The 46784-nt window shown below is 40.7% G+C and carries 42 protein-coding genes and 1 pseudogene; 26 read left to right on the forward strand and 17 right to left on the reverse strand.

Translation table 11 applies throughout. The features are described 5' to 3' along the window. Positions 1-702: 702 nt before the first annotated feature. From B4C48_RS06520 to B4C48_RS06550, 7 genes and pseudogenes are all read right to left on the reverse strand, one after another. Positions 703-1140: a 2-amino-4-hydroxy-6-hydroxymethyldihydropteridine diphosphokinase gene (locus tag B4C48_RS06520; RefSeq protein ID WP_291354805.1), complete on the reverse strand. Its 438-nt coding sequence runs from the start codon at positions 1138-1140 to the stop codon at positions 703-705. Continuing rightward, positions 1097-1477, reverse strand: a complete 381-nt coding sequence (gene folB, locus B4C48_RS06525; protein ID WP_291354806.1) for a dihydroneopterin aldolase — start codon at positions 1475-1477, stop codon at positions 1097-1099. Before folB ends, B4C48_RS06520 begins: the two co-directional genes overlap by 44 nt. A 118-nt stretch (positions 1478-1595) precedes the next feature. Beyond that, positions 1596-2895, reverse strand: a pseudogene (locus tag B4C48_RS06530) (ABC1 kinase family protein). 58 nt (positions 2896-2953) lie between these two features. Next, positions 2954-3709 carry a HesA/MoeB/ThiF family protein gene (locus B4C48_RS06535; RefSeq protein WP_291354843.1) on the reverse strand — a complete coding sequence of 252 codons (756 nt, stop codon included), beginning with the start codon at positions 3707-3709 and terminating at the stop codon, positions 2954-2956. Positions 3710-3862: 153 nt separating this feature from the next. Continuing rightward, positions 3863-5509, reverse strand: coding sequence for an AMP-binding protein (locus B4C48_RS06540; RefSeq protein ID WP_291354807.1), 1647 nt, complete (start codon positions 5507-5509; stop codon positions 3863-3865). A 225-nt stretch (positions 5510-5734) separates the two neighbouring features. Then, a complete protein-coding gene (locus tag B4C48_RS06545) occupies positions 5735-6871 on the reverse strand; it encodes an acyl-CoA dehydrogenase family protein (protein ID WP_291354808.1) in 1137 nt (378 codons plus the stop codon). 570 nt (positions 6872-7441) lie between these two features. Beyond that, positions 7442-8212, reverse strand: coding sequence for a 3-hydroxyacyl-CoA dehydrogenase (locus tag B4C48_RS06550; protein ID WP_291354809.1), 771 nt, complete (start codon positions 8210-8212; stop codon positions 7442-7444). A gap of 156 nt (positions 8213-8368) precedes the next feature. Between B4C48_RS06550 and B4C48_RS06555 the strand changes: the two genes are divergently transcribed. From B4C48_RS06555 to B4C48_RS06570, 4 genes are all read left to right on the forward strand, one after another. Next, the gene (locus B4C48_RS06555; protein WP_291354810.1) at positions 8369-9391 is read left to right on the forward strand and encodes an AraC family transcriptional regulator; all 1023 of its coding nucleotides are present in this window, start codon (positions 8369-8371) and stop codon (positions 9389-9391) included. 210 nt (positions 9392-9601) lie between these two features. After that, entirely contained in the window at positions 9602-9955 is a 354-nt protein-coding gene (locus B4C48_RS06560) for a hypothetical protein (RefSeq protein WP_291354811.1), read from the forward strand. A 612-nt stretch (positions 9956-10567) separates the two neighbouring features. Next, entirely contained in the window at positions 10568-11539 is a 972-nt protein-coding gene (locus B4C48_RS06565) for an aliphatic sulfonate ABC transporter substrate-binding protein (RefSeq protein ID WP_291354812.1), read from the forward strand. After that, positions 11539-12372: an ABC transporter permease gene (locus B4C48_RS06570; protein WP_291354813.1), complete on the forward strand. Its 834-nt coding sequence runs from the start codon at positions 11539-11541 to the stop codon at positions 12370-12372. The genes B4C48_RS06565 and B4C48_RS06570 overlap by 1 nt, the downstream gene beginning before the upstream one ends. 38 nt (positions 12373-12410) lie before the next feature. On the opposite strand, the gene prmC is transcribed toward B4C48_RS06570, so the two are convergent. Together prmC and prfA are read right to left on the reverse strand one after the other, a co-directional pair. Continuing rightward, entirely contained in the window at positions 12411-13229 is an 819-nt protein-coding gene (gene prmC / locus B4C48_RS06575) for a peptide chain release factor N(5)-glutamine methyltransferase (protein ID WP_291354814.1), read from the reverse strand. Beyond that, entirely contained in the window at positions 13229-14317 is a 1089-nt protein-coding gene (gene prfA, locus B4C48_RS06580; RefSeq protein WP_291354815.1) for a peptide chain release factor 1, read from the reverse strand. Before prfA ends, prmC begins: the two co-directional genes overlap by 1 nt. A 367-nt stretch (positions 14318-14684) precedes the next feature. Here prfA and B4C48_RS06585 point away from each other — a divergent pair, with 367 nt between their 5' ends. The 6 genes from B4C48_RS06585 (at position 14685) to B4C48_RS06610 (ending at position 19672) form a co-directional block, all read left to right on the forward strand. Beyond that, the gene (locus tag B4C48_RS06585) at positions 14685-15116 is read left to right on the forward strand and encodes a glycine zipper domain-containing protein (protein ID WP_291354816.1); all 432 of its coding nucleotides are present in this window, start codon (positions 14685-14687) and stop codon (positions 15114-15116) included. A 191-nt stretch (positions 15117-15307) separates the two neighbouring features. After that, positions 15308-15745 carry a hypothetical protein gene (locus tag B4C48_RS06590; protein WP_291354817.1) on the forward strand — a complete coding sequence of 146 codons (438 nt, stop codon included), beginning with the start codon at positions 15308-15310 and terminating at the stop codon, positions 15743-15745. Between the two features lie 184 nt (positions 15746-15929). Beyond that, complete coding sequence (locus B4C48_RS06595) at positions 15930-16430, forward strand: hypothetical protein (protein WP_291354818.1); 501 nt, start codon at positions 15930-15932, stop codon at positions 16428-16430. Between the two features lie 159 nt (positions 16431-16589). After that, complete coding sequence (locus tag B4C48_RS06600) at positions 16590-17591, forward strand: LLM class flavin-dependent oxidoreductase (RefSeq protein ID WP_291354819.1); 1002 nt, start codon at positions 16590-16592, stop codon at positions 17589-17591. A 576-nt stretch (positions 17592-18167) separates the two neighbouring features. Continuing rightward, the gene (locus B4C48_RS06605; RefSeq protein ID WP_291354820.1) at positions 18168-19097 is read left to right on the forward strand and encodes a ferritin-like domain-containing protein; all 930 of its coding nucleotides are present in this window, start codon (positions 18168-18170) and stop codon (positions 19095-19097) included. 20 nt (positions 19098-19117) lie between these two features. Further along, on the forward strand, positions 19118-19672 hold the full coding sequence (locus B4C48_RS06610) for a flavoprotein (protein ID WP_291354844.1): 555 nt from the start codon (positions 19118-19120) through the stop codon (positions 19670-19672). Positions 19673-20068: 396 nt separating this feature from the next. On the opposite strand, the gene B4C48_RS06615 is transcribed toward B4C48_RS06610, so the two are convergent. Next, positions 20069-20914 carry a hypothetical protein gene (locus B4C48_RS06615; protein ID WP_291354821.1) on the reverse strand — a complete coding sequence of 282 codons (846 nt, stop codon included), beginning with the start codon at positions 20912-20914 and terminating at the stop codon, positions 20069-20071. Then, positions 20907-21743, reverse strand: a complete 837-nt coding sequence (ppsR, locus tag B4C48_RS06620; RefSeq protein WP_291354822.1) for a posphoenolpyruvate synthetase regulatory kinase/phosphorylase PpsR — start codon at positions 21741-21743, stop codon at positions 20907-20909. The genes B4C48_RS06615 and ppsR overlap by 8 nt, the downstream gene beginning before the upstream one ends. A 153-nt stretch (positions 21744-21896) precedes the next feature. Between ppsR and ppsA the strand changes: the two genes are divergently transcribed. From ppsA to alr, 14 genes are all read left to right on the forward strand, one after another. Continuing rightward, positions 21897-24275, forward strand: a complete 2379-nt coding sequence (gene ppsA / locus B4C48_RS06625) for a phosphoenolpyruvate synthase (protein WP_291354823.1) — start codon at positions 21897-21899, stop codon at positions 24273-24275. A 101-nt stretch (positions 24276-24376) separates the two neighbouring features. Beyond that, positions 24377-25147 (forward strand): RDD family protein, encoded by a 771-nt coding sequence (locus B4C48_RS06630; protein WP_291354824.1) that lies wholly within the window; start codon positions 24377-24379, stop codon positions 25145-25147. Positions 25148-25466: 319 nt separating this feature from the next. Then, on the forward strand, positions 25467-26537 hold the full coding sequence (cyoA, locus tag B4C48_RS06635) for a ubiquinol oxidase subunit II (RefSeq protein WP_291354825.1): 1071 nt from the start codon (positions 25467-25469) through the stop codon (positions 26535-26537). 3 nt (positions 26538-26540) lie between these two features. Then, positions 26541-28529: a cytochrome o ubiquinol oxidase subunit I gene (gene cyoB / locus B4C48_RS06640; protein ID WP_291354826.1), complete on the forward strand. Its 1989-nt coding sequence runs from the start codon at positions 26541-26543 to the stop codon at positions 28527-28529. A gap of 4 nt (positions 28530-28533) precedes the next feature. Next, entirely contained in the window at positions 28534-29154 is a 621-nt protein-coding gene (gene cyoC / locus B4C48_RS06645; RefSeq protein WP_291354827.1) for a cytochrome o ubiquinol oxidase subunit III, read from the forward strand. Beyond that, complete coding sequence (locus tag B4C48_RS06650) at positions 29154-29480, forward strand: cytochrome o ubiquinol oxidase subunit IV (protein ID WP_291354828.1); 327 nt, start codon at positions 29154-29156, stop codon at positions 29478-29480. The genes cyoC and B4C48_RS06650 overlap by 1 nt, the downstream gene beginning before the upstream one ends. A gap of 10 nt (positions 29481-29490) precedes the next feature. Continuing rightward, entirely contained in the window at positions 29491-30369 is an 879-nt protein-coding gene (gene cyoE / locus B4C48_RS06655; protein ID WP_291354829.1) for a heme o synthase, read from the forward strand. Between the two features lie 98 nt (positions 30370-30467). Next, positions 30468-32585 carry a hypothetical protein gene (locus B4C48_RS06660; protein ID WP_291354830.1) on the forward strand — a complete coding sequence of 706 codons (2118 nt, stop codon included), beginning with the start codon at positions 30468-30470 and terminating at the stop codon, positions 32583-32585. Positions 32586-32615: 30 nt separating this feature from the next. After that, positions 32616-33392, forward strand: coding sequence for a DUF3142 domain-containing protein (locus tag B4C48_RS06665; protein WP_291354831.1), 777 nt, complete (start codon positions 32616-32618; stop codon positions 33390-33392). A 157-nt stretch (positions 33393-33549) separates the two neighbouring features. Next, positions 33550-33936, forward strand: a complete 387-nt coding sequence (rpsF, locus tag B4C48_RS06670) for a 30S ribosomal protein S6 (RefSeq protein WP_053578020.1) — start codon at positions 33550-33552, stop codon at positions 33934-33936. An 11-nt stretch (positions 33937-33947) separates the two neighbouring features. Continuing rightward, a complete protein-coding gene (gene rpsR / locus B4C48_RS06675) occupies positions 33948-34175 on the forward strand; it encodes a 30S ribosomal protein S18 (RefSeq protein ID WP_004676982.1) in 228 nt (75 codons plus the stop codon). A gap of 9 nt (positions 34176-34184) precedes the next feature. Continuing rightward, complete coding sequence (rplI, locus tag B4C48_RS06680) at positions 34185-34631, forward strand: 50S ribosomal protein L9 (RefSeq protein ID WP_291354832.1); 447 nt, start codon at positions 34185-34187, stop codon at positions 34629-34631. Positions 34632-34889: 258 nt separating this feature from the next. After that, positions 34890-36335, forward strand: coding sequence for a replicative DNA helicase (gene dnaB, locus B4C48_RS06685; RefSeq protein WP_291354833.1), 1446 nt, complete (start codon positions 34890-34892; stop codon positions 36333-36335). Positions 36336-36634: 299 nt separating this feature from the next. Then, positions 36635-37699, forward strand: a complete 1065-nt coding sequence (gene alr / locus B4C48_RS06690) for an alanine racemase (RefSeq protein ID WP_291354834.1) — start codon at positions 36635-36637, stop codon at positions 37697-37699. Between the two features lie 66 nt (positions 37700-37765). Here alr and B4C48_RS06695 read toward each other — a convergent pair whose 3' ends face one another. From B4C48_RS06695 to B4C48_RS06710, 4 genes are read right to left on the reverse strand one after another with little or no spacing between them, the layout of a single operon-like run. Further along, the gene (locus B4C48_RS06695) at positions 37766-38506 is read right to left on the reverse strand and encodes a proteasome-type protease (protein WP_291354835.1); all 741 of its coding nucleotides are present in this window, start codon (positions 38504-38506) and stop codon (positions 37766-37768) included. 26 nt (positions 38507-38532) lie between these two features. Beyond that, complete coding sequence (locus B4C48_RS06700) at positions 38533-39312, reverse strand: transglutaminase family protein (RefSeq protein ID WP_291354836.1); 780 nt, start codon at positions 39310-39312, stop codon at positions 38533-38535. Next, complete coding sequence (locus tag B4C48_RS06705; RefSeq protein WP_291354837.1) at positions 39309-39911, reverse strand: alpha-E domain-containing protein; 603 nt, start codon at positions 39909-39911, stop codon at positions 39309-39311. The genes B4C48_RS06700 and B4C48_RS06705 overlap by 4 nt, the downstream gene beginning before the upstream one ends. Before the next feature lie 24 nt (positions 39912-39935). Continuing rightward, complete coding sequence (locus B4C48_RS06710; RefSeq protein ID WP_291354838.1) at positions 39936-41498, reverse strand: circularly permuted type 2 ATP-grasp protein; 1563 nt, start codon at positions 41496-41498, stop codon at positions 39936-39938. 231 nt (positions 41499-41729) lie between these two features. Here B4C48_RS06710 and B4C48_RS06715 point away from each other — a divergent pair, with 231 nt between their 5' ends. Continuing rightward, positions 41730-42731: a helix-turn-helix transcriptional regulator gene (locus B4C48_RS06715; protein ID WP_291354839.1), complete on the forward strand. Its 1002-nt coding sequence runs from the start codon at positions 41730-41732 to the stop codon at positions 42729-42731. A 546-nt stretch (positions 42732-43277) separates the two neighbouring features. Then, positions 43278-44948: an FMN-binding glutamate synthase family protein gene (locus B4C48_RS06720; protein ID WP_291354840.1), complete on the forward strand. Its 1671-nt coding sequence runs from the start codon at positions 43278-43280 to the stop codon at positions 44946-44948. Between the two features lie 379 nt (positions 44949-45327). On the opposite strand, the gene B4C48_RS06725 is transcribed toward B4C48_RS06720, so the two are convergent. Both B4C48_RS06725 and B4C48_RS06730 read right to left on the reverse strand, forming a co-directional pair. Continuing rightward, positions 45328-46371: an alpha/beta hydrolase gene (locus tag B4C48_RS06725; RefSeq protein WP_291354841.1), complete on the reverse strand. Its 1044-nt coding sequence runs from the start codon at positions 46369-46371 to the stop codon at positions 45328-45330. Further along, a partial coding sequence (locus tag B4C48_RS06730) for a YdcF family protein (RefSeq protein ID WP_291354842.1) occupies positions 46371-46784 on the reverse strand: 414 nt, incomplete at its 5' end. The genes B4C48_RS06725 and B4C48_RS06730, both read right to left, overlap by 1 nt.

Genomic DNA, 46784 nt, shown 5'->3' on the forward strand with positions numbered 1-46784 from the left:
CATTTCTATTTTGGAGTTACATATGAATTTCGTATTAGTACCATTATGTTAAATGAAGTTAAATCCTACTGATTTTTGAGCTTTTTAGGCATTCCACAATGCTGACATCTTTTTCTAAATATGAGGCTAATTCCATCTATACTAGCACTTTCAGTAAAGAAACTTTTTTTTTACACCAAGGACAAATGTCTTTCGATAGGGAAATAAGCTACTAAAAAGTATAAGTAATAAGACTGTGATAATTAAAAAAAGTGTGATTACTGAAATATTAACGTTAAAGTAAGTCAAAAAATAAAAAATAAAAAAATAAGAGAATAGGAATTCCAAAGAGTATATAAATAACAAAGTACTTTTTAATCTTTAAAAGTTGTTTATATTCTTGATACATTCAATGACCTATATTTTAAAGATACTCTAAAATTAACATAATACACGTTATGCAAAATCTAAAATTTATTTTTATAAATTATTAATTTAAGTCTATTAACAGGCCTCATCTTCACCGATTGGACTTTTTTGATGATTTATCACTTTTAACGCCTAATATTTAATCATTTATATAATTGCAATGACCCAAACCACAAGCCCTCACCTTTCATTCAATTTTTAGGGTCCGGTTAAAAAATTAAGCAAATAGATTAAGTTATATAGCTTAGGCTATTTTTAATCAGTTAAATCCGCTTATACCTGAGAAAATTAGTCTTAATTTATCCAATTCACTACTGGAAATTGATGATTGTCGTGCTGAAAATCAGTGCTTTGCCAAATATCAAGCATCGGTATTTTGACATCTAAAGCCAATGGCAACTTTTTAGGATTAAACTGCATGTGCTGTAAATCTTGTCCCCATGCAATTAAGTCGACATCCAAGGAGATTTGATGCGAAGGACGCACCCGACCAGAATCTGTTTCCATTTTTTTTAATAAGGTAATGACATCATCAACTGACATTGCAGTTTTCAATAAACATGCAGCATTCCAATAATCCGCCCCCACAGCATCACGACACGGAATCACATAAATTTTAGAAAATTGCACCTCTCCCAGACGAGAGATTACATTGATAGCGTTTTGAAAATGTTGTTGTGGATGACAATTACTCGCCAGAGCTAAGGCGAATATCGTTTCGGTGGCGTTCAAGACGAATTCCTACAGAATTTGCTTGCGCGATAATGGCAGGCTTACGGATGGTAATCATAATCGATTCTACTGTAGGAAAGGTAGTAAAAAGCGCATTTAGCACAAGTTTTGCTGCATGTTCAATCAATTCCGGCTTGGCATCCTGAATGACTTTGACAGAAATCTCGCAAATTTCAGCGTAATTTAAAGTATGTTCCAGTTTGTCCGAATTGGAAGCCTGTTCCAGACTGGTCTGAATGGTCATATCCAGCATTAAAGGCTGCATGATTTGGCGTTCCCAATTGAAACATCCCACCACAGTTTCGACCTTTAAACCTTCAATGATAATTGCGTCCATATCCCCACCTAACTGAATTTGATTTTTTAATCCCTCCCAACCTCCCTTTAAAAAAGGGAGGAGCTTTGAAGTCCCTCTTTTATAAAGAGGGATTTAGGGAGATTTTCAAACTAATCACTTAGTTTTTTAACAACACATTTGGATCAAGAGTTTGCACCATTTGCAGTCTTTGGTCTGCATAAATATCGGTATATGGTGCGAGGATGCGCATAAAGCGATCGAAATACAGCATTTGCTTAAACAGCAAGGCAAAGTCACGCGGGAAGCGAATACCATGACGCTCGCCTACTGCCACCATATCCATCATGATGTCATTTAAATCTGCCGGATTGGAAGTCAACAATTCTTGAGGATCAGCTAAAAGGACACCACTGAATAGACGTTCCAAATCCGCTGCGAGGACTTGAGTATCAATTTTCTTGTCCGTCATGCCCATTTTCAGCATGTTTTCTGCCATCAAGTTGTAATCGGTTTTTTGCAGCGCGTCCATAAAGGCGATACACGCTGTCCATACTTCAGGCTTTAGCTGACCGACAATACCAAAATCAATAAAACCAACACGACCATCTTCTAGCAACATCAGGTTTCCGGCATGCAAATCTGCATGGAAACTTTTACACATCATCAAGCTACCGAACCAGGTATTCATGGCGGTAATTAATACTTGGGATGGATCTTTAGATACTTTTTTGACTACATCAAAATCAGTCAAAGGCACACCATACAAGCGCTGCATAGTCAGTACACGGCGGGTAGAATATTGATGATAAACCTTTGGGTGCAGTGGCTCTTGAGTTTTGCGTCACATTCAGATAATTGACAAAATCATCCAGGTTTTGCGCCTCTTCAATAAAATCGACTTCACGCACCATACGGGTTTTAATTTCATCGACTATATCGGCAAGTGATGCAAATTTAACTTTTGGTACCGCTTTTTCCAAAACCTTGGTGGCCCAGTGCAAGACGTTTAAGTCGGTATATAGAATGGTTTCTACACCCGGCTTTTGCACTTTAATCACTACATCTTCACCGGTTACAAGTCTAGCTGCATGCACTTGTGCAATAGAGGCCGAAGCTAAAGGCTTTTCATCAATTGAAGCAAAGATTTCATCCAGATTTCTGCCTGCAAATTCAGAAGCCAATACGCCTTGCACATAACTAAAGGGTAAAGATGGGGTTTGATCCAAACAGCCTTGAAATTCTTCCACATATTCACGTGGAAATAATGAAGGTGTGCTGGCAATAAACTGTCCGAGCTTGATATAAGTTGAACCTAAGGATTCAAAAGTTTCACGCATCAGTTTTGCGTTACTTGGTTTTTCTGTGGCGTATTTAATGCCGGCTTTTGCTGCAATAACAGCTGTTTCACCTACGCGGGCAACTGAACGCAGTCCATCTAACCAGATATTGTTTTTCATAATGTCTAAGTAGAATTAAATTGTAGTGAGTGTAGCAAAAAAATATGCGTTTGCAGGCTTATCTTGCCTGACAGATTGGGCAATCTGTATCTTTTTCGAAAGCAAGTAAACGTTGTTTCATGCTTAAACCATCCCAAAGCATCAGTTTTTGCTTGAGTGGCGTTTTGCCCAAACCCAAATATAGCAAGGCATGATGCGCTTGCAAGCTTGCCATCACATTCGGTGTTGTGGCTAATACGCCAGAATCTGCACAGCGCAGGTTTTCATTGGCATGCTGTTCTTTGGGAAATAGACATTCATAACAGGCCGACTCGCCTTCAACCATAAACATTTGTCCCTGAAAACCAATCGCGGAAGCACTGATTAAAGGTACATTAAAATTTTTACAGGTCTGATTGACGAGGTAACGTGTGGTGAAATTATCGCAGCCGTCCAACACCAGATCTTGAGCTGAAATTAATGCTTCTGCATTACTCTCATCCAGTTTTACTGTTTGAGATTCAACCCGGATATGCGGATTGATCTGCTTTAGACGCTTGGCCAGTATTTCAGATTTATAAAAGCCAATATTTTCTTCTACATAGGCTATTTGTCGCTGTAGATTACTTATTTCAATTATATCGGCATCGATTAAAGTAATTTGCCCCACACCTGCTCGAGCTAGAAGTTCAGCTGTGGTACAACCAATACCACCACAACCGACAATCAAGACATTGGCAAGTTTCAGTTTTTCCTGTGCTTCAATGTCCCAGCCATCCAGCAAAATTTGCCGGCTGTAAAGATGCATTTCTTCATCGCTTAACTCTACGTCCATATCTACATCGGTCACTTGGCAATCCCTATCGACTAATATTGTTTATTAAAGTTCAGGATGAATTATAGTTCAATATGCTAATTACATAGGATTAAATAAAAAAAGCACCCTTTCGGGTGCAAGAGCATGAAACTTTAAAAAACTAAAAAGGGTTTAACTGACTTTCTGAATTCCCTGCATGTTGGCAATTTCCTGTTGCTTGAGTAAATTACGTTGAATTTTACCACTTGTGGTTTTAGGTAAGCCTTCCACAAATTCGATTTCTTTAGGATAGGCATGTTTAGATAAACGCGAGCGTACATATTCCTGAAGTTTATGGCTTAACTCGTTTGACGCTGAAAATTGCGGTTTAAGCACCACAAAAGCTTTGACCACCTCAGTACGTTCCGGATCTGGCTTGCCAATGACGGCAGATTCCAAAACCTCAGCACATTCCAGTAAAGTGCTTTCTACGTCGAAAGGCCCTACACGATAGCCAGACGTTGTAATGACATCGTCAGCACGACCAATAAAATCTACGCCGCCAAATTCATTTAATTTCACCGTATCACCGGTTAAATAATAATGCCCGACAAATGATTTACGGTTGTTGCCACCATAACCTTTAAACCAGGTTAAAGGCGATTGAGAAAAGTCGATGGCTAAAGTGCCGATTCCACCTCTTTCCACCTCTTCATTATTTTGATTCAAGACCACAAAACGATGACCCGGGTTGGCAAAACCTGCGGAACCGACTTTCTTTTCATGTTCCAAAGCATGGTGATTGGCAATCACCATCCCCAGTTCAGTCTGACCATATTGATCATAAATATTGACATTCAGGTCATGATTAAACCAGTGAATCACTTCTGGAGTTAATGGCTCGCCAGCACTACTGACGGCACGTAAATGTTCTTTAATGGATGGATCAAATTTTTCCTTGAATCCGAAAAACATGCGAAATGCCGTTGGTGAACCGGTCAAGTTACTGACTTTATATTTTTTAATAATCTGCACGGCGTTATCTACACTAAACGCACGTTCATCCATAATAATGCTATGACCCAGACTTAAAGGTCCGGTAATGCCATAATACAAGCCATAAGCCCAACCGGGATCGGCCAGATTCCAGAAAGAATCCTCTTCACGCAAATCCACAGCATGGGTCATATAACCCTTAAATGCCAATACTGCTTTTAAAGGCACAGGTACTGATTTTGCCAAGCCTGTAGTTCCTGAGGTAAACATCATCAGGAAATCATCTTCGAAAGTCTGCATTACCGGTTCAAAAGATTCTAACTGCCCAGCCAGTTCTGTCCAGAAATCGGCATCTGCATGGCTTGAAGCATCGCGTGGATGTACGCTTAGAATATGCGGTACAGTGACACCGTTCAGTTTTGTTCGTTGTTCTGCATTGGTCACAATCAATTGGGTTTTGGCGGTATTGATGCGGTGTTCAATGGCTTTGGATTCAAAGGCTGTAAACAAGGGCTGGTAAATTGCGCCCATGCGCCAGGTGGCTAAAATAGTAATCAGCAATTCAGGCGTACGCGGCAATAAACCGGCAATGCAATCACCTGACTTTAAGCCAATTGAGCTAAAATAATTTGCCAGTTTTCCAGACGCTTCTGCCAGCTGTTCAAATTTCCATTCGGCAGATTCGCCATTTTTGCCTTCCCAGATTAAGGCTGTTTTATTTAAACCGAGATAACGCTCGCAGCATTCAACATAGGCATTGACTGAGTCTGCGGTACCTACCAGTTGTTCTGCTAGAAAATCATCAAAATTAAACTCTTGATATGCCTGTTCTAATGTCTTCATGACCACAACCTCTCATCCGTTATTTTATTGAACAAAGCTCCTGCTTTGTTGATCTATTTTGCTTATTGTTCTCATTCCTAAAATGCCAAAACGCATTCAGCATTTTTAATCTTTTAACTTCACTATTCACCTAGATAAACATGCTTAATGTCATCCTGCAATTTCCGAATCCATCAAAAAATGTGCAGGATTTGAGCACCGACTAAAGTCTAAAATTTAACCGTTTTAAATTTTAGTCACCTCGCGTGCAATGACCAGACGCTGAATGTCCGAAGCCCCTTCATAGATCTGGCTAACGCGTACATCACGGTAAATACGCTCTACTGGAAAATCAGACACATAGCCATAACCGCCATGAATCTGAATGGCATCAGAGCACACTCGCTCTGCCATGGTGGAGGCAAACAGTTTCGCCATAGAAGCTTCTTTCAAACAAGGCAGCCCTGCATCTTTTAAGGTGGCAGCATGGAAAATCAGTTGTCGTGCAGCTTCAATCTGGGTCGCCATATCCGCCAAACGGAATGCCACAGCTTGATGCTGTACGATCTCTACTCCAAAAGCTTTACGCTCATTGGCATATTCCACCGCAGCATCCAGTGCAGCACGCGCCATGCCTACGGATTGTGCGGCAATCCCGATTCTGCCGGATTCAAGGTTGGATAATGCAATCTTGTAGCCTTCTCCTTCATTGCCAAGTAAGTTTTCAGCAGGAATACGGCAATTTTCAAAAATAATAGTCGCGGTATCTGAACAGTGTTGACCCATTTTCTCTTCAAGACGCGAAACGATATAACCTTCTGTATCGGTAGGCACAAGGAAACAGGAAATACCTTTTTTTCCTGCGGCTTTATCGGTCACTGCAAAGACAATTGCCACTTGGGCATGTTTACCGGTAGTGATGAATTGTTTGGTGCCATTGAGTACCCAAAAATCTCCATCACGCTCTGCTTTACATTCCAGTGCACCGGCATCTGATCCGGCTTGCGGTTCGGTGAGACAGAAACATCCAAGCCATTCGCCTGTCGCCAGTTTAGTTAAATACTTTTGTTTTTGTTCTTCTGTACCGTAACGCTGGGTAATGCCACAAGGGAGCGAATTTTGCACACTGACGATGGTCGAAATTGCGCCGTCACCTGCTGCAATCTCCTCTAAGGCAAGCACCAGCGAAACATAGTCCAGCCCCGCACCGCCCCATTGTTCGGATACGGTCATGCCCAAACCGCCCAGCTCACCCAGTTCTTTCAGTTCTTGTGCAGGAAATTGTGCAGTTTTATCACGTTCTGCGGCAGTAGGTTTTAACCTGTTTTGCGAATAATCCCGCAACATATCCTGAACCATCTTTTGTTCATCATTTAAAATCATTGAATGTCCTTTTTCTTTCAATTTATAAATTTTGCTTTGAATATTAGATAACTTGTGTAAGTCAAAAAATATTCAATATTGGATTTTTAAAAATCAGCACTGCCTCATTTGATTGATTCAGTTTTTTTGCCTTTGCGTAGGCAGTATTTCTACTTTTGAAAGGTCAAAAGTAGACAAAAACCTTTTGTTTCCCATACACGACATCCTGAGCCAGTTTTAAGCACTGCTTTAAAATGCAGCGCAAGGGATGGGAAACATGTGGCATCCATGCCACACTCATGACTCCAATACTTGCTCAAATCTATTTTTAATTTTGGCTTCAAGAATAACTTGTAGTAGTTAAAAAATGATTTAGGAAAAAGAGCTACTGAAATGTTAATAGGTCGTTGCTATCGCGTAGGGCGACATGGAGGTCGCCTGCGAAACTGAGATACAGGGATGTATCTTCAGTTTCGCAAAGGCTTTTTGTTTCTTTTGATCCTTCAAAAGAAAATGAATGCTTACGCAGAGCCTTTAAACTCAACTGTCAATTTGCAGCTGTAGAGGTCTTTATTAGTAGAAAAAACTAATTTACTTCGGCTGCATACGAATCGCGCCATCCAAACGAATCACTTCACCATTCAAATACGTATTTTCAAAAATATGACCAACTAAATGCGCAAACTCTTCCGGCTTCGCCAAACGCGGTGGAAACGGTACCATCTGCCCCAACGCATCCTGAACATTTTGCGGCATGGCTTTTAACATTGGTGTTTCCATAATGCCTGGCGCAATGGTCATCACACGAATGGCTTCACGTGCCAACTCACGTGCCAAAGGCAAAGTCATAGACACTACAGCACCTTTTGATGCGGCATACGCAGCCTGTCCAAGTTGTCCCTCAAATGCAGCCACTGACGCGGTATTCACAATTACACCACGCTCTTCTTCGCCCGCTTGTAATTGATATTTCGCCATCAAACTTGCTGCAAAACGGATCATGTTAAAGGTGCCACTGACATTAATATTCAGTACTTTCTGGAACATGCCCAAATCATGAATACCATCACGACCCAGCACTTTGGCTGAAGGTGCAATCCCGGCACAGTTCACCAGACCATTTAACTGACCATACTGCTGCTCAATATTTTCAAAGAAAACCTTGACTGCATGTTCATCGGTCACATCCAATTTGACAAAAACAGAGTGTTCACCCAAACGCTGCTGCATTTCCTGACCCAGCTCCTGGTTCATATCGACCATGATGACTTTTGCACCTTGCCCAACCAGATAAGTAGCTGTGGCTGCACCCAAACCTGATGCACCACCTGTCACCACAAACACTTTTCCTTGAATTTTCATCTTCTATTCCTGTTAATTTTTTGAATGAACACTCGACTTAAGATGCAGAGTAAATGCACTCAAGCTAGAGTACAATTTCCAAATATTGCATCCTTTATGATGGATTTGGCCAATCCAAGTCACGGCAGTAAAAATACGGAATACGGATATCTGTAAATGAATGAACAAGACCTAAATTACAGTAAAGGCACAATTTCAATCAGTCTGGTGCATGAAGCATTGCTGTCTGCGCAGCATCAGGGATTGAACACTCAGAACATCTTGGTCAAATCCGGTATTCAGACTGAGCTGATGCAATCCAGTAAAGCCCGTGTTTCTGTATCGCAATATGCACAGCTTTGGACTGAACTGGCCGATGTCATGAATGACGAATTTTTTGGTATGGACAGTCACCCCATGCGCCGCGGCAGTTTTAAGCTTTTATCCAAGTCTGTCATACACGCAGAAACCTTAGAAAAAGCCCTGCAACAGATTTTGCAATTTTTAAATTTGATTCTGGATGATTTTGTTAGCCAATTATTTGTTCAGGAAAACTATGCTTATATCGTAATTTATGAGCAAAAACAGACCAAAAGAATGTTCAGCTATGCCACCTATTTAATGCTGATTCATGGTTTGATGTGCTGGTTAAGCGGACAAAGAGTTTTACTGAATCAGATTCAGCTCAAGTGTGATGCACCACTGGATGATCAAGACTATAAAGTCCGTTTTTGTGAAAATATTCAATACAATAGCAATGAAAACTACATCCAGTTCGATGCCAATTATTTAAATATTCAGATTAAACAGGATAAACAATCCTGGCATCAGTTTATTCAACAAACCCCGCACAATCTTTTAGTCCGTTTTAAAAATCCGCATGCCATTAGTTCTCAAATCCGTAAACATTTAATGAATGTTCCACCTGCCGAATGGCTTGAACTCAATGAAATTGCCCAGCGTTTAAATATGTCTGATGCCACGATGCAACGACGTTTAAAAAGCGAAGGCGTCAGTTATCAGCAGCTGAAAAATGATATCCGACGTGATACAGCCATTGAATTTCTGACTAAAACTGAAAAAACCTTGCAGGAAATTAGCGATGAATTAAGTTTTCACGATCCAAGTGCATTTCATCGTGCTTTCAAGAAATGGACGGGTGTCAGCCCAGGTGCTTATCGCCAAAACAAGGATCTATAAATTAATCTAATTAATAAAATAGAGTTTCTTTTCTCATGATTTAATAATTCTTTGCTTTTCATGAGTTTAAAAAATTGATCTATTTTTCGTCGGAATCTAATTGCAAAAAGTGACAAAATAGATTACTTTTCAATCAATTTAAAGGTATATCTTTATGCCTCTCTGCTGTAATTCCTCCCCGTGTAATCACCTTAAATTAAAGGTTCTGACATGCTTAAGATGATTGATGTACTAGAGCAAAGCTTGGTGCAAAATTTTACTCATTCTCTTCATTCTCATACCAGTCAATTTGATGAGTTATTCAATCAAGGTATTTTGAATACTTCTGATTCAGCACTTCAAAATGTGGTGGTGAACTTCTTCAACCGTGCAGATGCCATTGAAGCAGCAAAAGCACTAGATATTAGCGCTGAGGGTATTCAAGCCCTGCAAAGCGGCATTGCCTTAAAAGATGATCAATATCTTGCAGATACAGCGAAAATTGTAGCACTTGGTCTGGCACTTGAAACAGATGTGCTCACTCAATTAGAAATTTCTGATTGTCTGCAAGATTTCCCTGTATAAAGTTAAAATAAATTAAAAAGCGGCTTCATTCAGCCGCTTTTTTTGGCTCAATTTGACCTATTTGTATACACATTTATACGGTATTTTTATTCATTTTCTTAAAACATGGCATTAACTCAAAGCTCTAGTTTTTGATCGATTTGTGTCGAATCAATCAAGCTATTCTGAGTCACTTTTAGGGCATCAATCAATAGCTTTCCAATGTTTCCTTCCAATATAAAGATAAAAGATATCGAGAACAAATCACTTTACCTTTAAATAATCTTTAATTGAACATAGTCTTCTATTTAAATATTGTATTTCGATTCGAGTGATAGACTGTATTTTATCTAACTAAAAGTATATTTTATGTAATTACAATGAAATTTCATTGTATGTTATTAATGTAAACCAACCCTATTTTAATTTTATTCATTGCAATTTATCTTTTTGATATAAAGCATAAAATTCAATAAAATAAAAATTAATTTAATAAAATTCAGGTAGTTAAAATATAAAATTCAACATATGCAAAATTAAGATAATTTTATAAAAATTACTGTTTTCTCTTTTCCTCATAATAACTGGCAATATCAGCTCCCATACAAAATTAGACAATTTTATGGGGTTTATATGTACTCTTTCACTTTTAAAACTAAAATATTATTTACCGCAGTTACACTCGGTTTGGCCAGTCAATACAGTTTTGCAACTATTCCCGATACCCTTAAACTGGATTATGCGTACTACGCTCCTACCAGCCTGGTGGTTAAGGAACAGAAACTTTTAGAAAAAGCATTGCCTAAAACAGAAATTAAATGGGTCTTTAGTCAAGGCAGCAACCGTTCTCTTGAATATCTGAATAGTGGCAGTGTCGATTTCTCATCTACCGCAGGTTTGGCCGCTGCACTTAGTCGTGCCAATGGTAGTCCGATTAAAACTATTTATATTCAGAGTCAGCCGGAATGGACGGCTTTAGTGGTCTCCAAAAATTCTCCAATTAAAACGATAAAAGATTTAAAAGGTAAAAAGATTGCAGCAACCAAAGGCACCGACCCTTTCCTTTTCACTTTACAGGCACTTGAAACTGCTGGCTTAAATAAAAAAGATGTTCAACTTGTGCACTTGCAGCATCCGGATGGTAAAACAACGCTTGAACGCGGACAGGTTGATGCCTGGGCAGGCTTGGATCCGTTAATGGCTTCGGCGCAGGTACAGTCGGGAGCAAAACTACTGTATAGAAATGTCGGTTTTAACAGCTACAGCGTACTCAGTGTAAAAGAACAATTTGCCAATCAAAGTCCTGAAGCGATTGAAGCTGTGGTTAAAGCTTACGAACAGGCACGAAAATGGGCCAAAGCCAATCCATCTAAATTGGCTGAATTGCTGGCGCGAGAATCTAAATTGCCTGTTCCTGTGGCTAAACTTCAGCTCAGCCGAACCAATTTTGATCAAAACATTCCAACAGCCAAACACATTAATGCATTAAAAAAATCCGGCAGCATTTTGACGGAGGAAGAACTGGTACGCAGTGGTACCAATGTCAATCAGGTGATTGATCAACTGTTTGATGCCAAATATGCACAAAAGATTGTAGGCAAATAATGAGTTTTCCTGTAGCAAGCAAAAAGGCTTCTGTGCCGAGCACAGAAGTCAAACAGAACCCTTTTTCCCGCCGGTTGAAATTCATAAGCAAGCTGAAAGGACTGGTTATTCCTGTATTGCTGCTGGTTCTGTGTGAAATTCTGGTTAAGAAAGGATTGATCGAGGCTTATCTGCTTCCCGCACCTAGCAGCTTATGGCAATCTTTATTGGAATTGTCTGCGGGTGATTTATGGCTGCATATCTGGACCAGTACCTGGCGCGTATTTTTAGGTTTCTTTATTGGTAGCGGACTTGCGCTGGTTTTTGCGATTTTTGTGGGTTTAAACAAGCAAGCTGAAGAATTCCTGGAACCTTCTTTTTCAGCCATTAAATCTATTCCCAGTCTGGCCTGGATTCCTCTGTTACTGCTGTGGTTAGGTATTGATGAAGCCTCTAAAATCACCCTGATTGCCATTGGTGCATTTTTTCCAACCTATACCAATACCGTTTCAGCTATTCACGGCGTAGACCGCAAACTGATTGAAGTCGCGCAAGTTTATCGCTTGAAATATTTTCAACAGATTAAAGACATTACTCTTCCTGCCGCATCACCCGGTATCTTAACCGGTTTGCGTAATAGCCTGAGTTTATCCTGGATGTTTATGATTGCTGCTGAACTAATTGCCGCAACTCAAGGCATTGGCTATTTACTCAGTGATGGACGGGAAACGTCCCGACCTGACATTGTCATTATTGCGATTATTCTATTGGCGATTTTAGGAAAAATTAGCGATAACCTAATGAAAATTGTTGAAAACTGGCTGTTACGCTGGCGGGATGTGGTCAAAAAATAAAGCGCATCATGCGCTTTATTTTTTTATCTTTTTTAAGATTAATGTGGCCACCGACCTAAAGTCACACGGTCATTGCCGCCATAATCTTTCACAGTTCTGACTTCTTTATACCCTGCCTGGATAAAGATATGGCGCACAGCATCACCCTGATCATAACCATGCTCAAGTACAACCCAGCCATTCACAGTTAAATGCTTTTTACCCTGCTGGATAATGTGCTCAAGATCGGCAAGACCATGTTTATCTGCCACCAAAGCACGCTCCGGTTCTGTAGCCAAATCCTGCATATGGACATCATCTGCATCGATATACGGCGGATTAGACACAATGACATCGAAGAATTCACGTCCCAAAGGCTTAAACCAAGAACCACACAGGAAACGGACCTGTTCAAGATCATGCTTTTCAGCATTAAATTGTGCTACTTCTAAAGTCGGTTCATAAATATCTGTGGCAGTAACCGACCAATCCGGACGTTCAGAAGCAAGCGATAAGGCTACTGCACCGGTTCCAGTGCCTAAATCGACAATTCGGGCATCTTCAGGCAAGTCTAACTTAAGTACAGTTTCAACCAGAACTTCAGTATCTGGACGCGGCACCAAAGTATCTGGAGTCACTTTTAAATCCAGTGTCCAGAATGGCTGTGAACCAGTGACATAAGCCAAAGGTTCACCTGCTGCAATACGTGCCAGACCACTACGATATGCCTGCTCTTGTTCTGCTGTTAATTGCAGATCTTTTTTCATTGGCAAATCAAAAGCATCAATTTTGGTAATGTGCTCAAGTAACCATGCATTTTCCTGGCGTTCATAGCTTTCTGCATCACCACGTAAGGCCAAGGCCTGTGCAATATTCATTAGCCACCATTCTGCTGTGCAAGAAGTGCCAACTGATCTGCCTGATATTCACGGTGCAAACTGTCAAGCAATTCGGTCAAATCACCTTCCATTACGGCATCTAATTTATATAAAGTTAAATTGATACGGTGATCGGTCATACGACCTTGCGGATAGTTATAAGTACGGATACGCTCCGAACGGTCACCAGAACCCACCAGGTCACGGCGCATTTCTGAAGTCGCTGCATCAGCTGCGGCACGTTTGGCATTTTCCAGACGTGAAACCAAAAGTGCCATCGCTTTGGCTTTGTTCTTATGCTGTGAACGTTCATCCTGACATTCAACCACTGTACCGGTTGGAATATGGGTAATACGCACTGCCGAATCGGTTTTGTTAATGTGCTGACCACCTGCACCGGATGCACGATAAGTATCAATACGCAAATCTGCCGGGTTAATGTCTACCGAAGTATCCACATCCACTTCAGGCAAAATGGCAACCGTACATGCTGAAGTATGCACACGACCCTGCGATTCGGTTGCAGGTACACGTTGTACACGGTGCGCGCCACTTTCAAATTTCAGGCGACCGTACACCCCTTCACCATTAATCAGGCAGATGACTTCTTTATAACCGCCGTGTTCACCTTCATTTTCAGACAGGATTTCCAGACGCCAGCCCTGCGTTTCAGCATATTTGCTATACATACGGAATAAATCGCCCGAGAAGATCGCAGCTTCATCACCACCGGTTCCGGCACGAATTTCCAGATAGGCAGAGTTGGCATCGTTTGGATCTTTCGGAATCATCAAGATATTGAGGTCTGCTTCCAGTTGTTCCAGCAGCGCCTTATTGTCTTTGATTTCTTCCTGAGCCATTTCCTTAAAGTCAGGATCGCTCAACATGGCTTCAGCAGTTTCTATATCTTCTTCGGCTTGACGGAATTTAGTCCAGACCCCAGTGATTTCGGATAGGTCACTATGTTCACGTGACAATTGACGGAAGCGTTTGTTATCTGAAATCACTTCAACGTCGGCAAGCAATGCGTTTAATTCTTCGTGACGGTCAGAAAGTTGATCTAATCGTAAACGTAACGATTCTTTCATTTTGCTCAATATCTCAATACAAAGGCTATCTCCATGCCTTATAGGACATAGATCAGCGCAAAAAAATTGTGCCTAGTGTAACGATTCTAAGGGTGAAATGACATAGATATTGTGGGGACAAAAGCTCATATCAAAAGTGATTGTTTCAAGATGAACGCTCAATCTATGCTAGTTTTATTCATATTTCCCGAGTAAATGCATATTTTACGAGCAATATTCAACATTGTTAAAGAAACTTTACAAAGCAGACACTAAACACCACAACTCTAGTTGATCCTCTCCACATTGTTGGAAAAAATTTTTGTTACATTTGCCGGCATTGAAAGAACTTACTTACAACGTTCAGGTTTTGAACACGGAGTTAACTATGAAACTTAATGCATTATTATTAAGCGCAACAATGGCGACTGCATCAATGTTTACTGTTTCTGCTCATGCAGACAACTCTACTCGTATTGCTGCAACATCAGCATTAGGTAGCGTAGCAGGTACTGCGATTGGTAAACAAATGGGTGGTAATACCGGTGCAATGATCGGTTCTGCTCTTGGTGGTGCTGGTGGTGCTGCGGTTTCTGCTGATCGACGCAACCGTACTGGTGCTGCAATCGGTGGCGGTTTAGGGGGTGTGGGTGGTTATACTGTCGGTAAAAGTGTAGGTGGTTCAACTGGTGGCTATATCGGTTCAGCGCTAGGTGCTGCTGGTGGTTCGGTTCTGGGTAAAAAAGTATCAGAAGACCGTCGTGCTGACCAACGTAAATACAAAAAACACTCTAAAAAATACTATCGCAGCCATCGTTAATACACGATCTGTGAACACAACAAAAAAGTACCTTCGGGTGCTTTTTTCTTTTATTGCCCTTATTGCCTGTTAATTATGGATAAATTTGGCAGATAAAAATACAAACCCTTAACAACCCATTCATCTTCAATGCCAGACTTTCTTTTATTCTTATCTCAATAGATAACAAAAGCGTCCAACTGGAGTTTACCATGAAATTTAATTCAATTTTATTTGCTACAGTAATTGCAACTTCTGCTATTGCGACTACAACAACTAATGCAGGCAATACGACTAATGTTGCTTTAACTTCTGCGCTTGGTAGTGTAGTCGGCACAGCGATTGGTAAAAACATGGGTGGCAATACCGGTGCCATGATTGGTTCTGCCATTGGTGGTGCTGGCGGTGCGGCTGTTTCAGCAAACAAACGCGACCGTACTGGCGCTGCAATCGGTGGCGGTTTAGGTGGTGTCGGTGGTTATACTGTAGGTAAAAGCATGGGTGGTTCAACCGGTGGTTATATCGGTTCTGCTTTAGGTGCTGCAGGTGGTTCGGTACTGGGTAAAAAGGTATCAGAAGACCGTCGTTATGATGATCGCACAGACCGCCGCTATAATAGCTATAACAACCGTCGTTACAATCGTCGTTAATACTCAGATTTTTAAAAGCACCTTCGGGTGCTTTTTTTGATTTTTATTATGTTGTTTCGGGCAAATTATGAACAAATATGGAAGATAAAAAATACAAATGATCAACAACTCATCCATTTTCATTTCTAAATCTTTGCTTACATTTAACTCAAGAAATAACAAAAGCTTCCTAAAGGAGTTTGTCATGAAATTTAATTCTATCATTCTTGCTGCTGTAGTGACTTCATCTGTTCTCACTATGACTACAGCCAATGCAGGCAATACAACAAATACAGCCTTAACTTCTGCCCTGGGTGGCGTGGTCGGTGCCGCAGTCGGTAAACAAATGGGTGGTACGACTGGTGCAATGATTGGTTCTGCCATTGGTGGCGGTGCTGGTGCTGGAGTTGCTGCCAACAAACGTGACCGTACTGGTGCGGTAATTGGCGGAGCTTTGGGTGGTGCTGGCGGTTATACCGTAGGTAAAAATATGGGTGGTACCAACGGTGGTTATATTGGCGCGGGCTTAGGTTCTGCCGGTGGCGCAATCTTGGGTAAAAAAGTAAGCGAAGACCGTCGTTATGATGATCGATATGACCGTGATGAGCGTCGCTATAATGACCGTTATGACCGTCGTTATAATAGCTACCGTTACAATGACCGTCACGACAATGGCCGTCATTTAGGCTGGAACAAGCGTCGTTAATTCTAAAGATTCAATTTAAAGCACCTTCGGGTGTTTTTTTTATTTAAGTGGCCTAATTACTTAATTCATACTCAGAATGGCAATATATCGAAAAAAAACGATATACAAGTTCAAGCAGGCAGCGTATGCTTTTCTTAGCCCTGATCTTAGAGAAAACAAATGCGCTCATTAAAAGACACCCAATTTTCAATTCTTGAACTTGTACCCGTCCGTGATGATAAAAGCATTCAATTTTCATTACATCATGCTTTAGCACTGGCGCAAAAAGCCGAACAATTGGGCTACACACGTTTGTGGCTGGCAGAACATCACAATATGGATGGAATCGCCAGCTCGGCAACTGCCGTGTTACTGGGTTATATTCTTGCCAATACCGAAACTTTAAAGGTAGGTTCCGGCGGTATTATGTTACCAAACCACGCTCCTTTGGTGGTTGCAGAGCAATTTGGTACTTTGGCAACCCTTTACCCAAATCGTGTTGAACTTGGTTTGGGACGTGCTCCAGGTACAGACCAGGTGACCATGCGTGCCTTACGCCGTGGTCGTCAAGAGACCGAAGACCAGTTTCCACAAGATGTGCTGGAAATACTGCAATATTTTAAAGAACCTGTTCCGCATCAACGTATTGTGGCAACTCCAGGCCAAAACACCCATGTTCCAGTCTGGTTGCTGGGTTCAAGTTTGTTCAGTGCGCAACTAGCTGCAAAATTAGGACTTCCCTATTCATTTGCCTCACATTTTGCGCCGCGTATGTTGGGTCAAGCGATTCAGCTATATCGTGAGAACTTTGAACCGTCTGAATATCTGGAACGTCCTTATATTTCCATGGGTGTTCCTACTGTAGTGGCTGAGATCGATGAAGAAGCTGAATATTTAGCCACCAGTGCCTATCAGCGTGTACTGGGTTTAATGCGTGGACAAAGCTTAAAACTTAAAGCCCCGGTAAAAACCATGGAAGGTTTGTGGTCACCAGCGGAAAAAATGTCGGTGGATAACTTCTATGCACTGGCCCAAATTGGTTCACCTCAAACAGTCAAAGCCGGATTAGAAAAGCTGTTAGAAAAATACGAGGTTGATGAGTTTATTTTTACCTGTGACATCTATGACACGGATAAACGTATTCAGAACTTTGAATTGTTAATGAATATCAAAAATTCTTGATCGTTTAAAAATTTCAGATAGCACCTTTTTAGGTGCTATTTTTTATATTAAACCGCAATAATTTTGTTATTTTCCATCCATGTCTCAGATCAGCCTGGATAACGTTTACGATCTGTTTAGCTTAGGCATAATAAATATATAAAAAACAATCAAATACAAAAATGAAAAATAAAATGAATCAATACCTTAATAAGCCTAGCTCTTGCCGCGTAAAAGAATATCCGTGATTTAGACTATTTGCGGATGCATCCCAGCCACCCACATACCAAACTATTCATCTACAGAAGTGCCCAGTCCACAACAGGAAGATGGAAAAATTAACTGACATCAAAGCCATTATATTTCATCGTATCCTTCCACATCCTTAAACAACTTTATACATTTTAAAGATAAAACCTGGCCCCTAATGACAAGTCTTTATTTTTATATATCAAATAGTTAAATAAATTATTCCAATAAATCAGCACACTAAATCATTGATAAAAATGTTCAGTCTAGTTTAAGCACTTAGGCAAATTACATTGCCCGGCTTTTTCATACACTTGTAATTAAATAATGATTTTACAGGTATACAGGATGGCTTCAATCGACTTGGAAAAAATGCTGGATAAGGTCAAAAATACCCAATGGACTTTATCTGATATTGACTGGACTGCCCCAGGAAAAGAGCTGATCACGGCTGAACAATGGCCAAATCTCAAAGAATTTATGGCTGATTTAATGTGGATTGAGCATGTGGGTGCACGTGCTTTTGCCGCGATGTCAAAAAAAGCGCCCAATCCGGTGCTGGCGGAAATGTATGCCATCTTTCATGCAGAAGAACAGCGCCATGCCAATGCAGAAATGGCATTAATGAAACGCTGGAATATGCTGGAAGATGACATTCCCAAACCCAATAAAAATCTGCGCCTGATTATTAAATGGTTAGATCGTTATGCAGATGACATGCCCTTCTATATTTTAGGTGCGGTCATTCCAATGCTGGAAGTTGCCCTGGATGGTGCTTTATGTACTTTTTTGCTCGACAGCGTCGATGATCCTGTTTGTCATCAGGCATTTAAACTGATCAATGGCGATGAAGCACGTCACCTTGGGGTAGGTTTTAGTGTGATGGAAGCCCAAGGCTATAACAAAAGCTTTATTCAACTTGCTCAGATGGCTGCCAGAGCCATAGACCCACGCATAATGCTCGGTATTTTGGCTTATTTACCGCTAATTAATAAAATGCGTGACAATGTTATAAAATTGGGCCTTGCAGAAGAAAAACTCTATGCTGCAATGAACAAATTTTCTAGAATTGGTGGCCGAACTGCAGCGGGACGTCGTAATCCCTGGTATCAGATTATCCAGTTTCATGCTTACAAAGTGGTCGATCGCAAGCAAAAATGGTTCCATATTCCGGTCGATATCATGGTAAGGATGACTGACAAGATTCCAGAAAAATCTTTACCCAAAGTTCCATCTTGGATATACCAGTTAACTGCAGAACCAACTGCAACGAAGTAAAAATAAGAAAGGATATAAAAATGGTTAACAAGAAAAAGAATCCGCTGGATGGGTTCTTTCAAAATTCATCCGATTTTTTCCAGAAATTCCAGGGAAAAATTGTTGCTGCTGAAGATATTAAAAACTTTGATTTTACAGATTTAAATGTAGCTGTTGTGGGGGGCAACCAAATGACAGTCATGCATCTGGAGCACATCTGCAATACTGCAAAATTTGTAAAAGTCTTTCAAAATATGCCGCTTTTCATTTTGCCGCAAACTGAAAGAGGCATTCACAAACTGCTTTCACATCCTTTAATTATCAAGAATCGTCGTTTATTTAATAACCGCATCAAATCGTTATTGGCTATTCGCTATCTGGAATCCCAGGTTCAGGATACCTGGTTAAAACGCCAGCTTATGCCCAATTCGGCAGCTGGCAATAAGATATTTCTCAAATCGGATAGTTATTACACTGCACTACAACGGGATAACTGCAAGCTGATTACCTGGCCTGTGGTAAAAATTACTGAAAATGCGATCCAAAGCATGGAAGGTGTTGAACATATTATAGATGTAATTATTACGACCTATTAATCGCTTTAACAGTAAAAAAGAGGGTCATGCTATTTCTGTTCCAGAGTTTAATTAAAGCAGATTTTGGAGACACGCAGTGTCTCCCTCCTTACGCTGCCTTTTAAAGCAGTATTTAAAACTGGCTCAAGATGTTGTGTATAAATAACCAAGGCTTTTCTTAGGGATTCAAAATATATTTTAAGATCCTCATTTTGGCCTCTTAAAAGCAAGAGATCGCCTATATAAATGAGATTTGATTTTATTGAAAACTGCGGCAGTAAATGCTTCTAACGACTATAAGATGATTTTAAATCTTCGAATAGGCAAAGAGTCGAAACATATCAAAGCTATTTAATTAACGAAACCTTACGAGCCTATGCTATGAGCCATGAGACAGTAATGTCTCTTTTTTATATATTATTTTACCGTACCGATATATTGATAATGATCTTTAGTCTTTTGATAACGCAAATAATTTTGGGTTAATTCACCAGATGGTCTGATGACTAAAATATCTATATGGTTAAGTTCTTTGGACATACGAATATAGTGCCGGTTCATATTAAAAGGCTCTATATTTTGGGGATAATAATTACAGTCATAATCAACATTAATATGGTTCATGGTTTGAGTTCTGGTTTTAAACACATTAATAGCTTTATATTTTGCATTCTTGATGTGTGCTGCCTGTAAAGCATAAGCCCCAACACAGCTACTGCCGACATAAGTACTGGAAATGAGATAAACCGTTTGCTGGTTCAACTGCGTTTGCTGAACAGATCGGATAAATCCCCCATCCTTCACTGCCTGAGTAACTACTTTTTTGCCCTGTTTAAATTGCACATAGGACTCAAATTCCCGCATTGTGCCGCCTGCAGAGACATCAAATGTATAAAATTTAAGCTTTCGATCAGGGCTATAATAGATAGAAATCATGTTTTTACTGGTTAGATTTTTAAAATTATAGTCAAAACTTTGCGGATGACTCTCAATAAAATCGGCTATTTTTAAAGCTGCCTGTTGATTAATTCCATCACTTTCATAACGGTCTGTTAAACGGCTTTGATCATATTGTTTGAGTATTTGGGTTTCAAAATCCTGCACAGATTCTGCGAAAACCGGAATATTTATCAGACTGGCCACAGCCAAACAAAGCGCTATTTTTCTTGTTTTTAATACTTTATTCATATAAATACTCTCTTTATTTTCGATGATAAAAAAAGGAGTTAAACTTTGATTTAACTCCTTTTTTAAATTACCCAATACGACGTTTTAAACCTGTCATCTGTAAAATCCGAGTTGAAATTTCTTCAATCGACATTTCAGAAACGTTCAGATATTTAATCCCTTCTGAAATATAAATACCTTCTACTGCACGCAGTTCCATCTGGCATTGACTGAAACTTGCATAACGGCTATTGGCTTTACGCTCGGTACGAATCGCTACAAGTCGCTCTGCATCAATCATTAAGCCAAATAGCTTATTTTTGTGTGCTCTTAATACCGCCGGTAAACGGTTGTCATCCAGGTCTTCTTCGGTCAGTGGATAATTTGCCACACGAATTCCAAACTGTAATGACAGGTAAATTGAGGTTGGGGTTTTACCAGAACGGGAAACCCCGATCAGGATTAAATCAGCCTTGTCATAATGTCGTGTACGAGCGCCGTCATCGTTATCCAGGGCAAAATGCACTGCATCTATACGTGCTTTATAAGACTCAGAGTCGGTTACAGCATGGGTTTGTCCGACTAAAGTTGTAGGCGCAGTACCTAAAACCTCAGACAACTTACCAATAAGCCCTTCAAAAACATCAAGATTTACCGCATTTGCAGTATTGATAATATCACGCGCATAAGGGTCTACCAGGGTATCAAACACCAAAGGTTGTTGCCCGTCCAGATCGGCACGCTGGTTAATTTCAGCTACAACATTCATTGCAGCCTCTTCTGAAGTAATATAAGGAATAATATGAATGTCAAAATCTACATGAGGAAACTGTGCTAACAGTGAGTGTCCAAGGGTTTCAGCAGTAATTGCAGTACCATCAGAGATAAAAAAAACACTGCGCTTAATCTGTTTACCTTCTGACATTAAAATTCTCCTTAAATATTTGTCTAAGTGCTGTAAAATCTTTATAGTAAACCGATCTTACATGACTGTCGCCGAGTAAATCAAAAAGCCAGGCGATTTGTTATAATTTCATGCCAAGATAGTGATTAATACTGCAAAAGTGGAGTAACAACTTTGGAAGCGCGCGTAATTGGTCTAGAAAAATTAGGGAAACACGACGTTGAGCTCGTTGGTGGGAAAAACTCATCACTGGGTGAAATGATCAGCCACTTATCTAATGCTGGTGTATCAGTCCCGGGTGGCTTTGCAACCACAGCGGCTGCGTATCGTGAATTTCTCGAGCAAAGCGGCCTAAACGCTAAAATCAACGCAGAGTTATCAACTTTAAATGTTGATGACGTTAATGCGCTTGCAGTAAGTGGCGCCAAAATTCGCCAATGGATTGTCGATACTCCGCTTACGGCAGAACTGGAAAAAGAAGTTCGCACCGCTTTTGCAGAATTATCTAACGGCAACCCTGATATCGCGGTTGCCGTTCGTTCATCTGCAACTGCAGAAGATTTACCAGACGCTTCTTTTGCGGGACAACAAGAAACTTTCTTGAATATCCGTGGCATCGAAAACGTTCTGATCGCGATTAAGGAAGTCTTTGCTTCTCTTTATAACGACCGCGCAATCTCTTACCGTGTACACCAAAACTTTGCACATGATGTTGTTGCTCTTTCTGCTGGCGTACAACGTATGGTTCGCTCAGAAACTGGCGCTGCGGGTGTAATGTTTACCCTAGATACAGAATCTGGTTTCCGTGATGTGGTGTTTATTACTGCATCTTATGGTTTGGGTGAAATGGTCGTTCAAGGTGCAGTAAACCCTGACGAATTCTACCTGTCTAAACCATTATTAAATGCAGGAAAACATTCTATCCTGCGCCGTAATCTTGGCTCTAAACACCAAAAAATGATTTATGGCGAAGAAGCTTCTGCAGGTAAATCTGTTGTTGTGGTAGATGTTGAAAAACAAGATCGCCAACAATTCGCGTTAAATGATCACGAACTGCAAGAACTTGCTAAACAGGCATTAATCATTGAAAACCATTATGGTTCTCCAATGGACATCGAATGGGCGAAAGATGGCGACGACGGCCAAATCTATATCGTTCAAGCACGTCCTGAAACTGTAAAAAGCCGTGAAAATGTCGGCACAATGGAACGTTACCTGCTTAAACAAAAAGGTACTGTGGTGTGTGAGGGCCGTTCAATTGGTCAACGTATCGGTTCTGGTAAAGTTCGTATCGTTTCTTCAATCAAAGAAATGGACAAGGTACAAGACGGTGACGTACTTGTATCTGATATGACTGACCCGGATTGGGAACCAGTGATGAAACGTGCTGCTGCGATTGTCACTAACCGTGGTGGTCGTACGTGTCACGCTGCAATCATTGCACGTGAATTAGGTGTACCTGCAATTGTAGGTTGTGGTAATGCCACTGAAGTACTTGTTGATGGTCAAGAAGTAACTGTTTCTTGTGCTGAAGGTGATACAGGCTTCATTTACGAAGGTGCTTTGGATTTCGAAATTCAACGCAACTCTATCGAATCTATGCCAAAACTTCCGTTCAAAATCATGATGAACGTGGGTAACCCTGACCGCGCATTTGACTTCGCTCAAATTCCGAACGAAGGTATTGGTCTTGCACGTTTAGAATTCATCATCAACCGTATGATTGGTGTACATCCTAAAGCATTGTTGAATATTGATAGCCTTCCACGCGAAACTCGTGCAGCTGTTATGGCGCGTACTGCGGGTTACTCTTCTCCAATCGAATTCTATGTAGAAAAACTGGTTGAAGGTATCTCTACCCTAGCTGCTGCTTTTGCTGACAAACCGGTGATTGTTCGTATGTCTGACTTCAAGTCAAACGAATACGCGAACTTGATTGGCGGTAAATTGTACGAGCCAGAAGAAGAAAACCCAATGCTAGGTTTCCGTGGCGCGAGCCGTTATGTTTCTGATAACTTCCGTGACTGCTTTGAACTTGAATGCCGTGCATTGAAGAAAGCACGTGACGAGATGGGCTTAACCAACATTCAGATCATGATTCCTTTCGTACGTACTGTAGCTGAAGCGAAACGTGTGATTGAACTGTTGGCTCAAAATGGTCTTAAACGCGGTGAAAATGGCCTTAAAGTAATCATGATGTGTGAATTGCCAACTAACGCGTTGTTAGCTGAACAATTCCTTGAACACTTCGATGGTTTCTCTATCGGTTCTAACGACTTGACTCAGTTAACCCTAGGTCTAGACCGTGACTCTGGTATTGTTTCTCACCTGTTTGATGAACGTGATCCAGCGGTTAAAGCACTTCTTTCTATGGCCATCCATGCATGTCGTAAAGCTGGCAAATACGTAGGTATTTGTGGTCAAGGTCCTTCTGATCACCCTGATCTTGCACAATGGCTGATGGAACAAGGTATTGAATCTGTTTCTTTAAACCCAGACTCGGTTTTAGACACTTGGTTCTTCCTTGCTGAAGAAAAAGCTCAACAAGCTTAAGAAACTATGTTAAAAAAAGACCCACATTTGGGTCTTTTTTTTCATCTATAATTTAAGGGTTTGCTCTACAAACCTAATTTACGTTTTGAGATTTAATATTTATGCAAATTTACTTGGCTCGTAATAATCAACAAGCTGGTCCATACACCTTAGAGCAGTTAAATCAAATGCTCGCTAGCCAGCAAGTGCTGCTTACAGATTTGGCTTGGCATCAAGGCATGACCGAATGGAGAGCTTTAGGTGAATTAACCCAAGGTAAACTTGTATATCAACCTGAAGGTTATACAGCTCCTGCCCCTTTCCCTGAGCAAACACCTTTGCAAAATTCTACTATTCGTAAAATTCAAGTTGAAAAAAGAGCCGTATCCAATAATGAACTCGCTTCAATTAGCACCCGGATCCTGGCAAAAATTATCGATTTACTGCTTTGGTTACCCGCCGCAGCGATTCCCTCTTTTTTTCTAAAACCGGATCAATTTAACCAGTTATCTGAGATTCAGCAAAAGATGCAATCGGCGGACAGTGCAACTCAGGCCACGCAGTTACAACAGCAATTGTTTACTCTAATTCCGGCTGAAGCATGGCAAGCGATGTGTGTATACATCATCATTATGCTTGGAATTCAGGCATTTATGTTAGCAAAATCAGGGCAAAGTATCGGTAAAAAATTGACTAAAATTAAAATTGTAGATGCCGACAGTGGTGAAAAACCCAGTCTGATGCGTGTTTTCACTTTACGCAGCTTTATTTTTATTGTTTTAAATTTGCTATTTATGCCATTTATTACAATTCTTGATCATGTATTCGCAATTGGCGAAAAACGCCAAACCCTGCATGATAAATTAGCGAAAACCAAAGTGGTCAAACAGTAACCATACAATTCAACAGGGATTGTTTTATATCCCTGTTTTTCCCCCAGAATATTGATATTAAAATAAAATTCATATAATAAAAGTTCAATTCCGACTAAAAAAATCAGTTTTTATAACAGGTATTTAAAGCCACTTTACATATAGCTTAGTTTCTCGATATAAGGCATAATGCCCTACAACGTAGCGGTGTCTCATGATTGGGAAGGATTTACTATGCTTAGATTTTCTAAGTGAAAAATAAACATTTCCAATCATGCGACACTTTAATCGCTATCCCCATATTAAATTAGGGAATGGGACTCTTCACCGAGGTTGTAAAATGAGACAAACGATTTTAGCTGTATTGTCTTTATCTGCGATGGCTGCACTCTTGACTGGGTGTGGCGGTGATATGGTACTTCTAAACTCAAAAGGTCCAGTTGCTGAAGGTCAAAGTAGCCTGATGATGACTGCGATTTATTTAATGCTTTTGGTGGTTATTCCATCAGCAATTATGGCATTGTGGTTTGGATGGAAATATCGCGCATCGAATAAAGATGCAGACTATAAACCAACATGGGCACACTCAACTGCAATTGAGATTGTAGTATGGGGTATCCCTGTCATTATTATTGGTATTTTAGCTTGGTTAACTTGGTGGGGTTCCCACAAGTATGACCCATACCGTCCAATCGAGTCAGATAAAGCACCTTTAACTGTTCAGGTTATTGCTGAACAATTCAAATGGATCTTCATCTACCCAGAACAAAACATTGCGACTGTTAACGAGCTCCGCTTCCCAGAAAAAACTCCGGTTAGCCTTCGTTTAACTTCTAACTTCACAATGAACTCGTTCTTTATTCCTGCATTGTCTGGTCAGATTTATGCAATGGCAGGTATGCAGACTCACTTGAACTTCTTGGCAGATGAAACTAGCCCAGCCGAAGGCTATCGCGGTTTCTCTTCTAACTATTCAGGTTATGGCTTCTCGCAAATGCATTTCCGTGCTCACTCTGTGACTGACGCTCAGTTCGCTCAATGGGTAGCTGCTGTTAAAGCAGGTAATGGTACTTCAGTAAATCCTCAAGCAGTTCAAAAAACTGTTTTGGATCAAGCTGAATTTGCAACCTTACGTGACGGAAACCGTTCTAAGCACCAAATCGAAGCAATGGTTGTGAATGCACAAACTCCTGAAGAGAAGGCTGCAGCTGAAGCGTTGAAGCCTTATCCAACTAAGCCACATCCAGTGACTTATTATTCTTCAGTAGAGCCTAAATTGTTCGAATCAGTGATTAACAGATACATGAGTAATTACCACGGTGCTGATCATTCAGCAGCTGCTGGTCACGAAGCTGCCGCTTCTGAAGCTCATGTAAATGTTGAACATGCGACTGCTTCTGTAGAGGAATAAGACATGAGCTTCTTAGGTAAGTTAGGTTCTGATGCAATTCCACACGATCCAATCGTGCTGGTTACAGTTGCTATGATGATCCTAGGTGGCCTTGCAGTTGTTGCGGGTATCACCTACTTTAAAAAATGGAACTACTTGTGGACTGAATGGTTCACCTCTGTAGACCATAAAAAAATTGGTATCATGTATATCTTTGTATCCATTGTCATGCTTGTGCGTGGCTTTGCCGATGCAATCATGATGCGTCTTCAGCAATTCCTTGCAAAAGGTGGCGGTGAAGGTTATTTACACCCAGAACATTACGATCAGATCTTTACTGCGCATGGCGTAATTATGATCTTCTTCGTGGCAATGGGTCTTGTTGTTGGTCTAATGAACATCTCTGTACCGCTTCAAATCGGTGCACGTGACGTTGCATTCCCATTATTAAACTCGCTTAGCTTCTGGTTATTCGCCGGTGCTGCAGGCTTAATGATGGCTTCACTTGCTCTAGGTGAGTTCGCTGCGACTGGTTGGATGGCTTATCCTCCTCTTTCAGGTATCGAATACTCTCCAGGCGTAGGTGTGGACTACTACATTTGGGCACTGCAGATTTCAGGTCTGGGTACACTTTTAACTGGTGTTAACTTCTTCGTTACCATCATTAAAATGCGTGCGCCTGGCATGACACTTATGGATATGCCAATCTTTACCTGGACATCTTTATGTACAGCAGTATTGATTATCGCAGCGTTCCCTGTGTTGACTGCAACGATTGCAATGTTGTCGCTTGACCGTTACTTCGGTTTCCACTTCTTTACAAATGACTTGGGTGGTAGCCCAATGTTGTATGTAAACTTGATTTGGACTTGGGGTCACCCAGAAGTTTACATCTTGGTATTACCTGCATTTGGTATTTACTCAGAAGTTGTTGCGACTTTCTCTCGTAAAGCATTGTTTGGCTACAAGTCAATGGTGTATGCAACTGTAGCAATCACAGTATTGTCATTCGTTGTATGGGTTCACCATTTCTTTACCATGGGTGCCGGTGCCAACGTTAACGCGTTCTTCGGTATCATGACCATGGTTATTGCCATCCCTACTGGTGTGAAAATCTTCTCTTGGTTATTCACCATGTACAAGGGTCGCATTACCTTTACAACTCCTATGCTTTGGACACTTGGCTTCCTTGTGACTTTCGGTATCGGTGGTTTAACAGGCGTATTGATGGCAGTTCCACCAGCGGACTTCCTGGTACACAACTCGTTGTTCCTGATTGCTCACTTCCATAACGTAATTATTGGTGGTGTTGTATTCGCAATGTTCGCGGGTATCATTTTCTACTGGCCAAAAATGTTTGGCTGGAAATTAAATGAAACTTGGGGTAAAGCAGCATTCTGGTTCTGGTTCTTCGGTTTCTACTTTGCATTCATGCCACTTTATATCCTTGGTTTCATGGGTATGACTCGTCGTTTGAATACGTTTGACAACCCAGAATGGGATCCTTATGTAAATATCGCAATGTTTGGTGCAGTTCTTGTTGCGCTTGGTATTGCATGTTTCATTATGCAAATCGTGGTTGGTTTCTTACAACGCGAAAAAAATATCGACATTACTGGCGATATGTGGGATGGCCGTACGCTTGAATGGTCGACTTCATCTCCTGCTCCGTTCTATAACTTTGCTTATCTTCCAAAGATCAATGGCATTGATACTTTCTGGACTGATAAAGAAAACGGTATTGCATACGCTAAACCTACTAAGTATGAAGATATTCATATGCCAACCAACCGTGCTGCAGGTTTTGTTATTGCGATGTTCATTACTGTAATGGGCTTTGCTTTAATCTGGCACATTTGGTGGTTAGTAGCGGTAACCTTCATTGCTGCAATCATCAGCTTCATCGTGTCTTCTTTCACCAAGAAAGTGGATTACTATGTTCCTGCTGCTGAAGTTGAACGCATTGAAGCTGAACGTTATGCTCAACTTGAAAAACACTTGAAGAAGGACTAAGACTATGGCTGAAGTACTTCATCACGACAACCATGGACATGATGAGCATCATCATCACGATGACACTGACATCACCGTCTTTGGTTTCTGGACTTACTTGATGAGTGACTTGATTTTATTCGGGACACTTTTCATCGCGTTCGCTGTATTAAGCAGTCATGTTCCAGTTGGTACTCCAAGTGCAAAAGAGCTTTTTGGTGAGTCTTTAGGTTTCGTTTTAACTGAAACTTTTGCTCTCTTGATCTCTTCTGTAACATTCGGTTTTGCTGTTCTTGCTGCATACAAAAAAGACGCTTCTAAAGTTATTATTTGGCTTATTGTGACTTGGCTATTCGGTGCCAGCTTCATTGGTATGGAACTTTATGAATTCAATCATTTAGTTCATGAAGGCTATGGTCCGAGTACAAGTGCGTTCTTATCTTCGTTCTTTACGTTGGTAGGTACACACGGTATTCACGTAACTTCAGGTTTGGTGTGGATGATCGTGTTAATGATTCAAATCAAGAAAAATGGTTTGACTCTACCAAATACACGTCGTCTTGCTTGCCTAAGCTTGTTCTGGCACTTCCTTGACATCGTTTGGATCTGTGTATTCAGCGTAGTTTACTTGATGGGAGTTCTCTAATGAGTCACGATCATAACTCTGCTGGTGCAGCACACGGTAACTTCAAGCAATATACTGTTGGTTTCATTCTGTCTGTCATCCTGACCGTAATTCCATTCGGTATGGTCATGGCGGGTGGTTTTGGCCGCGGTATCTTGATTACTGTAATTGCGATTACTGCAGTTGCTCAGATTCTTGTACAGTTAATGTATTTCCTGCACATGAACTCTTCTTCAGAGCAACGCTGGAACGTGATTGCATTTATCTATACAGTATTAACCATTGCTATTCTTTTAGTTGGTTCTGTATGGATCATGAACTACCTTCACTACAACATGATGATCTAAACTGGTCATCATGCTGAAAAAGTATCTATTCCTGACAAAACCAGGAATTCTCTTTGGTAACTTCGTTACCACTCTGGGCGGCTTTTTATTAGCCGCTCAGGGATCTGTAGATTTCCTTCTTCTTCTCATTACCCTTCTTGGTACCACCCTGGTTGTGGCATCGGGTTGTGTGGTCAATAACATCATTGACCAAGACATCGACCAAAAAATGCAACGTACGCAAAATCGTGCGATGGTTAAAAAATCAATTTCCGTTCCTGTGGCTCTGGTTTATGCCTTTGTGTTGGGATTCATTGGTTTTAGTATTTTATGGTTCTGGGTCAATGAGTACGCTTTCTTATTCGCTGTGATTGGTTTTGTTGTATATGTTGGTTTTTACAGCTTATGGACAAAACGGACAACCATTCACCAAACCATTGTCGGTAGTATTTCTGGTGCGGCTCCGCCGGTCATTGGTTATACCGCTGTTGCAAATCAGTTTGACATGGGTGCTTTACTTATTTTTATTGGTTATGCACTTTGGCAAATGCCTCACTCTTGGGGAATTGCAATTTACCGCTTTGAAGATTACAAAAATGCAGGGATTCCAATTTTACCTGTAGCACGATCAATTCACCGTACCAAGATTGAGTCACTCATCTACGTTGTATTGTTCTGTATTACCATGAATGGATTATTTATTTATGGTTATGCAAATTGGATGTATGTGGTGGTACTGAATCTTTTCTGTTTGTACTGGGTGTATTTGAGTATTCAAGGTTTTAAAGCTGAAAATGATCAGTTATGGGCAAAGCAATATTTTATGTTCTCTGTCAAATTGATCACGGTCATCAGTCTCTTGTTTAGTTTCACTTCAACTGCCCCACAACTACCCATCGTATTTTTTTAAAAGATAGAGTTCTGCTCTATCTTTTTTTATGCCTATACCCTTCTGTTTATAGCAACGACTTGCTACCATTGCGCCAACAACAATAAATTACTACATATATGAACTCTTCACTTAAATTATTCAACCAAGCTTTATTTTGTTCTTTTATTCCTTTTGCTCTTTTCTACCATATACCCGCCCAAGCAGGAGTAGATAATTACTGCGAGCCTTCAACAACAATTCAAACCAATGCCTATACCTCTTGTAATTCACTCCCTGCTTTAACACCCGCAAATGACAATCAAGTCAATATGTTGCTTTTGCTCAGTGATTTAGGTTTGGCAAAAACTAATATTGAAGAAACAAAATCCACACTTTGGATGACTACTTATAGTAAAGTCCCTTTTGAAGCATCAAATATGCTAAGTGCAAGTAGTAATAAAACTCCCAATGCTCGCAAACCACATAGTATGCCAGCATTAAGTTACAACGAGCATTGTAATAGCCTAGAACATGGTTCAGCAGCATTCATTCAACAAGTCAAAACGGACAATAAGCTTTTAACCGTAGAAAAAGATAGTTTAATTCGCGAAAGAAAAAAAATTGATGAATGCGCTAATAAATTGGCACTAATTCAAATCAATCCCAACTGGTCATCTGCTGCTCGCCAATATGCTTCTTATTTAAATGCATCGATTTCTTTTTACAAAACTAACTTTTCTACAGCAACCAAGATTTACACCGTACTCACCCAAGTGGATTCAGCATGGCTTAAAGAAACCTCACAATATATGTTGATTCGCAGTTCTCTGAATGAGGTATATCAAAGTGGTGTCGGTGAATATGGTGATTTAGACCATGACAAAATCAATCAAAAACTACTTACTAATTTTTTCAACAATATCACCCAGTATTTTAAGCTCTATCCTCACGGTCAATATGCCGCAAGTGCACGTGGTTATTTACGTCGTGGTTTTTGGCTGAGTGGAAAACATGATTTATTAGTCAATGAATATGTTTGGCAACTGAATAATCCGAAATCTAGTGTTTATAACTTAGAACTTCCTAACCTAGCTTATGAAATGGATCGCCATGTATTTCAGTCCAATCATTTCAATATCAGAAATTTAAAAGATCCCTTTTTCCTCAGCATTTATGACTTGATGCATATGCGGAAGAAACAATCGGATGATGAAGTGGTTATTTCATGGAATCAACTCAACGCACAAAAAAATTACTTTAAAGATCAGCCTGAACTTTTCCAGTATTTACAAGCCAATCATTTGTACTATGTACAAAATAAAGCGCAAGAAGCGTTGAAATATCTACCTCAGAATATGCCCAGCAGTATTGGCAGCTATCTACAATTAAGTCAGCTGGTTTTAAAAGGTCGTATTTTAGAAAGTCATAGCTCAATAACAGCTGCTCAGCAATATTGGGAAAATTTACTCTCCATAAGTAAAACAGCTGAACAACGTGGTGTATTCGAATTGATGTTGTACCCTTACTATGCCAAACAACAAAATTTAAGCCAATTTATTGGCCAAAATACAAAAATTAAGCAAGCATATTTACAGAAGCAATATTTAATGGATGCCGCAAATGAAACAAGTTTGATGCAGATCATCAAGAGTTCAAGTGCGACACAAGATCAAAAAAATGTAGCACTCTATACAGTACTAAATAAGTCACTCGCTTTTCAAAATTTCGAGTTATTCAATCAAGCCTATGCTGTATTGCCTAGTAACGCTGCACAATATCACTCAGGGGAAAATGCACTTGAAAAGTTCAGCAACCAACCCGCCTTCGCAAATTTCATTTGGAAAGGTACGAATATTAGTAATTCAATCAAATGTCCTGACTTGTTCAGCCTAACCAAGCAACTACAAGGTAATCCTAAAGATCTCACAGTAAAACTTTGCTTGGGTGAATATACGCGCAGCCCGCAAGCCTATGAGGTTGTCGACTTAAGCTATACTCATGACAATTCCCTACAAAATTTTAAAGGGTCTTATTTTGCGCGTGGAAATACCTATAAAGAGATCATTAAGATGAACCAAAAGTCTGAACTGACTGCATATGCACTATTTCGTGCAATTCAATGTTATGCACCTAGCGGCATAAATGAATGTCAGAATCAAGATGTTACAAAATCTGTTCGTAAACAATGGTATGACCAAATTAAACGTGATTATCCCGAGACAAGTTGGGCTAAATCTTTGAAATATTATTGGTAACCCCTTATGCCACATTGTGCAGGCAAATGGTTGCTTAAAAACTGCTTTTTATTTTTATGCATGATGATATTGCTGAGTGCATGTACGCCCAAACCATCTGCCTCCAAAGAGATAGATCTAAACTCGAAGGCTAAATCCAACATTCAAATTGTAGATGCTGCTCATTATTCTAATTTCTGGATTTGGGGCAATATCTCCAGCGCCTCATATTTACAGCAAGCAAAAGAACTCTATATTTTACAAGGTGAAATCAATTGGAATCGATCAAGACAGCGATCCCAATTTATACCTCAAGGTATTCATATTTTAAAAAAGCCTGCTCAAACTATTTGGTTAGTCGTGCGTAGCCATCATTTGAATTGGACACCTGAAAATATTCAACAGGTGATACAACGGCTAAATCAGTGGAAAAATGCTGGAAATATGGTGCAAGGTATACAAATTGATTTTGATGCCAGAACCAAAAATATTCATCAATATGCTGTATTTCTTGCAAAATTTAGACAGCATTTACCCAGCGAATACCGCTTAAGTATTACCGGTTTATTGGATTGGACTAATGTTCAAAATCAAAGCACCCTTGCCTTATTCAGGCAAAGTATTGACGAAATTGCCATCCAAACCTATCAAGACTCAAGCACAATTCCAAACTATGCGACTTATTTAGCCAAAGTATCTCAGCTTGAATTGCCCTATAAAATTGGTTTAGTGCAGCACGGATACTGGCAAGCACCTCGCCATTTATCCACAGATCCTAATTTCAAAGGTTATATTGTCTTTTTACTCCGTAAGCCCAGATCTACCTAATCCTGAATTTATTTAGGGCTTTTTAATTGAATACCTTGTATTTCAATCTTAAACGCTCTAAAATTCACGCTTCGCAATTTATGCGACACAACTTTAGTTGTGACTCCTTGCCTCTGCTTGTATTAGAAGAGGCTGTATAAACCGTAAGGAGCTGACAATGCGTCACTACGAAATCGTACTTTTGGTACATCCAGACCAAAGCGATCAAGTTGTGGGTATGGTAGAACGTTACCTAACTCACATCAAAGAAGCTGAAGGTCAAATTCACCGTTTAGAAGATTGGGGCCGTCGTCAATTGGCTTACCCAATTAACAAAATTCATAAAGCTCACTACATTTTAATGAATGTTGAATGTGGTCAAACTACGCTTAATGAATTAGAAGAATTGTTCCGTTATAACGATGCAATCCTTCGTAATGTTATTATTCGTCGTGAAAACGCAATCACTGAAGAATCATTGCTTGCTAAAAGTGCTGAAGAAAAGCGTGCGCGTAAAGCACAACGTGAAGAAGCACAACAATCTCAAGACTCTGCTGAAGCATAAGGAGAACATTAATGGCACGTTTTTACCGTCGTCGCAAGTTCTGCCGCTTTACAGCTGAGAAAGTTGCGTACATCGACTACAAAGATATCGATACTTTAAAACAGTACATCACTGAAAACGGCAAGATTGTTCCTAGCCGTATTACAGGTACTAAAGCTCGTTACCAACGTCAATTAGCGCTTGCTATCAAACAAGCTCGCTACTTAGCGTTGATCCCTTACACTGACAATCATAAGTGAGGTTGAGCTGTGGATATTATCTTATTACAACGCATTAAAAACCTTGGTAAATTAGGCGATAAAGTATCAGTTAAAGCTGGTTACGGCCGTAACTTCCTTATCCCTCAAGGTAAAGCAGTGGCAGCGACTGAAGCTAACACTGCTGCTTTTGAAGCTCGTCGTGCTGAACTTGAGAAAGCTGAAGCTGACGTTTTAGCTGCTGCTCAAGCACGTGCTGACCAATTGAACGAAGTTAACATCGTAATCACTGCTAAAGCTGGTGACGAAGGTAAACTATTCGGTTCTATCGGTACTCGTGACATCGCTGACGCTTTAACTAATGCTGGTCTAGAAGTTGACCGTGCAGAAGTTCGTTTACCAAACGGTGCGCTTCGTCACACTGGTGAATTCAACATCGCAATCCAATTGCATCATGATGTTGTTGCTGAAGTTCTCGTTACTATCGTATCTGAGTAATTTCTTGCAAGAAAAAGAGCATGCTTTTGCATGCTCTTTTTTTATCTTTAAAAATAGTCAAAATAGTTGAATCAGCTGCTAAAGTGCTTGTTTAGTTCATTTATTTTGACTGTTTTTAACTACTTAAATAAATGAAATTTTCGATTCGCATTTTTTTTAAGAGCGCGTATCATCTGCTTATACGAAGATAATACCTTTTTTATTCTTCGGCACTTTTTTAAAATTACTCATTTATTGCATTTAAAATTAGGGTTTTATATGTCACAGGCGAATGCCAGCGCTATGCTTAACTCAGCTAAATCAGATAATAAAGCAAATGAGTCAGGCCAACTCAAAGAGTTTCGTACCCCTCCGCATAACTTGGCAATTGAACAAGCGGTTCTTGCCGCGCTCATGACGGTAGCCGAATCTTTTGAGCAAGTCGGTGATGTATTAAGTGAAAATGATTTCTACGCAACCCGGCATAAATATATTTTCCGTGCTATCGAAAAACTCGCACAGGAAAACTCGCCTTATGATGCGGTTCTGGTCAATGACTGGCTGATTAAACAGAATCTGCTTGATGCTGTCGGCGGCGAAGAATATTTAATGCAATTGATGGCAGATTCGCCTTCCAGTTTTTATAACCTGGAAACCTATGGCAATAAAATTAAAGAGTTTTCAACTTTACGCAGCATGATTAAAGTCAGCTCTGAAATTTTACAGAATGCCTATGACACCAAAGGTCGCAGTGTCAGTGAAATTCTAGATTTGGCTGAAACCAATATCTTTTCCATTGCTGAACAGCATAACAACAATGCCAAAGCACAAGGCCCGAAACCGATTAATGCCGTAGTCGCCGATGTTTTTGACAAGTTAAATGAACTTTCTCAAATGGAAGGCAACATTACCGGTTTAACTTCAGGCTTCGTGGAACTAGATAACAAAACTTCAGGCATGCAGGCCGGTGACTTGATTATTGTCGCGGCACGTCCATCTATGGGTAAAACCACCTTCGCCATGAATCTGGTGGAAAGTGTGCTGTTTAACTGCGACTTGCCTGCCCTGGTTTTTTCTATGGAGATGCCAGCCGACTCGATTGCGATGCGTTTGATTTCTGCATACGGTAAAGTGCATCAGGGTCATTTGCGTGCAGGTAAACTGGACGGTGATGAATGGTCTAAAGTGACTGGAACCATTTTACAGCTGCAAGAAAAAAACCTGTACATTGATGATTCTTCTGCCCTGCCTCCTACGGAATTACGCGCCCGTGCCCGTCGTATTGCCAAACAGCATGGCGGAAAAATTGGCTGTATCATGGTCGACTATTTACAGCTGATGAAAGTACCCGGTATGGGTGATAACCGTGTCGGCGAGATCTCGGAAATTTCCCGCAGCTTGAAGGCACTAGCCAAAGAAATGCAGTGTCCGGTGATTGCCCTTTCACAGCTTAACCGCTCGCTGGAGAACCGTCCAAACAAGCGTCCGGTGATGTCCGACTTGCGTGAATCCGGTGCGATCGAGCAGGATGCCGATTTGATTATGTTTATTTACCGTGATGAGGTTTATAACAAGGAGTCCAAAGAAGCCGGTACTGCTGAAATTATTATCGGCAAGCAGCGTAATGGACCAATCGGTACTGTGCGTCTGGCCTTCGAAGGTCAATATACCCGCTTTAGTAATTTATCACCTGAGTTCTATTCGCAGTATGATGATGAAGAATAAGACATAAAAAAACGGGGCGCTGACCTCGTTTTTTGTTATTTTTCTCATTCTATGACTTTAATTCATCATTGTTGAATATTGCATAAATTTTTCCTGTTTAAAATTTGGTGAAAAATACACTTTAATTTAGTGTTTATTTCCAGTCAGAGGACTACAATATCACTCTCCATTTTGCTTACGTTCCTCATTTTTAGAACTGAGATCACCAAGCATATCTATAATATTCTTACGTAGCTTATAAGCAATTTGCGATAACAAATTGCTGTAATGTTTCATTGTAACCCCAAGGAGTAACTAGGGTGCGCCAAGCAACAGTTTATATTGATAGAGAAGCCCTTCAATATAATTTAAACCGTGTCAAACAACTTGCACCAACTGCTCAAATTGTAAGTATGGTTAAGGCCAATGCTTATGGACATGGAGTCAAAGACTGTTTAGCAGCCTTAGGAGAAACGGATGCCTTTGGTGTCGCCTGCCTGGAAGAAGCTTTAGAAATACGTGAGCTTGGTTATCAGCAACCGATTACCCTGATTGAAGGCATTTTTTCTGAAGATGAAATGCAGGTTGTGGTAGAGAACAATATTGAATGTGTGGTACATCATCAGCAACAAGTAGACTGGTTACGTAGACATAAAGCCGCTTACATTGGTAAAAAATTAAAAGTTTGGGTTAAGCTGAATAGCGGTATGAACCGTCTTGGGTTTAAAGTACCCGAAATCATTGAAGTAATTAATTCATTAAAAGCTGAAGGTTTTACTTGTGTACTTGCCATGCACTTTGCCAATGCAGATGCCGATCATCCTTTAAATGAACAACAAAAAAATCAGTTCCTGCAAGTCAAAGAGGCTTGTGCACCTGTAATGGGTTCTTGCTGTAATTCGGCTGCCATTTATAAATGGCCTGAATTACATTTTGATTTCGTTCGTCCAGGAATCATGCTGTATGGTGCATCACCGTTTGCAGATCGATCAGTACATGATTTGGACCTGAAACCAGTCATGACCTTTAGTGCGGAAATTATTGCGCTTAACCATATTCAGGCGGGTGAACATGTCGGTTATGGTTCAACCTTTACCTCTGACCAGGAAATGGACCTGGCCATTGTTTCCATTGGTTATGGTGATGGCTACCCTCGCGCTTTCCCTAAACAGAACTATGTCGCAATTCATGGTCAAGCAACCCGTGTTATTGGCCGCGTTGCGATGGATATGATTGCCATTGATGTAACCGGTATGGATGCACCATTGGGGACTGAAGTCGAACTGTGGGGTAAAAACCGTCTGGTTGATGATGTTGCTGAAGCTAATGGCACCATTGGTTATGAACTGCTATGTCGCTTAAGTGCACGTCCGCTAAGAAAATAATATTTAAAAGCCAATAAAAAACCCAAGTTTCTACTTGGGTTTTTTATTTAATTTTATAAGCGCTTATTAATCAAGGTAATCATCCGTCGGGATAGGTAATTCCTGCAAGCCACGGCGCAAAGTATCTGACCACTGTTTACTGAGTTTCCAGAAATATGGATCTTCTTCATAAATCCGTTTGCCATTCGGAATATGTAAAGAATCTTTTTTGTACACCACCGTATCGAGTGGCATACCCACAGAAACATTAGAACGTAAGGTGGAATCAAAAGAAATTAAACAACAACGTACAGCTTCATCTAAAGGCATTTCATAAATTAAGGCACGGTCAAGTATCGGCTTGCCATATTTACTTTCGCCAATCTGAAAATAAGGCGTATCTTCTGTTGCACAAATAAAATTACCTTGCGGATAAATATTATACAGCTGCATTTCTGAGCCTTGAATTTGCCCGCCCAGCAAAATGCTACAGTAAAAATTACTTTGTTCATGCGTGTGAGCATCTTCAACCACATCGGCAATCACTTTTTTCAGGGTATGCCCCACCAGTTCCGCCATTTCAAACATAGTATTAACACTATATAAGTTCGGTTCCTGTTTAAGTTCCAGATGATTGTTTAAATGACCAATCACGGCTTGGGTTGTGGCTAAATTCCCCGATGTCTGGATCGTTAAAAATCGTTCCCCTTCTATACCAAAAATATAGAGCTTACGAAATACCGATATGTGATCAACCCCTGCATTGGTACGGGTATCACTTACAAAAACCAGACCGTCTTTTAACCGTAGCGCACAACAATAAGTCATGAGAAACTCCTTATGACTTTAAATTTTCAGCAAGCGAGCACTTGAACGATAGAGTGCATGGATTCAGTTCCCCCGCGCTCCCGTATGCCTCGCACTGGCGCAACATCCCAGTAATCCCGACCAATGGCAACATAAATATGTGCATTCGGGGTAAATAACTGGTTGCTGGTATCAAAACAATACCACGTATTTTCAAAAAAAACCTCTGCCCAAGCGTGACTGGCCAGATGAGAAGTATCAGGTACAAACAAGTAACCTGATACATAACGGGCCGGCAAGCCCAAATGTTTACACATCGCAATAAAGACATGACTATGATCCTGACACACCCCTTTTTGGCATTGAAAAGCGTCAATTGCCGAAGTGTGCACCGAAGTACGGTCAGGCGTATAAGGAATATAATTGAGTATTGCTTCAGAAAGCACCATCAAGTTAGCCCGGTTGATCCGGGGCACATAGCATTCGGCAAAACTTTTCATGGCTGCATTGCACAGCGTGCTTGTTGTAGGCTGCAAAAATATTTGCGGATTGATGTCAATATTTACCCCGAATTGCGTATCCGGGTTAATTTCGACAATACCTTGCGCCATGATAGACATATGTTGATAGGGTTGTCGCTGTGAACTGGTAATCCAGATGTTATTAAAGGCGTCGTTTTTTATTTCTTTTTGCCCCGGCACACTCACATCCCAGCAATAAACCTGCTGATGCGCATTGCTGCTTGGCATCATTTTAATGTACTGAATACTGTTGCAGGCCTGATCACTATATTGATAATGCGTTTGGTGATTGATCATCAACTTCATATATCTACCTCAAACAGGTTTTGAATATGATCACTAAAGTGATAAAAATTCTTACTATCCGGGTTTAATTTAAGTTTCTGCCAGGCACGATCCAGCCTGTCCCAGCCAATCTGTGCCAATAAATCAACAATTTTATCAAGATTTTCCAAAGTTATGCTCTGGTCTTGTTTTAAACGAATTTGCCGGTCTAGCTGCTCAATATTTTGTCCCAAATTAAAAAACAGAAACACATCTTCAGATTCAGCTTCTATAACATCGTGGCAATCTGCTGCAACATCACAGATATAAGTCGCATTGGCATTGGCATTTTTAATCAGCTGATTCAATTCGGCGTAGGCTTTTGCTGTCAATACCCCGCGCAAGTCCTGAATATTATCTTTGGCATATTGAAATTGTTGATGAAAAGATGAAGGCTGTTCAGCATCGAGTAATAATGAATTAAGTGAACTTGCATCAAAAGCAGGCAAGCAAAAAGCATGGGCGTATTGCAACGCTTCTTCATTCTCCAGAAACGGAAATTGGCCACATGCATATTGAATCCGGGTTAAATATCGACCTAACCAAAAAATATGCTGAGCATTGCTATTTAATAAAATCATAATTTCCTTCCCAGGGTTAGAGGTTTATGAATGCAGGTTATCGATAACCCAGGTATCTTTAACGCCACCACCTTGTGAAGAATTTACCACTAGTGACCCTGCCTGCATCGCCACCCGGGTTAAGCCACCCGGTACGATTTCTGTTCTGTAGGGCGAACTGAGTACAAAAGGCCTTAAATCGATATGTCGCTCTGCCACCCCAAAATCATTCAAAGTCGGGCAAACCGATAAATCGAGTGTTGGCTGTGCAATATACAAATGCGGTGCCGCAATAATTTTGTCTCTAAAAGATTCAATCTGGCTAGCCGATGCATGCGGACCAATTAACATGCCATAACCGCCCGAGCCTTGGGCTTCTTTCACCACCAATTGTTCCAGATTGGATAAGACATACTCCAGATCTTCACTTTCCCGGCATAAATAAGTCGGTACATTTTTTAAAATAGCCTGCTCACCCAAATAAAAATGAATCATTTTATCGACATATGGATAAATCGATTTATCATCTGCTACACCGGTACCTGGTGCATTGGCAATCACCACATTGTGGTTTAAATACGCCGACATTAGGCCGGGAACGCCCAATGTACTCTCCGGTTTAAAGCATAAAGGATCGAGATAGTCGTCATCGACTCTTCGATAAACTACATCAACCTGCTGCCTGCCACGAATCGTTTTGACATAAACCTTGTCGTTTTCTACAAAAAGATCACGTGATGTCACTAAAGGCACATCCATTTCCCTTGCCAGAAAAGAGTGTTCATAATATGCGCTGTTATAACGACCTGGCGTCAGGACAACGATAAAAGGATTGTCTACATAGGCATTTTCAGCCAGGATTTCTTTGAGTAACTGAGGATATTGCTCAATAGCCAGCACATTATTTTGCTGGAAAAGTTGTGGCATTAACTGTTGGCTAATCTTTCGGCTTTCCAGCATATAAGACACGCCAGATGGGGTTCTTAAATTATCCTCTAGCACATAAAATTCACCATGACGGTCACGGATAATATCGATACCGCTGATTTGACTGTAAATTTTTCCTTTTAGATCATGAGCATACATATGTGGTTGATAAGCTTCATGCGCCATCACCTGCAACTCCGGCACTATATTGGCTTTTAAAATATCCTGTTGATGATAAATATCATGTAAAAATAAATTCAGTGCGCGCACCCTTTGTGCACAGCCTAGCGAGACTTTGTTCCATTGTTTTTTTTCAATTACACGCGGAATCAAATCATAGGGAATGGTTCTTTCAATTCCTTCCGATTCGCCATATACAGTAAACGTAATGCCCTCATATAAAAAATGTTCTTTAGCCGCCTGATTCAGTTGCTTTAGTTCTTCCAGAGTATGCTGCGACAACCAGTGTTCGATTTTTTGGCAGGTTTCCCCCGACATGTTTCGGTCATCAACTAACTCATTAAAAAAATGTGATTTAAATTGTTGAAATAATGCATTTACCTTATTCTGTGGCTTTACCTGAGTTACTGTAGTCACGCTGTGTTCGGTCCCTATATTATTACTGTTCGCAAAATTTTCTAATGAAGCAATCGAATTTGTATCTTGATTCTCTTTAAGCATACAAACCTCATTTTTTTATCTATTGTAAATAAAAGTTAGCAACAAACATGCCAATCTCTCCTTATGTGATTGTTCTATGCTTGTTATGTTTATTCATAAGTATTTTTGTATGAAGATGAAACAAAATATGTGGCGTATCAGGCGGCAATACTTGCGAAAAAATTCAGTTTTTTTATTGTGTTCCTTATTTAATGGATATATAAACAACCTAATCGATCTTTAATTTTAGTTATGTCTTCACAAGAAAAAGAAACTTCCAATAGCCTGTATCGTCAGTGGCAAATTTTATCTCGTCTTTCTACCGGGAAATGGATGGGCACCCGTGAATTACAGGAAATTTTGCAACGTGAAGGTATTGATATCAGCTTGCGTACCATTCAACGTGATCTAAATCAGATCTCGTTACGTTTTCCGATTGAAAGCAGTAAAACTGTACCTCAAGGCTGGCGTTGGCGTTCCGATGCACCGCTTCAAAGTTTGCCGCATATGACCAGCTCGCAAGCAGTCACCTTTATGATGGTCGAAGAGCACTTAAAACACCTGTTACCGCCTAGCCTGATTGAAGAGATGAATCCCTGGTTCGATCTGGCACGTCGCAGCTTGTCGACCCAGAACAATGTACGGCAATGGATTAACCGCGTGCGTATTGTCCCGGCGACTCAACCGCTGATTCCTCCTGTAGTGGATAAACTGGCGCAGCAATCCATTTATGAAGGCTTGTTACAAGACAAGCAGCTTGAATGTGTTTATCAGGGCCGTAGCCATTCAGGAGAAGAAAAAACCTATATTTTGAATCCCTTAGCATTGGTACAAAAAGGGGCAATTATTTATTTAATCTGTACCCGCCATGATAAAACCGACATTCAGACCTTTGCCCTGCATCGTTTTAGATCGGCAATTGTGCTAAATTCGCGCGCGATGCACCCGGTTAACTTCGATATTGATGCCTATATTGAATCCGGTGCCTTAGGCTTTAGAGTTGACTATACCAAGCCGACCGAAAATGTGGCATTAAAACTTACTATGACTGAAGATGATGCACATTATTTTGATGAAAGCCAGCTCAGCAAGGACCAGACGATTGAAAAACTGGATAATGGTTTAGCGCAAATTAGCGCAACCGTACCTTTTACTTCACAACTGGTCTGGTGGTTAAGAGGATTCGGCAACAAGATTCAGCATATTGAGCCGATTGAAGTTTTTAATGCTGTTCGTGAAATTGCTGATGAATAAAATCATTTGCCTACAGCATAAAAAAAGTCCCAATCTTTGGGACTATAGAATATTTCTGCTTGGATCTATTATTAGTATTGTGTTGTAGGTTTCCAGAACATCCAGCTTTATTGTGTCAACCCCAAATAAAGCTTGATGACGATTGAATTTACATATGGAGAAAAGCATATCGCGCTTTAGCACGCCAGGTCTCCGCTATTATATCGAATGGATTTCATGGTCATATCATTTAACCTCTGTGGCTAAGTTAAAATCAATGTAATCCACAATCGCAGCTTTGAGAAATCATAAGATCAGCAGTGTTAAGCTGATTATTGATTAAGCATTTATTCTGAATTTCTATTTCCCTGTATTGATATATCACCTATATATCACTCACCTGTAGTATTCCATCGAATTTTCATTCAATTCCAGAATGCCTGTACTCAAACTTACCGCCTAAGATTTACCCTGATTCACTCTTCGCGGTTTTACAAATCAGAACTTGTGCAGTGTATATAAAATAGGCAGATTCATGGTATGCATAATTCAATGGAAAACATGAAAATGCCAGTTCCAGCCCAAGCCGTCAGACATCGACTTTTAAATACTTTTTTTTCACGATACTCAGTCTGGTTTAGCTGTATTTTTATTACCTTAACGATTAGCTGGTTTCGAATTATCTATGAGCCTCAGTCTATTCATTATTTTCTTTCAGATCCCTTTCTGAATTCTTTATGGCTGATCTCAGGAATTCTAACGCTTGTAGGTATATATGACATCTTGCAAAACCAGCATTCGATCCTGAGAAATTATCCTCTCATTGGACATTTCCGCTTTATTTTTGAAGATTTTCGTCCGGAAATCCGGCAATATTTTATAGAAAACGATCAGGATGCCCTGCCATTTTCACGGATGCAGCGCAGTCTGGTTTATCAACGTGCCAAGAATAAAAATGCCGATAAACCGTTTGGTTCCCTGATTAATGTCTACCAGCAAGATTATCGTTTTATCACCCATTCCATTACCCCATGCAAACCTGCCGATCCTGAAAGCTTCCGTATTCAAATCGGCAATCATCAATGCAAGCAGCCCTATAGCGCTTCCATTATGAATATCTCTGCCCTGAGTTTTGGCAGCCTGAGTGCCAATGCCATTCGCGCATTGAATCTGGGGGCGAAAATGGGCAATTTTTACCATGATACCGGTGAAGGCAGTATCAGTCCTTATCATCTGGAAAATGGCGGAGATATTGTTTGGGAGCTGGGTAGTGCCTACTTTGGCTGCCGCACCCTGGAGGGACAGTTTGATCCAGAAAAATTTACCAAGCAAGCCCGGTTACCGCAAATCAAGATGATAGAAATCAAGCTGTCTCAGGGGGCAAAACCGGGTCATGGCGGAATTTTGCCTAAAAGCAAAATTTCTGAGGAAATTGCCCAGATCCGTGGCGTCAGCCGGGAACATGATTGTGTTTCTCCGGCCCAGCATTCTACATTTAGCACCCCCATTGAAATGATGCATTTCATCCAGCAACTGCGCGAACTGTCTGGCGGTAAACCGGTGGGTTTTAAACTCTGCATTGGCCAGCCCTGGCAATTTATGAGTATTGTCAAAGCTATGCTGGAAACTCAAATTGTGCCGGACTTTATTGTGGTAGATGGCTCTGAAGGTGGGAGTGGTGCCGCCCCGATTGAACTGATTGACCACGTGGGTACGCCTTTACGGGAAGGTTTATTGTTTGTCCATAACACCCTGGTCGGTGCAGGTTTAAGAAATCAAATCAAGATAGGCGCAAGCGGCAAAATTATCAGTGCTTTTGATATTTCCAGTACCATGGCGATCGGAGCAGACTGGGTCAATTCGGCACGTGGCTTTATGTTTGCCATAGGCTGTATTCAGGCGCAAAGTTGTCATACCAACCAATGCCCGGTCGGTGTTACCACGCAAGACCAGGAACGGCAAAAAGCCCTGCATGTTCCCAGCAAGGCCGTTCGTGTTGTGAACTTTCAAAAAAATACCCTGCGTGCCTTATCGGAAATGATTGCAGTCGCGGGTTTAAAACATCCAGCGGATATCAAGCCGCATCATTTAGCCCAGCGCATTAATGACCGTGAAATTAAAAACTACGCCCAGCTACACTTCTGGTTAAAAGAAGGTGAATTACTCAACTGCAAAGCTGAAGATACCGAAAACTTCTATTATCGGATCTGGAATTTAGCCCATGCAGATCGGTTTTAATCACGGTACAAATTCAAAGTGAATTGCATTTCAAAGAATCAACAAAGAGGCTACATGGGCCAGTACTGTCCCATAATTTGAATTTTATTTTCAGCACCGAATCAATATGATGACATTCTGCATTTAAGTATTTAATATTTATATTTAATTTTTCTTCAAAGCCTTGTCTTTTCTTTAAAAGATCAAGTCACTTTGTGTAGGCTGAACCCTACTTTTGACAGACCAAAAGTAGGCAAAAGTCTTTATTCCCCATACACGACATCCTGTCGTGATGGGGAACGTGTGGCATCCTTGCCACACTCACAAATCAAACACCTGGAATTTAACTGTGGGACAGCAGTGCCACATGAGCCTCTTTCAGGTAGTCATGCAAAGTAAATCAATAATAACCAGACGAGCTTTGGGCATGTAAAAAAGCCGGAATTAACCCGGTTAAGGCCGCACGGATATCAGCACGTTCATTAATCAGCTGATGTGAGCCTTCTTCCAGCATCAATAAGGTCTGCAAACGGAACTTACGTCGAATGAACTCGATATTATAGCGCCAGTCAACCGTTTGATCCTGTGCACCTTGTGCCAGCCAGACTGGAATGCGGCAAGCGGGACGCGCTTCCATTTCCTGCATCCATTTTGACATGGCTAAAATCCAGTCCATCCCCATCATACGCGGCTGTAATGGATCTTTTAAACGGACAAAACGCAAAAACTCAGGGTTATGATTATTACGCCTAAAATGCCGCGGTACCTGACGCTTAATCCGCCGGATAATGCCCAGACCCACCGAATTATGCCACCATGCCGACTTGGCTGGTCGAAGCAGCGGTGAAAGCAATAACACACGATCTACATAGGGATTTTCCCGACGTTGGGCAAATTCAAGTAAATGATGCATCCAGATCGCGCCACCGGTACTCTGCCCGATACCTAACCAGGGTTTTGGTAATTGCTCGGCATTTTTAATGTAGTGATAAACCGCATGCAATACCTGCTGGTAATGGTCAAAATTCTTGATATTTGCCGGCGAACCGTCACTGAGGCCATGACCGGGCAAATCATAAGTAATGACACTGAAGCCCTGTTCCAGCAATTCACGAATAATCGGCTGGTAAATTCCGCTATGTTCCAGGTAGCCATGTAGTAAAAATACCGTGCCTCGTATTTTCGGCAAGGCAATTTTTTCCAGATTCGGTTGAAATACCTGAACGTGCAATTTAAACAAAGGCATTTGCACATAACCTTGCCAGTGCTCACAATCCAGTAAATGCAAACCGTATAATTTACGATAGGCCTGTATTTCTACCGAAGGCTGATAGGGCTTATTCAGATTTAAAGCTTCCAGCAATTGCGGGGTAGTTTCTCGACTGGGTATGGGTAAATCCAGCTGTTTTAAAATGGTAGGATTCAAAAATGGAATATCGGGCATTAAGGTACCTCTCGGCAATCACTGGAACCAAACCAGATATCACGAATAGTGGCTAACATTTCATAATTGGCACGGCGACTATGGTCATAATTTTGTTCACTTGGACGCCAGTTTGTCAGACGTGTTGGCATGGGTGCTTCTACGGGTACAGTTTCAATACCATTCAATGCAAATAAACGACGTGTACGCGGCATATGATAACGGTCAGTAATCAAAATAACCCGTGGCGCTCCGCCTTTTTTCTGCAACAATAACGAGCTAAAGCGTGAATTCTCACAGGTATTCATACTGCGGTCTTCCAGCAGTTTTGCATCGACATCATGCGCTTTTAACCAGCGCTGCATATACGGAGCTTCTACACCACTCAGCACAATCGGTAAACGGTACTGCTGTTCTATGGCTAAGGTTTTCTC

Source organism: Acinetobacter sp. UBA3106 (assembly GCA_002365595.1).
Taxonomy (GTDB): domain Bacteria; phylum Pseudomonadota; class Gammaproteobacteria; order Pseudomonadales; family Moraxellaceae; genus Acinetobacter.

Bases quoted from the DNA above. Each gene is read 5' to 3' on its own strand.
- folB (WP_291354806.1), bottom strand. From the start codon at position 1,477: ATGGACGCAATTATCATTGAAGGTTTAAAGGTCGAAACTGTGGTGGGA.
- B4C48_RS06535 (WP_291354843.1), bottom strand. From the start codon at position 3,709: ATGGACGTAGAGTTAAGCGATGAAGAAATGCATCTTTACAGCCGGCAA.
- B4C48_RS06540 (WP_291354807.1), bottom strand. From the start codon at position 5,509: ATGAAGACATTAGAACAGGCATATCAAGAGTTTAATTTTGATGATTTT.
- B4C48_RS06545 (WP_291354808.1), bottom strand. From the start codon at position 6,871: ATGATTTTAAATGATGAACAAAAGATGGTTCAGGATATGTTGCGGGAT.
- B4C48_RS06550 (WP_291354809.1), bottom strand. From the start codon at position 8,212: ATGAAAATTCAAGGAAAAGTGTTTGTGGTGACAGGTGGTGCATCAGGT.
- B4C48_RS06555 (WP_291354810.1), top strand. From the start codon at position 8,369: ATGAATGAACAAGACCTAAATTACAGTAAAGGCACAATTTCAATCAGT.
- B4C48_RS06560 (WP_291354811.1), top strand. From the start codon at position 9,602: ATGCTTAAGATGATTGATGTACTAGAGCAAAGCTTGGTGCAAAATTTT.
- B4C48_RS06565 (WP_291354812.1), top strand. From the start codon at position 10,568: ATGTACTCTTTCACTTTTAAAACTAAAATATTATTTACCGCAGTTACA.
- B4C48_RS06570 (WP_291354813.1), top strand. From the start codon at position 11,539: ATGAGTTTTCCTGTAGCAAGCAAAAAGGCTTCTGTGCCGAGCACAGAA.
- prmC (WP_291354814.1), bottom strand. From the start codon at position 13,229: ATGAATATTGCACAGGCCTTGGCCTTACGTGGTGATGCAGAAAGCTAT.
- prfA (WP_291354815.1), bottom strand. From the start codon at position 14,317: ATGAAAGAATCGTTACGTTTACGATTAGATCAACTTTCTGACCGTCAC.
- B4C48_RS06585 (WP_291354816.1), top strand. From the start codon at position 14,685: ATGAAACTTAATGCATTATTATTAAGCGCAACAATGGCGACTGCATCA.
- B4C48_RS06590 (WP_291354817.1), top strand. From the start codon at position 15,308: ATGAAATTTAATTCAATTTTATTTGCTACAGTAATTGCAACTTCTGCT.
- B4C48_RS06595 (WP_291354818.1), top strand. From the start codon at position 15,930: ATGAAATTTAATTCTATCATTCTTGCTGCTGTAGTGACTTCATCTGTT.
- B4C48_RS06600 (WP_291354819.1), top strand. From the start codon at position 16,590: ATGCGCTCATTAAAAGACACCCAATTTTCAATTCTTGAACTTGTACCC.
- B4C48_RS06605 (WP_291354820.1), top strand. From the start codon at position 18,168: ATGGCTTCAATCGACTTGGAAAAAATGCTGGATAAGGTCAAAAATACC.
- B4C48_RS06610 (WP_291354844.1), top strand. From the start codon at position 19,118: ATGGTTAACAAGAAAAAGAATCCGCTGGATGGGTTCTTTCAAAATTCA.
- ppsR (WP_291354822.1), bottom strand. From the start codon at position 21,743: ATGTCAGAAGGTAAACAGATTAAGCGCAGTGTTTTTTTTATCTCTGAT.
- B4C48_RS06630 (WP_291354824.1), top strand. From the start codon at position 24,377: ATGCAAATTTACTTGGCTCGTAATAATCAACAAGCTGGTCCATACACC.
- cyoA (WP_291354825.1), top strand. From the start codon at position 25,467: ATGAGACAAACGATTTTAGCTGTATTGTCTTTATCTGCGATGGCTGCA.
- cyoB (WP_291354826.1), top strand. From the start codon at position 26,541: ATGAGCTTCTTAGGTAAGTTAGGTTCTGATGCAATTCCACACGATCCA.
- cyoC (WP_291354827.1), top strand. From the start codon at position 28,534: ATGGCTGAAGTACTTCATCACGACAACCATGGACATGATGAGCATCAT.
- B4C48_RS06650 (WP_291354828.1), top strand. From the start codon at position 29,154: ATGAGTCACGATCATAACTCTGCTGGTGCAGCACACGGTAACTTCAAG.
- cyoE (WP_291354829.1), top strand. From the start codon at position 29,491: ATGCTGAAAAAGTATCTATTCCTGACAAAACCAGGAATTCTCTTTGGT.
- B4C48_RS06660 (WP_291354830.1), top strand. From the start codon at position 30,468: ATGAACTCTTCACTTAAATTATTCAACCAAGCTTTATTTTGTTCTTTT.
- rpsF (WP_053578020.1), top strand. From the start codon at position 33,550: ATGCGTCACTACGAAATCGTACTTTTGGTACATCCAGACCAAAGCGAT.
- rpsR (WP_004676982.1), top strand. From the start codon at position 33,948: ATGGCACGTTTTTACCGTCGTCGCAAGTTCTGCCGCTTTACAGCTGAG.
- dnaB (WP_291354833.1), top strand. From the start codon at position 34,890: ATGTCACAGGCGAATGCCAGCGCTATGCTTAACTCAGCTAAATCAGAT.
- B4C48_RS06695 (WP_291354835.1), bottom strand. From the start codon at position 38,506: ATGACTTATTGTTGTGCGCTACGGTTAAAAGACGGTCTGGTTTTTGTA.
- B4C48_RS06700 (WP_291354836.1), bottom strand. From the start codon at position 39,312: ATGAAGTTGATGATCAATCACCAAACGCATTATCAATATAGTGATCAG.
- B4C48_RS06705 (WP_291354837.1), bottom strand. From the start codon at position 39,911: ATGATTTTATTAAATAGCAATGCTCAGCATATTTTTTGGTTAGGTCGA.
- B4C48_RS06710 (WP_291354838.1), bottom strand. From the start codon at position 41,498: ATGCTTAAAGAGAATCAAGATACAAATTCGATTGCTTCATTAGAAAAT.
- B4C48_RS06715 (WP_291354839.1), top strand. From the start codon at position 41,730: ATGTCTTCACAAGAAAAAGAAACTTCCAATAGCCTGTATCGTCAGTGG.
- B4C48_RS06720 (WP_291354840.1), top strand. From the start codon at position 43,278: ATGCCAGTTCCAGCCCAAGCCGTCAGACATCGACTTTTAAATACTTTT.
- B4C48_RS06725 (WP_291354841.1), bottom strand. From the start codon at position 46,371: ATGCCCGATATTCCATTTTTGAATCCTACCATTTTAAAACAGCTGGAT.